This window comes from Rossellomorea sp. YZS02 (genome assembly GCF_033963925.1).
Taxonomy (GTDB): domain Bacteria; phylum Bacillota; class Bacilli; order Bacillales; family Bacillaceae_B; genus Rossellomorea.
In genome coordinates this window covers 57,672-102,125 of sequence record NZ_JAXBLY010000021.1, presented here as the reverse complement: position 1 = coordinate 102,125, position 44,454 = coordinate 57,672, and the positions used below count along the sequence as shown (strand labels likewise).

Here is a 44,454-nt window from a genome sequence, read left to right as displayed (position 1 = left end):
AATTACTTCATGGAAGTTTCGCAAAAAAATGTTGAATTGAATAGCTATAGCTGATTAATAGTTGAAAAAGACAAGTAAGGAATTTACACAATATTAAGGACTTGACTTCAAATAATAAAAAAATGGGTGATCTTTCTGTATGTAAGCGGAAAATCTCCGCTTATTTATGCCCAAAACAGGTTCCAGATTGAAAATAACAGGAAAATTTCCGCTTATCAAAGGGCAAGACTTCTTATATAAAAGTTTAAGCTCAACCGTACCACATTTAATCAAATAGATTCTATATCCCTAATTGACGAAACTCGCCATTTCACAAAGCGGCGAGTTCTACTTTTTTATATAACGTCAACTAGAAAAAGGACTTCAAACTGTATGTCACTATGCCCTCCTCTTTTTTTCCTTTCCCCAGGGCCAAATCCATTTGAAAGCTCCTTTTACAGCAGCTAAATTCCTCAGCTGTCTCTGCTTATTCACAAACCAGTCTGTCAAAATGATATCACTTGGAAGCGACTGATGATTGTACCAATCATCTTTGATTTCTGTGTTCATTGACCAATCATCCCGTTCCTTCCAATCATGGGAAATCACATTATAGGCTTGTTGTAGATTGGGTGTATCCGTCCCATGGACATACTGACAGAATGTCTCATAATCCGCCCTGGATCCAGTGTGCTCAACTCTTTCTGCAAACTCAAGGAAATCACGATGATAGTCAGGGTGAAATAAGATTTCGAATAGAAGGTTACCAAGCTTGATTCTATTATCTACCTTACGAAAACCATGTACGCTTGCCCCATAAAGCTCTCCTTGTAAAGTAGGGAATAGGACGGAACTGAAATGCAAGTGATCCTCCATAAAGAAGAGAGCTGTACTGAACACCTTTCCCCTGTAGGGATCTTGTTCGATGACCGGCCCCTGTATGAGGTGCTGCTCATTAATGATGAGGGACTGAACCAAACGTTTCTCATCTCCCTCTTCCCAAAATATGTTCCATTCCTCTTCCATAAACTTCGAAACATGAAAGTCCCCGGATAAGTGAAACATTTTCTTCTTATATATCGTCGAATAATGATAGAGAAGGAGTTGCGGAAAGGCATCCTGAAAAATACTCCAATTCGCCCTTTCATAAGTCCGAAAAAGGAGATTGCATGTATCATTACATAAAATCTTAGGGAATGTATCCCCCTTTAGGTCAGTCATATTCCATCCTGCATTCCGTGATACCATAGAAGCGAGGAATGACCACTTTACCTCAGGGTGCAGGTGAAAGAATGTTTGATAAGCATTCGTGCGCGTTATATTATCCTTATTGTATGTATTCACAAGATGAGTTACATCATCAATCCATTCATTTTTACGTTTATGTTCAGGTATATAGGGTAAAAAGCGATAAGTATTGCCGAATTTTTTCATCCTTTTATCCCCCTTTCTCCTCTAGTCCTAGAATGAGGAGATTTGTAAACAATTATTCACACAAAATGGAGTGGTTTCTGTTATGATATAGATTAGTCTGCGAGGTGAATTACCATGAAATTCCATTATCCGAATGGAAAGAAATATGTGGAAGCGACATTACCCTCAAAAAAAACTAAAGTAAAACCGAAACAAATATCTTATAGCAACAGAGGTATGACACTGGAAGAAGATATCAATGAAACGAACCAATATTATCTGACGTTTCAGAAAGCGGTCATTCACAAGAAACCGACCCCTGTCCAGATTGTCGATGTTCACTACCCATCAAGGAGTGCCGCGGTCATTAAGGAAGCGTATTTCAAGCAGCCTTCAACGACAGACTTCAACGGGGTCTACAAAGGCAGGTATATTGATTTTGAAGCGAAGGAAACGAAAAATAAGACATCCTTCCCTCTAAAAAATTTCCATGAGCACCAGATCCATCACATGGAGAACGTCCATAAGCAGGAAGGCATTACCTTCGTACTCATAAGGTTTTCATTATCAGAAGAAGTGTTCCTCCTCCCTTATGAAGCATTGCGGATTTATTGGGACCGCATGGCAGGTGGCGGAAGAAAATCAATCAAGCGGGAAGAAATGGAAGAGACTGGTTTCTCCATCCCGTTGGGGCTCCATCCAAGGGTCGATTATTTAAAAATAGTCCATCAGTTATATTTTTAGTTTAAGAAAAATGAGTTAATCTATATTTTATCTCATTATGAGTAGTATATTTTTAATCTTAGACAATACTAAAAACACAGAAGATTGAAAGTGAGGAAACAATATGGCTGGTCAATATAAGTCAAGGGAAGAAAAACGCCTGGCCCAACAGAAGTCAAAATCCACTAAGGGCAAGAAAAAAGGCTCTTTGGTTAAGCGCGTCATTATATCATTATTTATTATCGGGATCGTCGGGATGCTTGCAGGTGCAGGGCTATTCGCCTATTACGCATCAAGTGCCCCTAAGCTTGATGAAAAATTACTGAAAGATCCGATTGCATCTGAAATTTATGATATGAACGGAGACCTGATCACCTCTGTAGGGGAAGAAAACCGGGAGTATGCAAACTTCGAGGATATCCCTCAGGTGATGCAGGACGCGGTCATTGCAACAGAAGATAACCGTTTCTACAAGCATAATGGGCTTGATTTAATCCGTTTAGGCGGGGCCGTCATTGCCAATGTGACCGGTGGTTTTGGTTCCGAAGGTGCTTCGACCATAACACAGCAGGTCATCAAGGGATCTTTCCTGAGCCCGGAAAAGACCCTCAAGAGGAAAGCCCAGGAAGCGTGGCTTGCCCTAAAGCTCGAGCAGGAATATACCAAGGAAGAAATCTTTGAAATGTATTTCAACAAAGTTTACATGTCTGATGGCATTAACGGTATGGCAACAGCAGCCGATTATTACTATGGGAAAGACATCAAAGATATCAAACTGAATGAAGCGGCTTTAATTGCTGGACTTCCACAAAGTCCAAATAATTATAATCCATTCGATTTTCCTGAAAAGGCAGAAAAGAGACGTAATATTGTCCTTTCTTTAATGGCTCAGCACGGTAAAATCACAGAAAAACAAAAAGAAGAAGCACAAGCGATTCCCATCACGAAAGGATTGGTATCTGCAGAAGATTTAGAAAAGAAAAAGCAGGATAAGTATCCTGCTTTCGTGGATGCGGTCATTGATGAAGTGAAGAAAATGGGAGACTATAACCTATATTCTGATGGATTAAAAGTTTATACGACGGTCGACCCGAATGCCCAAAAACGTTTGGAAGAGATCCTTGCCGGTGAAAACACCAGCTTCAGCTACCCTGATGCTGCTGAAGAACCGATGCAGGCCGGGGTCACACTCCTTGATACGAAGACAGGGGAAATACGGGCGATCGGTGGAGGACGCGAGCAGGATCCAAATGTGAAGCGTGGATTCAATTTCGCCATCGACTCCAAGCGTCAGCCGGGATCAACCATCAAGCCTTTGCTTGATTATGCTCCTGCCATTGAACATTTACAGTGGTCCACGTATCATATTTTAAAAGACGAACCGTATGAATATTCAAACGGCACTGAAATCAATAACTATGATGGACGATTCAAAGGGCCGATCACCATCCGTGAAGGATTATGGGATTCCCGAAATATCACGGCACTGAAAGCGTTCCAGGCAGTTGGAGCTGAGAAAGCCGCAGACTTCGTCAACGGACTTGGACTGAAGTTTGATCATTATTATGAATCTGCATCAATCGGCGGTGTTTCACCTGGTGTGAACTCTGTTCAAATGGCCGGTGCCTATGCCGCTTTCGGTAACGAAGGGGTTTATAATAAGCCTCACACTGTAACGAAAGTCGTTCTGCGCGATGGTGAAACTGAAATCAAGAATGACAATAAGCCTAAGCCTGCCATGAAGGGATACACGGCCTACATGATTTCCGACATGCTGAAAAGCGTCATCGATCACCCGCAGGGAACTGGTAAATTTGCTAAAGTTCCTGGATTACCGATGGCAGGGAAATCAGGTACAACGAATTATTCTCAAAAAGAACGGGATAAATATGGTATTGCTAAAACCGATGCACCTGATTCATGGTTTGTAGGATACACGACCAATTATACGGCAGCCGTTTGGACAGGATACAAGACACAATCCATCCCGCTTTCACCGAGCGATCGTCATGTCGCACAATATATCGTCAGCGATCTGATGAGCTACGTGCACGATGGTGTCGATACACCTGATTTCAAAAAACCTGACAGCGTCGTTGAATCGAAGGTGGAAATCGGAAGCGACCCTGCAAGACTGCCAAGTGAATATACGCCGGATGACAGAATCATCACAGAGTTATTTGTCAAAGGCACGGAACCTTCCAAGGTTTCCAAAGAGTTCGATAAGATTGATGCACCTTCCAAACTGAAAGGCAAATTCAATAAAAAGGATAAGACCATCACCCTTTCATGGGATTACGGTAAAGAAAAAGACGTACAGTTCGAAGTTTCCGTATCCATCAATGGTGAAGGGAAACAAGTCCTGACCACTACAGATAAAAAAGGATTAAATGTCGAAAATATTCAATCCGAAGGTACCTTCAGCTTCGAAGTAGTAGCCATTTCTGGTGACCAACGAAGTAACCCCGCATCCGTGAACGTAGACGTAAAATCGGATGAAAAGGAAGAAGGAAATACGGAAGAAGATAATGAAGGAAACAATGATAACGATCAAGGTAATGGTAACGACCAGGGCAATGGCAATGGCAATGGTCAAGGCAACGGTAACGGTAACGGAGGCAATTCGGGTAACGATGGTGGAAATACCGGTGGAGATGATGGTACCACCACACCGCCTGAAGGAGACGGAACCGGTGACGGTGGAACAGGCGGAGATACCGGCACCGGTGATGGCACCGGCGATGGTACCGGCGGCACAGGATCTGGTGAAGGTACTGGAACCGGCACCGGTGATGGTACTGGGACACCAGCCACTCAATAAGAGCCAGGAAGATAAGAATAAAAATAAGGCAACGGGAGAATTCTCCCGTTGCCTTATTTTTTTGCTGATTGATTTAACGCCAGGTACTTGGCATATTGTTTATGCTGTTCCTCAAAAAGCTGAACCAGCTGAATATATGAATGATAGAGTGCCGGATTACCCCTAATGAAAGTTAACCGTTCAACTACATTAACAGGCTTTAAAGAAAAGCGTTCAACTCTAGTCTCCCAATTGTTTAAATTCACCGGCTGTTTATTGCTCCAATATAAAAGTATATAAAACCGACCAATACTTCTTCTCATCAAATCCGAAATATCTCTAGACCGTCCTTTAAACAATGCCTTCATATGCTCCTCTTCTTTTTTCCATTCCTTGATCAAGTCATTTACCCATGCCCTTTGAACCATCCAGGGCATAGCATCCTCACTCCTGCCGTTATAATAAAGAATCTCAAATGCGAAAAGAGGATTACAAGGTTCGAATTGCGATTCATCGATCTTTAATGTATCGTCAACGGAAAAGAAAAAAGGATCGCTTAATTCTCTTGGGATGTTGAAGACAGTACCACTCATATGTCGCCCTTTTTCTTCAATCTTTTTTGACCTTCCCTGCACAGGTCCACCAATGGACAAACCTCGCACTGAGGAGATTGCGCCTTACAATGATACCGGCCGAAAAAGATTAAGCGATGATGAGTCTCGGACCATTCTTCCCGTGGAATTTTCTTCATCAGCGTTTTTTCTACCTCCAGGACGCTGTCTTTCCATCTGCAGATCCCAAGCCTTTTACTCACCCTTTCAACATGTGTATCAACGGCCAAAGCAGGGATTCCAAAGGCAACAGACACCACAACGTTCGCCGTCTTCCTTCCGACACCGGGAAGTTTCACTAGCTCTTCATGACTCTCCGGTACTTCTCCTCCATACTCTGTTAGGAGAATCTCACACAATTTTCGGATGTTTTTTGCTTTGTTTCGATACAGACCGATGGAGCGTATGTCTTGTTGAAGTTCTTCCAACGTGACATACAGATAGTCTTCCGGCCGTTTATATTTCTCAAATAAATGCCTGGTGACTTTATTGACAAGGACATCCGTGCACTGTGCCGAAAGAAGGACAGCAATGACCAGCTCGAATGGGTTGTCATGACGTAGTTCACAGTGAGCATCCGGGAACATTTCCCTCATTTCATCAAGGCATATCTGTATCTGTTTTTTATTTAACATGTTACCTACTACCTCCTTCAAAATGAATGATATGTATCAAATAAAAAGGGACTGACACAGACAGGTGCAGTCCCCTTTGATCATTTTATTGCTCAAGCCAATTGTAGAATGGAACAGATTTCCGTTTCGGGGAAGATGCAGACTCATTGGTAGCGGCCGGCTTCTGGTGGGATCTGAAGCGCTGGCTTTGACTTCGTGCATCTTCAATGGTTTTCACGCCATTCTTCTTCCATTCAAACAGAATCCGGTCAATATATCGGAAGTTCAACTTTCCTGATATGACCGCTTCCCTTAAAGCTGCTTTAATGATAATTGCATTATGATCATCCTGATCCAGCCACATGGCAAGTGTTTCGCATTCCAAGGGAGATAGAGGACGACCAAATTCCTGTTCGAATGTTGTATAGATGTCTGCCTCTTCTTCCATTGATTGCTGCATTTGTTTCATCTTTGAATCCTGTATGACGAATTCCGCCAACTTTTCCCATAGGGGATTCAGGGAGTACTTCTCAAATAGAATGCCATCTGCAGATGATCCTTCTTCAATTGATAAAAACTGCTGTTGAATGAGCTTTCGTAAAAGGGATGAACAAAATTCGCTGGAAATACTCATCGGCATGGAAAGTTCTTCAGGGGTCGGAAAATAGTTTCCCTTTTCCAAATGACCATAAATATGAAGAAGCAGTACAAACTCTGATTCATTTAATCCCAGTGTATGGTAATTTGATAATAATAATTGCGGAATGTTCAGTGTCCCCTCTTCTATCCAGGACACCATTAAACGTTTATAATCCATATTCAGTACACCTCATTCATTAGTATATCATGATTCAATATATGTGGACATGGTTACGGATTAGAAGAAAGATGGAAAAAACCAGATCATAATCAAAAGAACCGGCGAGGATTGCTTTAGCAATTCCGCCAGCTCTTTTGATTTTATTATGGATATAAACGGTTCAATAGACGCGGGAATGGGATGGTTTCCCTTACGTGTTCTACTCCGCTGATCCAGGCTACTGTTCTTTCGAGTCCAAGACCGAAGCCGGAATGAGGAACGGATCCATATTCTCTTAGCTCCAGGTACCACTTGTATGCGTCTGTAGCGAGCTCGTGCTCTTCAATGCGCTGCTTCATCAACTCTGCATCGTGGATACGCTCTGAACCACCAATGATCTCTCCATACCCTTCAGGAGCGATTAAGTCTGCACAAAGTACTACATCATCACGATCCGGATCAGGTTGCATATAGAAAGGCTTTAGAGAAGTCGGATAATGGGTGATGAATACCGGCTTGTCGTAACTTTCAGCGATGGCTGTCTCATGAGGGGCACCGAAGTCATCACCCCATTCGATATCATCAAAACCTTTTTCATGTAATAATTTCAGTGCATCGTCATATGTGATGCGAGGGAATGGGGCTTTGATCTGCTCCAGCTTAGATGTATCTCTTCCCAGACGATCTAATTCAAGCTTACAATTATCCAGTACTGATTGGACGATATATGACACATACTGTTCCTGAACTTCCAGGTTATCCTTGAAATCGTAGAATGCCATTTCAGGCTCGATCATCCAGAATTCGATCAGATGACGACGGGTCTTCGACTTCTCCGCCCTGAATGTAGGTCCGAATGAGAATACCTTCCCCAATGCCATAGCTGCAGCTTCCATATAAAGCTGACCACTTTGGGAAAGATACGCATCTTCCTCGAAATATTTCGTGGCAAATAATTCAGTCGTTCCTTCAGGAGCACTTCCAGTTAGGATTGGTGGATCCACCTTTACAAATCCTTCTTGATTGAAGAATTCGTATGTAGCGCGGATGATTTCATTACGCACTTTCATCACTGCATGCTGCTTGCGTGAACGAAGCCAAAGGTGGCGGTGGTCCATAAGGAATTCTGTTCCATGCTCCTTTGGTGTGATCGGATAATCAACAGCTTCATGGATGACTTCAACACTTTTCACCTGCAGCTCGTATCCGAACGGTGAACGGGAATCTTCAGAAACCGTTCCTGTTACATATAGTGATGTTTCTTGTGTTAATGATTTTGCTTTTTGAAAGATTTCTTCTTCCACTTCACTTTTGACGACGACACCTTGAATGAATCCTGTTCCGTCACGAAGCTGGAGAAAGGCAATTTTTCCACTGGAACGTTTGTTGGCGAGCCATGCACCGATGGTTACTTCTTCACCAACAAACTTACTTACTTGAGATATAGTAGTTTTCACGATTTTTTCCCTCCAAAAAAACTAAGACGCTTATGTATCGTTCTTTATTATACATTTACCGTTATCCCGTCGCAATAGATAGAGTAAAACGAGATGATTTTAAGGAAAATGCAGACCGGTATACGGTCTGCAAACCTGTACTTATTTACTTTTGCTGACAACAAAATCGTGCATGCGTTCGATTGCTTTCTCTAGGGCTGAAAGGCTTGTGGCATAAGACAGACGGATATTGTTTTCCGATCCGAAACCTGATCCGGGGATGACTGCTACCTTTGCCTCTTCCAAAAGGGCTTTAGAGAATTCATCCACATTGCTAAAGCCTGTTTTCTTTGCGGCTTCCGATACATTCGGGAAAAGATAGAAAGCACCTTGAGGCTTCAAGCAATGAAATCCAGGAATATTGTTCAGCTTATCAAACACAATGTTCAGTCGCTCTTCAAAAGAGTTCCTCATATCCTCTACCGGCTTCTGATCCCCTAAATAGGCAGCGACAGCTCCAAATTGTGAGATTGTAGTAGGATTTGATGTAGAATGGCTGGCAAGATTGGTCATGGCCTTGATGACCCCTTCGTTACCTGCCGCATAGCCGATTCTCCACCCCGTCATGGAATGGGATTTAGATACTCCGTTAATCACGATGGTTTGTTCTTTTAGTTCCGGGGACAATTCAGCAATGGAAGTATGTGTGTTTCCACCATAAACCAGCTTTTCATAAATTTCATCCGACACGATCATAATGCCCGCTTCTAAGCAAACATTCCCGATATCCTTAAGTTCCTCACGGGAATATAGCATACCTGTAGGGTTACTTGGTGTGTTGAGGATGACGGCCTTTGTTTTTGATGTGATTGATTTTTTCAGCTGTTGTGGAGTGATTTTGTAGGCATTTTCTTCTTTCCCTTCCACAATCACCGGGACCCCTCCGGCAAGCTTCACTTGTTCAGGGTAGCTGACCCAATAGGGAGTAGGGATGATGACTTCATCTCCATCGTTTAACAGGACTTGAAACAATGTATAAAGGGCATGCTTCGCGCCACTGGTCACAATAATTTCAGATGATTGATAAGTCAGCTTTTGATCTGTTTCGAATTTATGGATGATGGCTTCCTTCAATTTTGCCATTCCGCCTGATGGAGTATATTTGGTATGACCTTCCGTCATGGACTCATATGCAGCCTGAATGATATGTTCAGGTGTATTAAAGTCTGGTTCACCCGCACCCAAACCGATGACATCGATTCCCTGTGCCTTCATCTCTTTCGCTTTAGCCGTGATTGCTAATGTCGTTGATGGTGTTAATGCACTGACTCTTTCAGCTAATGTGAATTTCATTGACGTTTTCCCCCTGATCATAAATTTTCAATTTTCCTCCACCACTCTCCGGTAGAAAACAGCAGATAATAATAGTTTAGATTCTCTTGTTGATCTAAGTAGGTCATTTCCCATACGGGCCCGACCGATTCGTATCCTAAGCGGACTGATAATAATTCTTTCGGTTTCTTTTCATCTTTTAGTTTATTGATCGCCTGATCTTTTGTAATGCCATCAGCCCATTTTTTCTCAATTATATCCCCTTTCTTTTTAGGGACCCATGCAACCAGCTTTTCATTTTTGTTATTTTCACCGGTTACGACCACATAGGATTTAGAGCCATTATAGAAGCTTGTGTTCTCTACTTTAACAATAGCTGTTTCGTCTTTGACCCGTTTTAAGGCCATATCTGCCTCTTGATCGAGTGGATTTCGGGATATTTGATATATCAGGACTGAAGAAGCTACTCCAATGACGATGAATGATATTACTACAATGGTTATCACTTTTTTCATTACAATCACTCTTTATGTACGATAAATTGTTAAAACTGCTTGATTTTGATCTTCCGGATCTAAAGCTAAACCAAACATATAATCATCTTTTTTTAACGTTCTATTTAGTGTATCAACCACTTTATATAAGTTATCCGTATATTCAATACGAACGGTGGAAAGAATTTCAATGCGACTTTCCATGTTGCTCCTCCTTTTATCTCCAGCCTTACTTACAAGTAAAGAAAACTCTACACATATTATAACAACATAAGGGGCCACCATGGTAGGGGTTATCACAAAAATCGATCGGGATTTCGAATGCAGAAGGCTGAACTGTCAGCCTCCTTGCATTTACCCTTCATCCTTGAACACGCCATCTTCCTGATCAAATGTGAGGACCTCATAATTTCTTTTGTTAAATTTCACTGCAATCAATCCATGTTGACCCGTTAAGTAGAGATCAATCCACGCTTCGTTGATCGCCTCAAGCATATCACCATTAAGAAGTCTTTCTTTCGAGCGATAAAGAATGGCGGTTTGTGGATCAACATGCTCCAGAAGACGGTGAGACATGCCTTCTGATTTAGAATGGACCGGTATTTTAACGATGTTGACATTTTTCAGGGGTTTCATTAGCAGCACCCCTTCAGAATGAGGAGATTGTGAGCTCAGCCAGAGAAAACGATGGTGAAAAAAGCTGATGGAAAAGTCCAGCCCTTCTCTTTTCTCATTTCCGTCATGAACTGCCCTCATGGCTAATTCATCAGAAAAAGTGTAGGTGTCGTCCTCTTGAATGGTATGAACGATCGGTGAAAATTGTTGAGGAATATACGATTCAAGGGATTTCCCTGCCACAATTTCTTTTATCCTGAACCTTTTCACCAATTCACCAATCATTCTTTCATCCACTTCACTTTTCTCAGTGATGATTATGCCCTTAATGTTGTCTATATGAATTTGATTAAAGTAATAATAAAGTTGATTGCGTTCCTGAAAACTCCCCGTATTGATCATATAATGATCCCCTGAAGGCAAATGTAGTACTGCGACCTCCCCTTTTTGAACAGGGAGGAAACTAATCGCATACTCTTCATGTGACACATGTAAATTCACCTTGGGGACTTTCACTCCATAAGCATTGGAATTGATCAGGAGAAAAGACAGCATTACTGATATAATCACTCTCATTCACAGTCCTCCAGTTTCACATCTACTCTTTAGGTTGTGTTAAAGAAGAGATTTTATCACTGAAGTTTAAATGGATTCAGAGCCAATCATCGATCAAAGACACCAAGTCAACCAAGTCTCCTTCTTTGACTTCCATCGAAGGAATCGATTGTAGAAAAGCTTTTCCATATCTTGTTGTCATCACTCTACGGTCGTATACAATCACGATACCACGATCACTGCTCCTTCTTATCAACCTTCCCACCCCTTGTTTAAAGCGTATAATGGCTTCAGGTAAAGAGTGAGCGGAAAAGGGATTCTTCCCTTGTGCTTTGAGGATGTCCGATTTGGCCTGATTGACAGGATCATCCGGCGGGGAAAACGGAAGTCTCACCATGGCAAGACAGGATAAGTCCTCTCCTGGAATGTCCACCCCTTCCCAGAAACTGCTCGTCCCAAATAAAATCGCCTTTTCGAAGCGTTGGAAGTTTTTCGTCAGGCGGGTACGGCTACCTGAAGTGATCCCCTGGGCCATCAACACATATTCTTCTAATAAGCCACTTTCTTTCATGAGCTCATACGTTTTCCTTAACATATCGTAAGAAGTGAATAAAATGAGCATTCGACCCTTAGTCGCTTGTGCGACCCCTATTAGATGGGAACTAATGGCTTCAATGTATTCTTCGTTTTGAACCTGTTGGATTTCAGGTACATCCGTTGGAATGAAAAGCCTGGAAACCTCATTATAATCAAAAGGAGAGGTAAGCTGAAGCTGTTTTACACCCTTATCGATAAGACCTATCTCATTCAAGAAATAATTGAAAGATCCACTGACGGTCAGGGTAGCAGATGTCAGCACCACACTTTTCTTTTTGGCGAAAATCTCACTCTGGAGATCCTGGTCGACGGTAATCGGCTGCGATTGAATAGAAAGACTGTTTGGCAACGATCTTGTGTCCCCATCCAGCCAGAGAACGTGGTTGTTCAGTTTATTCAAGAACACCGTTTGAAAATTCGTTCTCAATTCTGTCCAATCCACTAAAAAGCTGAAGAATTCTTCAATCAAGGCTTTTTCTTTATCAAGGAGTTTGATTTTCTTTTCCTTGATGGTATCCAACGCCTGTTGGAACTCTCTTTCTACGTACTTCATTCCTGAAATCACACGTTCCATCGACATGACGACCGGCTGCCAATAACTGCTCTTTTTCATTTCATCGGTAATGCGCAGCTGGATTTTTTGTATCCCCGTTCTCTTTTTTGCCTTCTTATAGAATACACTTGTCAATACAGAAATGGCTTCTTCCAAGTCCATATAAAACTGTCCAATTTTCGCATCCAGTTCAAAGGCATGTGTACCCAAATCCACCGAGTGACTGGTGAGAAGCTGATCCAGACGGTAAAACAATTGCTTGTGGTCCAGTGTCCCTAATTGGGAAGTGTTAAACTTAATGGAGAGATAATCCATGATAATCCCCAGATGTTGTCTTGCTGACTTTTCCAAATGATGAGCTTCATCAATCACTAAATACTCATATGCAGGCAGCATACTGCTCTCCCTCACCATATCCGTCAGAAGCATAGAATGATTCGTGATGATGATATCCGCTTCCTGTGCGTTCTTTCGCGCTGAAAGATAGAAATCCTTCCCGACCCATGGATCTTTCGTATGAGCCAGGTGCCATCCATCATGTTTTAGACGATTCCAGAACAACTGCCCTCCTGAAGTGAGGTTCAGTTCATCCATGTCGCCGGACTCAGTCCGTGTCAGCCATACCAGAATCTGCATCTTTGTCAGGACCACATCGTACTGTGACTCATCTTCCCTGAGGGATTGCTCGAATTTGAACAGGTTGATGTAATGATTCTTCCCCTTCAAGAGAACGGTCCTGAATGGAATTGGGCTGATTTTCTCCAATAACTTAATTTCTTTATGAAGTAATTGCTCTTGTAATTGAATCGTATATGTACTGATGACCACTTTTTCCTTGTTACTCTTGGCAAACATGACGGCGGGCCATAAGTAACCAAGTGATTTCCCAACCCCGGTGCCAGCTTCGATGACTATATGCTTCGAATCATGAAATGCACGGGTGATTTCATGAATCATTTCCATTTGCTGCTCTCTTTTTTCGTAGAAAGGTACATGTTGTGCCAGATGTTCCTCTATATCGGGTTCATGAAAATGACGAGCTTCATCGGATGTCACAAAATGGCTTTTCTTTCGCAGGGCCAGGCCACGATAAACCTCTAATTCATCAGAAAGATCCTCTATATGTTTTTGTTTCTCTATCACAATGCTGTCAAACAACAAATCAAGGTCACTCTTCAAGTGTTTCGATAGCTTGCAAAGCTTTTCAAGGGTGACCAATGGGAGCTTTGAAAGTTCTTCGATAAAATATAGAAGAATTTCAGCTGTCACAAAAGCATCACTGTCAGCCTGGTGAGGTCTTACATGACTTAGCTCCAATGAATTGGAAAGCTCCGTCAGTTTAAAGCTGTCCGCGGATGGCAAAGCCACCTTTGCTAATTCCACAGTATCAAAGGCAGGTCCCGTAAATGGATTGTATCCCGCTTCTTCCAATTCTGCCTGAAGAAAGGAAAGATCAAATTGAACGTTATGGGCCACAAAGACACCATGATCCAAAAGCTCAAGAATTTTAGGTGCTATTTCATGAAAGGCTGGTGCACCCTTCACCATTTCATCGTTGATCCCCGTTAATTCCTCAATAAACACAGGAATGGGTTTTCCAGGTGATACAAATGACGTGAATTGATCTATGATCTTACCGCCTTCAATAATGACCGCTGATAGTTGAATGATTTTTTCTCCCTTTTTTGGAGAATTTCCTGTTGTTTCCAAGTCGATGACTACCAATTTATAAGGGTACATGTTATTCACTGCCTTTATTTAGATCCTACTCTTATGATTTTCTCAATAAGTGTACCATAAACAAAAAAGCAAGTCTCCTATTCCAAAATTAGAAGACTTGCCCATCTCTTATAATATTGTCGCTTCAGGTTCTGTTCCGATCATATCAATCACGCGGTTATTTTCTCCCATGATGGCCACTTTCGGGATATGGTCATGTACCATTTCCTCAGCTATCAGTTTATACGAAATGATGATCACGATATCACCTTTTTGAACGAGTCTTGCAGCTGCTCCGTTCAAACAGATGACGCCGCTTCCTCTTTCCCCTGGTATGATATAGGTCTCCAGGCGGGCACCGTTATTGTTGTTGACGATCTGAACCTTTTCGTTAGCCATCATTCCGACAGCATCCAAGATATCCTGATCGATGGTAATGCTCCCCACGTAATCAAGATTGGCTTCCGTTACAGTCGCTCTATGAATTTTTCCACTCATCATCGTTCTAAACATTTAAATCCTCCTCCGAATCTACACTGATGATTATATTATCTATTAACCTTGCCTGTTGGAATTGGACGGCCAAAGCTATGATGATGTCACCTTCCAGTCGCTCCAGTTCTTCAAGCTCCGGGTAGGAATACACTTCCACATAATCGATGGTCCCTGAAGTACGACCTTGAATATCATCTGAAATTTTCTTTGTAATGACAGATGGGTTCCGCTCTCCATCTTCAATACTCTTTCTTGCTGCTTTCAAACTTCGATAGAGAAAAGGGGCTTCTACTCTTTCTTTAGGAGATAAATAGACATTTCTAGAGCTCTTGGCAAGCCCATCCTCTTCCCGAACGGTAGGGACCCTTACGATTTCCACGGGAAAGAAATATTCACTTACCAGTCCTTCTACGACCGCAACTTGCTGGGCATCCTTCTGGCCGAAGTAAGCTCTGGTAGGCTGCACGAGATGAAATAATTTTGTCAGGACGGTAACCACCCCATCAAAATGACCTTCCCGCTTCCGACCGCACAGTACATCAACACGCTCTTTCACGCTCATTGTCACTGACTGTTTTCCCCTGTAAACGTCAGCCGCTTCTGGAATGAAGAGGATATCGACTCCAGCCTTCCTTGCTAACTCTGTGTCTCTGTCAACATCCCGGGGGTAGCGGTCAAAATCTTCGTTCGGTCCAAACTGAAGTGGATTCACAAAGATACTCATCACGACGATTTCATTGTTGACCCTGGCTTCTTTTGCCAGAGTCAAGTGCCCCTCATGGAGAAACCCCATGGTAGGGACGAATCCTATCGTTGTTCCAGTATTCTTTAAATGATCTATATGCAGTCTCAAATCACCAATAGATGTTATGACGTTCATTTTTTCAACCCGCCATACAGGGAATCAAGTTCTTCATCCCGCATGGAAAAGGAATGTCCATCAGTCGGGAAGCTCTTACCCTTCACTTCTTCTATATAACTTGTTAAGCTGTTATGAATGACTTCAGAGGCATTTCCATATTGTTTGACAAACTTGGGCACACGGTTTACCCCATAAGTGACAAGGTCATGAAAGACCAGCACTTGACCATCTGTTTCAACTCCGGCACCGATTCCGATCGTCGGTATCGTTAACGCTTCCGATATCTCCTGTGCGATTTGCTTCGGTACACATTCGAGCACGAGGGCAAAAGCACCCGCCTGTTCACATTTTATGCTGTCGTCAATCAATTTCCGTGCCGTGTCTGCCGTTTTCCCTTGTACTTTATATCCTCCAAGAACGCCTACAGATTGTGGAGTCAATCCTAGATGAGCCACCACGGGAATTCCCGCACCGGTCAGGTCTTGAATACGATCGATAACATGGGCTCCCCCTTCGACCTTAACGGCATGTGCTCCTCCCCGCTGGAGAATCTCTGCAGCCGATTTCAGGGTTTCTTCTCTCGTTAAGTGGTACGTCATAAACGGCATATCCGTTACGATGAAGGTGTTTGTTGCCCCTCTTCTTACAGCTTTGGTGTGATGAATCATATCATCGATCGTCACGGGTACTGTAGACTCATAACCTAAAACGACCATCCCCAGGCTGTCTCCGACCAAAATGATATCGATTCCCGCTTCTTCTGCTAATTTGGCACTTGGATAATCATACGCGGTGACCATGGAAATCTTCTCTTTTTCATTCTTCATCTTAAGAAAATCTGTAGTTTGTTTCATATTATCCTCCTTCTTTTCAGTCAGAGGTGACGAAACGTTCATGAAAGCACTTTCATTATAAACATAAAAAAACCTCCTGTTAAAATGACAGAAGGATCCTAAGTGTTTGACATCATGGTTTCGACCCTCTGTCCCAGTCCATAATGGATCAAGGCAGAAATAGTATTCTAAACATGCTTCATTTTACAGGTGCAGTTCTTACGATACTGCCCAATGAGATTATATCATAAAACAGCGGGATGGAAGTACAGGTTTTGTCTCCATCCCGCTGTAAATTATATATTTACTTCAATATCGGCAGAGTATATCTGATGGATGGTTCCATCAGCATCCTCGATCTTAAGGACTCCATCCTCCGTAATTCCTAGCGCCTTGCCCTCAATGGTTCCATTAATGGTTCTTGCCCGGATTTTCTTCCCAATACTGATGGCATAGCTCTCCCATAAAAGCTTGATGGGGGTGAACCCTTCTTTCATATATAGAGAGTACAAAGACTCTAAACGTTCGAGAAGCCTTTGAACCAGTTCAGATCTTGATAGGCTTTTTCCCTGTTCGATGGAAAGAGACGTTGCTATTCTTTGAATCTCATCAGGGAAGTGTTCCTTTGTCTGATTGACATTCATTCCGATACCGATAATGATCGAATTGATTTTATCCGATTCGGCTTGGAGCTCCGTCAGGATACCTGTTACTTTCCTTCCATCTATGAGTATATCATTCGGCCATTTGATTTGAGGATGAAGGTCCGTTACTTCCTCGATTGCCTGGACAACAGCCACGGCTGCGATTAGTGTGAATTGAGGTGCCTTTTGAGGCGGGAGGAGAGGCTTTAATATCAGGCTCATCCAAATACCAGTTCCTTTTGACGAGTGCCACTCCCTCATCAATCTGCCTCTTCCTGCTGTCTGTTCATCCGCAATAACCAAAGTTCCTTCTTCGGCCCCATCACTTGCAAGGGTATGTGCGATCCGCTGAGTACTAGGGACAGATTCTTCATAATGGATGACGGTCCCTAACGTACGAGTCTTTAGACCAAGACGGATTTTACTTTCTGTGACACCGTCGGGGGTTTCAATGATGCGATATCCTTTTTTTCTTACAGCTTCCAGAACAAAGCCTTCTTTACGAAGCTCTTCAATATGTTTCCAAATCGCTGTTCTTGAACAGCCTGCAAAATCCGCAAGAGCCTGCCCTGATAAAAATTCCTGATCTGACTCAAATAGGGCTTGAAGGACTTTTTTCCTTATAGTCGACTGCATGTTTCGAGCCACCTCCTTATCTCTTCTTTATCATTGGGTACTGTTTCATTGACAATATTCCTTTCAATTTCAGATAATCGTTCTTTGATCCAGGGACCTCCCTGTTTTGCCGACCATGCCATCAGATCATGACCGGTTACGTTGAGCTGCTGCCTGGATGTGATCACAAGCTGATTGAATTGCTTCTTTAATTCTTCTGATGAAACACTCCCTGAAGGGTCCAAACACCCATATACTGCTTCCACATTAAGCGCGGCATCAAGCCCTGCACGATACAGTAAATGCTTTGTCCATCCGGTTGTCTTTCTCTCCTTTAGGATGGCTAATTCTTTAGAACGGGAATGGATCGTTTTAGTAGGAAGTCTCCAAGTTTTCAAAAAACCTTGAAGATCTTCATTTCCCATATAATAGAGTAAAAGTAACCATGCCTGATGTTGGTCTAATCTATCCAATTGGTGAAGTTCGGTTAACTTCAGAAGCTCAGCATGAAAGTTGCTTAAACCGGGGAGCTCCCTATAAAGGTTCGTGTGGACTAGAAGTTTCAATCCTTCTTCCTTCCACTTACCTCCCAGGATCTTTTCAAACTCCGCCGTCTTTCTTTCCACTGCTATATGTTCCAGTAGACCGGAGTGCTCGCAAAGGGCATCTAATGTTGAGTGCTCGACTGTGAACCCTAATTGACTGACGAACCGGACTGCCCTCATCATACGCAAGGCATCCTCAGAAAATCTCGATGCGGGTGAGCCCACGGTCCGAATCAACTTATTATGTATATCTTCTTTTCCATTAAAAGGATCTACCACTTGACCAACCCCATCCATGGCCATACTATTCATGGTAAAATCCCGACGCTTTAAATCACCTTCAAGTGAACGGATGAATTCCACTTTGTCCGGCCTTCTATAATCAGTATAGGAAGATTCGGTTCTAAACGTGGTGATTTCATACTCCCTGCCTTCTTCCATGACGAGGACCGTTCCATGATCAATCCCGATGTCAAACGTCTTTTGGAAAATCCTCTTCACTTCATCAGGATAGGCAGAAGTGGCTATATCTACATCGTTTATTGTCCTGCCCAGGAAATAATCCCTCACAGAGCCTCCAACAAAGTAGGCTTCGAAGTCTGCCTCTTCTAGTTTTCTGAGAACGGGTACCGCTTGTTGAAATATGCTTGGTAACATTTATAACACCTGCTTTATTGTCATCGTATTAATGACGGAGACTGGTCTGCTCATAAAAGATCTCTGTATATTCTTTCATACTGTTCAACAATTTTGCTGGAGTGGAATTTCGTCCTGGCCGTATGAAGAGCATTTATTGATAATGTATTATGGAGTTGATCATCTTTCAGCAATTGAAGCGATCTCGCTGCTACCTGTTTGACGTTGCCGATTTCACAGATAAATCCATTGTACCCATCCTCGATGACTTCAGGAATTCCACCTACATTTGTACCAATACTCGGAACACCGCAAGCCATCGCCTCGAGTGCAACAAGGCCGAAACTCTCTTTTTCTGACAGTAAAAGCTTGATATCACTGATTGAGTAGAGTTCTTCCAGATTGTCTTGCTTTCCAAGGAAGAGGACCCGATCCTCTAATCCAAGTTCTCTTACCTGTTTGCATATGAGCGTCATTTCAGGTCCGTCCCCTACAAGGAGAAGCTTGGCAGGGATTTCCTCTTGGATCAAGTGGAAAGAGGCGACCACATCGGTCACCCTTTTTACACCACGGAAGTTCGAGACATGGATGATGACTTTTTCATGATCTTTGATTCCATATTCGCTTCTAAGATGACGCGAATCTACTTCTTTGTAGACCCTCTCATCAATAAAATTATAAACCGTTTGTATTTCTTTATCAGGTTGAATCAAATCGTCGGTTTGTTTCACAAGGGCTGAAGAAACCGCCGTCACGACATCCGACTTCTCAATGCCAAAACGAATGGCACCGGTCAAAGACGGATCATACCCAAGTACCGTGATATCGGTACCGTGCAAAGTGGTGACGATTTTGACATCCTTCCCTGACATTTGTTTCCCTAATATAGCACATACCGCATGGGGGATGGCATAATGCACATGCAGGATGTCCAGGTTTTCACGTACCGTGATCTCTGCCATCTTATTCGCCAGTGCTAAATCATAAGGGGGATATTGAAAGACTGAATACTGGCTTACTTCTACTTGATGAAAATAAATGTTGTGATACATCTTGTTCAATCTGAATGGGATGCTCGAGGTAATAAAATGTATTTCATGGCCTTTCTCAGCCAGTAATTTACCGAGTTCCGTTGCGACGACACCGGAACCACCTACTGTAGGATAGCAGGTTATTCCTATTTTCAACTTCTTCATACAATTAATCTCCTAACAAATCTTGATGCAGGATGAGCGTGTTATAAGAAAAGAATCCTTCAGCATAGCGAATTCCCGCTTCTTTTCCCATCATTCTCTCCCTCGCTTCGACCGCTTCGATGTATCCATCTGTCAAAGGTGTGGATACTCCGTCGGCCCCTTTAGTGAACTGGCTGCCATATGCTTCCAGACTGGAAATCTTCGCTTGCACATATGGTTCAATATCAACCACAAATTGAGGTTTGTGAAAACCGTTGATCATGTAAAAATACAGGTGGCCCGCCTTGTGAGCAGGGATGCCAGGTTGAAACTTCCGGATTCCCGCAGAGAAAAATGCTTCTTTCACAAGTCGTGAAGCATTCCCGTGATCAGGATGCCGGTCTTGATCATATGGAGCAAAGATTGCTTTCGGTTGATACGTTCTGATTACGTCTACGACTTTCCCGATGTTTTCTTCTGTTATGTATATTCCCCTGTCCGGTATATCCAGTGTCACTCTTTCATATGCCCCGAGGATGTCAGCCGCTTTCAAAGCTTCGCCTTCCCTCAGGGATACCGAACCATTCGAAGATAGCTCTGCCTTTGTCAGATCGCAAATCACAATCTTCTTTCCTTCAGAAGCATATTTCGCAAGCGTCCCCCCCATGCCGATTTCTACATCATCAGCATGAGCCCCGAACGCCAGGATGTCTATTTGTTCACTCACATTATTCCTCCTTATCCCTTACGACACTCCGCCACTCTATATCTCCTTTTTCGAGACCTCTAACCAGGACTTCAGCCGTACCCATATTGGTGGCAAGAGGAACGGCATATACATCGCACAACCTGATCAACGCCGACACATCCGGTTCATGGGGCTGAGCTGTCAGGGGATCCCGAAAGAATAGGATGAGATCCATTTTATTATTGGCGATATATGAACCTATCTCCTGGTCTCCACCAAGTGGACCCGAACGAAACCGATGAATGGGTAACCCTGTTTCTTCCCCGATCCTTTTTCCAGTAGTACCAGTGGCAAAAAGGGAATGTTTTTCTATGATTGACTTGTATGCCAGTACAAATCGAATGAGATCATCTTTTTTCTTATCATGAGCAATTAGCGCAATATTCATAACACTCACCCTTTAGTCTAAAATATTTTCAAGGCCATACACCAATGTATCGAGTTTCATGACCGTCTCTACAGACACCTTCACACCCGACATAAAACTTCCGCGGTTGAAGGAATCATGCCGGATTGTCAGAGTCTGTCCCTCTGCACCTAACATCACCTGTTGGTGGGCTATGAGTCCTGGAAGCCGAATACTGTGGATATGCATGCCATCTATATCCGCCCCCCTGGCACCGGGATGCGTCTCCTTCTCATCAGGATGGCCCTGATTCTTGGTTTCCCTCACTTCTTTGATCATCTCAGCCGTTTTCAAAGCAGTACCCGATGGGGCATCAAGTTTCTGATCATGATGTAGTTCGATAATTTCGACATCATTGAAGTATTTTGCAGCCATCTGGGAGAACTTCATCATGAGTACGGCACCAATGGCAAAGTTGGGGGCAATGATACATCCCAGTGATTTTGATTCTGACAGTTCTTTCAGTTCTTCCAATTCTTCTGCAGAAAAACCTGTTGTGCCCACAACGGGTCTCACGCCATATTCCAGTGCCGTTTTTGTATGATGATATCCTACTTCCGGTGTCGTTAAGTCAATTAATACATGGGGAACTTGATCTTTGAAGCATGTTTCAATATCTCTAAACACCGGTACATCCAGATCCACTTCCATTTTGTGATCAATCACACTGATGAGTGTAAAGTGTTCAGTGTCCTTCACCAGTTGAACAGCTTCCTTCCCCATTCTCCCTCTTGGTCCTGCAATCGTGACATTAATTTGATCCATCTTCATCCCCACCTTCAATTCTTGTCCAACGATCTTTATCTCTTGTATTGAACTTGTGCATCACTCGATTGTGCGCATCTTCAAGGCTGATATCCAATGAATTGGCCAAGCAGATCACCACAAATAATAGATCCCCGAGCTCTTCTTCTATCGTACTTTCTTCTTCGGAGCTTTTTTTTGGTTTTTCTCCATGATAATGGTTCACTTCCCTCGCTAATTCACCAAGTTCCTCAGAGAGTCGTGCTACCATGGCCAATGGACTAAAATACCCTTCTTTAAATTGACTTATGTATTGATCTACTTCTGTTTGTAATTGATTCATCGATTTATCTTTTTCCATAAGAAGCTTCACTCCTTCATTATCTCCTATCATGTTAGCTAAATCCTTCCCTTTTGACAAATATTACGTTTGATTTCGAAAGTCTTCGTTGCCAGTTTGTTTTTCTTCTTATATAATGTCTCTGTCAACGAGATAATACTATTAAAAGGAGGGAATCACGGATGTTGGGACTGCGCGTTAAAAATATTCTGTTCATCTTATTGGGTTCCGCTATATTCGCTTTTGGTCTTGTACATTTTAATATTCAAAATAAACTGGCAGAAGGTGGATTTACGGGAATAACGCTTATTCTTTATTTCTTATTCGATATTGATCCTTCGTACTCCAACCTTGCCTTAAATATACCCCTATTCTTCCTGGGATGGAAGCTGCTCGGAAAGAAAGCCTTCTATTACACAGTAATTGGAACGGTAGCATTGTCGGTGTTCCTATGGATTTTCCAGCGATATCAAATGACCATCGACCTGGAAGGCGATTTGTTTCTCGCTGCCTTGTTTGCTGGGGTATTCATCGGAATTGGCCTTGGCATTATATTCAGATATGGTGGTACGACAGGCGGGGTCGACATTATTGCGAGACTCGCACACAAATACATAGGATGGAGCATGGGGAAAACGATGTTCATGTTTGATGCCGTTGTCATCGGTGTCTCTCTTATTACGTATTTGGAATACAGAGAAGCGATGTATACACTCGTTGCTGTATTCGTTGCGGCAAGGGTCATAGACTTCATGCAGGAGGGGGCATATTCCGCAAGGGGCGCTATGATCATTTCCGAAAGCCACGAAGAAATCGCCAGTGTCATAAATGAGAAAATGGATCGTGGAGTAACCGTTTTACGCGGCCATGGATCATTTACGAAGCAAGATCGTGAAGTACTTTACTGCGTGGTGGGAAAAAATGAAATTGTAAGGCTAAAGAATATCATTACAAGCGTCGACCCCCACGCCTTTGTGTCAGTCACCGTTGTACATGACGTACTCGGGGAAGGGTTCACGCTTGACTCCGACAAAAACCCCATCCTTGACTAGACAGGGGTCTCCCGATACAAAAAAGCAGCCGAACTCAGAAAGAGTACGGCTGCTTTTTTAACTTAATCGTCACCATTCATTCCTGTGAAGATTAATACAAGTCTCAACAATTCAATGATGGCAACGGCCGCCGCAGCTACATACGTCATGGCTGCTGCGTTCAAAACTTTTCTGGCATGGCGCTCCTCTTCGTTACGGATCAATCCAAGTGAAACGATTTGATTCATCGCCCGGGAAGAAGCATTAAACTCAACTGGAAGAGTGATCAACTGGAACACAACCCCTGCAGCCATCAGGATGATACCGAGAAGGAACATTCCGGATAATTGTGTGAAAATACCAATCATCAAAAAGATCCAGGACATATTAGACCCAATATTTGCAACCGGTACGAGAGCATGACGGAAGCGAAGGAATGCATAGCTCTCTGCATCCTGAATCGCGTGACCCACTTCATGGGCTGCAACAGCAGCTCCCGCTACAGAATGACCGTGATAGTTATCAGGTGATAACGCAACCGTTTTTGTCATTGGGTTATAGTGATCACTCAGAAAACCTCTGCCTTCTACTACTTTCACATTGTGCAATCCGTTTTCATCTAGAATTCTTCTCGCCATTTCCCTTCCTGTCATACCGGAAGTGGTAGCTACTCTCGAATATTTCTTAAACGTACTCTTTACACGCATCTGAGCCCCAATCGGAATAAGAGCAATCAGTAAAAAGTAAATTAAAAATCCTGCCATTATCGCATTAACCTCCAGATGTATAGATTACCTAAATTTTATAGCGACATAAGCAAGCTGTCAATTTTTTTGCCGTTCTGACTTTTTCACTTCACTCTGCCCCTTATATTTTCTCCAACCTACATAAGATAATGTAGAAACAATGATACTTCCTGTGGAAATGATGACCCACCATAGGGAAGGATCCGCTTCATCCTCTGTCATATTCTCAAACAGCTTTTGAAGATCGGTTTCCAGAGCTGTCAGTTCACTCATTGTTTCCTGCCATTCCAATACATCCTGACGATAGTGGTCCAAATAAGAAATCCTTGCATCCAACACTTGAGCCCGCTCAACCGGGATGTCTAATTTGATACTTGGCTGAATGATGTTATATTTGGATAAAAATACATTCAAAGTCATTTGATAGTCCTCGGCATTTCCCTTTTCGGCAGCAAGCTTCACCCCGTTGAAAGCTTCCATGATCGGGTCCTCCATTTCAACCCACAACGGCTGATGCTGACTGTTTAAAGCATCCATCACCAGTCGAAACTTTGTAACGGCGTTCACCTTCTGTTCCTGGTCAAGTGACGTTTGATTGATACTTTCCACCGCTAGATTATGTGAGATGGTGAGAATTCTAAGCTCATCCATCGAAAAGGACCGCTCGGCACTCATAGATGCAAATTCATCTGAAAAATACACCAATAGATGTTTTGCTTCTTCATATCGGCCGGCCTTTGTCATCTGTAAGGCCTGATCTGAAATATCATCGAGCTCGTTCATCGGAGACGTTGACTCTTCCGCAATTAATGGTTGAGGCACTAAAATGAGAAATAAGAAAGCTGTGATAAAAAATTGGATGAATTTCATACTTGTCCCCCCTAAAACTACTAATAAAGTTTATGAAAAGAAGGACAAGAGTAGACCACTAAATCAAGACAACTTATAGTGGATATGTAATCGATTCGTTTTTTGGGTGAAATAATATGCGATTGCAACAGACATGATACTTAGCCAAAATGTAAAGTACCCAATATTCTGAATATACATATACAGTTTGGAGTATACAGGAAACTGCATGTATACGTAGTCGATGATATCATTATGCACTGTCCATACGGCACCTACGACAATATGCCATAGTTTTACTCTGTAAAAGGAAGAGTACAGGATACCTTGCACGGCCATAGCGCCATGTGATGCCATCAGCATATATCCTTGCCACGGCAAGTCCCCCGAAACCCAGAGGGTCAACAAATTCATGACCACTGCCCATACTCCATATTTGAACAGAGTGATGATCGCGAGAACTTCAAAAATCGGCCAATTTCTATTCATTAAAAATGCAATCAAGACAAAGCAAAAAAACAAACTTGCTGTCGGACTATCAGGTACGAATAGTAAAAATTGGGGAGGCGTATTTCGCAGTTGAGAAGTATACCAAATGTATCCATAAATGGTGCCGAGTATATTAACAATGAGCAACAGCCATAAAAACAGTCTATTTCTTAAAATCGTCATGATCCAGAGCATGAATGGCACCCCACTTTCAAGTTAAAAAAAGGGCCAACATAAGCCGGCCCTTTCAACAATTATTCTTCTAAACCAGAGATAAACTCGGATAGTTTCTTTAACTCTTCGTCTGTCCCTTTAAATAAACCAGCTGGCATGCCAGGCGGTTTACCGTTTTTAGCGATCTTAGCAATTTCTTCAGGTGCAAGACCCGTTCCGATTAAGGAAGGACCAGCCCCACCCTGCAGGTTTTCACCATGACAGTTGATACAACCGTTCTTCTGGTCAGCGAAGATTTTGTATCCTTCAGATTCTTTATCGATATCCACTTCAGCACGGATCTTCCCTTGTTCCTTCGCTGCTTCCCAGTCATGAGTCGCAACTGATTCCCAAGTCAGGAAGTATGTTGCCGCGAGTGCCAATAACATGAATCCTACCGCAAACGGACGCTTTGTTGGACGGCGTTCAGGTCCTTTGTCGATGAAAGGAGCAAGTAAAAGTGCTCCAAAGGCAATACCAGGAATAACGAACGCTCCGATAACATTATAAGGTCCAGATGCATATGTGTACTTAAGTAATTGGTATAAGAATAAGAAATACCAGTCAGGTAATGGAATATATCCAGTATCCGTCGGATCGGCAATACGCTCTAACGGCGATGGATGAGCAACCGTTAAACATAAGTAACCGATAAGGAAAACAGCACCTACCAGCCACTCTTTTAATAAGAAGTTTGGCCAGAAAGCTTCTGTTTTACCAGGGAACTCCGAATAGTCTTTCGGTATATTCGGCTTTCTGTCTGCAGGAACCCGGGAGTCCCCTACAAACTTCATCCCTTTTCCTCGATGCATAGTGTCCCCCTCCTTTTATTAGGTTAATAAATAACTTATAGTGGTCCAGAAATACCTTGCTTACGGATCATCAGGAAGTGAGCCCCCATCAATCCAAGTAAAGCAGCAGGCAAGAAGAATACGTGAATAGCGAAGAATCGAGTCAGAGTCTGTGCTCCAACGATATGAGCATCACCCGCTAATAACATTTTCACTTGATCTCCGATGAATGGAGTCGCTCCTGCAATTTCAAGACCTACTTTCGTCGCGAATAGCGCTTTCATATCCCACGGCAGTAAATAGCCGGTGAAGCCAAGCCCTAACATAACGAAGAAAATAAGAACCCCAACAACCCAGTTCAATTCACGAGGTTTTTTGTATGCACCTTGGAAGAAGACGCGTAGTGTATGTAAGAACATCATTACGATAACCAAACTAGCTCCCCAGTGATGCATCCCACGGACAATTTGTCCGAATGCCACTTCATTTTGTAAATAATACACAGATTCCCAAGCGTTTTTAATATCCGGGACGTAGTACATCGTTAAGAACATTCCGGATAGAATTTGGATTACGGTTACGAAGAAAGTCAAACCTCCGAAGCAGTAAACAAACGCAGAAAAATGATGCGCAGGGTTTACATGTTCAGGGACTTCATGATCCGCAATATCGCGCCACAAAGGCGTAATGTCCAAACGCTCGTCAACCCAATCATAGATCTTGTTCAGCACAGATTACGCCCCCTTACTTAACAAATTTATTTGGTTCTGGTTGTCCAAGATAAAGAATACCGTCTTTTTCTTTTGTTGGATATGAATCCAACGGTGCTGTCGGTGGTGTACCGGGTACATTCTCACCATTTTTGTGGTACATTCCACCATGACATGGGCAATAGAACATTTCTTTATGATCTGGATTCCCATTCCAGTTAACGGTACAACCGAGGTGCTTACAAACCGGTGAAAGAGCAATGATTTTGCCTTCTTTGTTTTTATAAACCCAAGCGGTTTGTGTCACTTCTGATGTGTACCACGCATCTTTTTGCTCGTAAGAGAAATCGACACGTACTGGTTCATTCGTTAATTCTGAAACCTTTTGCTTAGTCGCTCTAAAATCTCCCGCAGCTTCCGTTTTCAATACTGGATCCACTGCAAAGCGAACCATCGGCATTAACATTCCCGCCGCCATGAAACCGCCTACACCCGTAAGTGTATAGTTAAGGAATTGACGTCTAGATACACGATGTTTGCTCATCCTTTTCCCCCCTCTATCGTAAGGTAAGTCCGTCGGACATATTTCGCACAAATATAAAACTAGGACATAACTATGATATATTAAACTCTATACAAGGTCAATAACTCTCTAATCTAAAAGATGGAAACAATGTGAAGTTTTTATGAATTTTTTTGCCATTTTTGTACAATTACATTCAACAATTGTTTTACCTGATCTTCCATGATGGAATGCTTATACTGTTCATCCAGATTCTCAAGTGGGATGGATGGCACCCATATCAATCGGTCACCGAGTTGATCCTCGGCTTTTTTCCACCCGCTGTCTGAGGTTAGAAAGAAGATATGCTTCACTCCACTATCGCCTAATTCCTCTGCCCATTGGGATAACCTTGATATCTCGCTATCCGTTAAAGATGACATTCTGTACGTAAATGACGGCGTCATCATCATCCTTCCCTTAAACTGCCTTTCAAGGTGCAGGGTGAGTAGATTGATAAATTCCGATTGTGCTGCTGAGACCCTTATATCCTTCCCGAAATCAACGGGAACCACCGGAATGACAGCCGTATCTATGTATGCCTTTTCAGCTTCAAATACTTCAATATCTTTTACGTTCCAATTCATGAATAACCCTCACTTCTTTTCATTCTCACTCCCCATCATATCATTTTAGATCCTTTCTTTTAAAGCGATTTCACTTTTCACTTGTTCTGATGAATGATTGTACTGCTTACATTGAATATCTGGCCGGCAGAATTGGCACTCAGTCAAGTGCACGAAAAGAGCCTCGATACTAGTATGCTCCATTCTTAATCTTCCTATCTAAAAAGAACATAAAAAAATCGAATGAAGAGAGACACTTCCCTTCATTCGACTTTTTAGGTCAGGCTATTCAATTCTCTGGTCAATTTCTTGAAGGCGTTTTTGTCCCCACTGTCCAATGCCTGATCGATTGCTTTCAACAATCGATCTTTCCTGAATGTCTGCAAGCTGTCGTTCAGGAACTGTTCCGCTACCATTCTGTCTTTTTCATTGATCAACAGATACTTCGGCATAAACGGGTTCTCTTCCAGTACGGCTGCAAACTGGTAACTTGAATTTGCCTTACTGAAGTTCAACTGAATGTAAATATCTTCATCTTTATTCAAACGGATATCATGAAACGACTTTTCTGCATCGGTCGTCATGATGTTTTCTTTGTAGAAGCGGAATGGGACATCTTCTACACAATGGGTGGACATTACCAGTCCACGTGGGCAGTATTGGGATTCTTCGACAAAATGCACTTTTTTCATTAATTGGTCATGACTCATCAGATAATTTAAAATCCATACACATTCTCTTCGTTTCAATTGATAACGGTTTAAAAACCAGCGGATAAATTCTTTCTTCTCGTTGACAGAAACAGGGGTGGTCATGGTTTTCCCTCCTCTGCAGAATCCTTTTATAAGGTTCGTTTTCCTTTTTGACATAAAGTTTAATCCCGTTCACCGATCTTACACGTTCACTCCCGATAATCCCTTAACCAAACAGCCGTCGATCATTCTTGTAATCTGTCTATAAGGTCCTGCCATTCGTCATTTGAAGGATCCATTTTGATCAGGTGTTTATATACTTCTACTGCTTCACCCCTGAGTCCTTCTTCTACTAGAAATTGTCCGAACTCTAGTAAAAACTCTTGATGATTCTTAAAATAAGTATATGCAGTACGGTATTGTTTTAATGCATATTTATATTGTTCAAGCCCTTCATATGCCTTAGCAAGGTCCCAGTAAATCTGAGGCTCTTCTTCCCCTTCGACCGTCAGCATCTGCGCTATTTCCATGACATCCTCAAACCGGTCCTGTGTAAAGAATAATTTATTGATGAGAAGGGCTGCTTCCACATAGCCGGGATCCAGAGCCAACGCTTCCCGCAGGAACGCTTCAGCTTCTTTTTCAAATCCAAGCTTCAAGGAAATCCTTCCACCGAACAGGTTCAACTCTTTGTTGAACTCATCCTGCTTTATTCCCTCTTGTACGACTTCCAGGCTTTCTTGCAGCATTTCTTCACGTTCATATGATTTCGCTAATAACAGATATACTGAATGATATTCCGGATCCAGCTCCTTAACGGAAACAAATTTTTCAATGGCCTTTTCGTAGTACCCTGCTTGAAAGGCCGTAAAAGCATAACCGAACAATGTATTGATTTCCAGATGGTCATCAAGTGCTTTTTCGTAATGTGTTAAGGCTTCTTCAAAAGCCCCGCCCACACTATATGCTTCAGCCAATCTTTGATGAACATTCGTCCCCCCGAGCTCGGTCGTCCCCTTCTGGATAAGGGACTGATAATGTCTGATTGCTTCTAGGAATCTGCCTGTTTCAGCATATAATTCACCTAAACCGAAATCGATGACAGGCTCCTCGGGTAATAGCTTCTTGGCTTGGAGCAGCTTTTGTTCACTCACTTCAAACAACCCCTGCATCTGGTATAAGTCTGCCAAGAGAAGCAGCGCCCTTGGATAAACGGGATCTTCCTCATCCAATTCTGCAAGCGTCTCGATCGCTTCTTCTTCTTTGTCCATTTCCACCAGCAGTTCAGCCATTTCAACGAGAAGCTCTCCTTCACCGGGATAATACTGAAGCAGGTTCTCGTATAGTTCCTTAGCCTCTTCCAAAAATCCTAAATGGTGCAATTCTTCGGCCAGGCTGAATTTTTCTTCATGACTCCCGAACTTCAGCACCTGACTGTATTGTTTCTTTGCTTCTTCTAAATTCCCTTCTTCCAAAGAAGATAACATTTGTTCAGCGTATGACATGGTCAATCCCTTTCTATAGAAAAACTTGAGATCATTTATGTAAAATATCCAGGTGTTTGAATGATCAATTCTTCGCCAGCACCAGGATAAAAATGACCCCTGCTATTTACATATTGGTATTTCCCCTTATTCATAGTACATTTTAGCACAAGCTGATCATAATGAAATGATAATGGCTCAGTACCTGTATCTCCTGGTTTCATATAGAGGTTATAACTTATTTCTCCACCAACCAAAAAATTTCCTCTAAGGGGATATATACCAATTTTTTTCAATATATTTAATTCCAGCGGAACTTTTAGAGGAATTTCATGAGGAATATGCGGAATCCCCTCGTTTTCCATCGATTGCTGCCATATTTTAAGATGCTTCATTTTGGTTTTAATGTCTATGTTTGTCGTAAAAAAAGGGACAAAAGTAATAGGGTAATCATATAGTAAGCCTTTGATCCACCCCCAGGGAATGTCTTTAAACTTCCCTGCATCATCCATTTCGATCCAGATGACAGGAACTCTATGACGTTTGCATGATCGGATAATATTAGGGGTAATCAGATTATCGGATATTCTTAAACCGATTGTGTAATCAAGGGGGCAGTTTATCATGGTGGCTTTCCTATTCTTTAATTCTTTCAAAAATTCATACTCATACTTTATTGAGAAAGCCGTTAAAACCGTGGTACATCCTGTATTAATCAATTCGTTCAGATAATAGTTCTTGATCGATGCAAAATCGTCGCTTCCTCCAGGGACTTCTAAATCACAGAAGACATGTCCGGGTGTCATCAGGAATGGCGAAATATCCATTTTCATATATCGATAATAACGGAAACTATCCCTGATCGATGAAACTCTTCCGTCTTCAATCAAGAAAGAGGTCTGAGTAAGTTTTGTATCCTTAAGCCAATTCGCATTTTCAATGATATATGTGCTCAATCCGTCATCACCCTCCTATATAGACAAGCTATGATGGGTTGGATGATTTCATGCGAGCATTACATAAAAAGAAAGAGGTGGATGGCACATCTGTCCAACCACCTCTAAATAGAAAACGAAAGGATTATTTCCTCAACAATTGATTGATATGCTCAAAAAAGTTTGGATACGATATCTTCACTGCCTCCGCATCTTCCAGTAACACGTCTGAGTCTGTAAGGAGGGAAGCCACGGCCAGAGTCATCCCGATCCGGTGATCTCCCCATGAATGGACTTCTCCTCCATGCAATGGGGTCTTACCCTCAATGATCATCCCGTCATCCGTTCCTTGTATACTTGCCCCAAGCTTTCCGAGTTCTTTCACAACAGCATCAATTCTGTTGGTTTCCTTCACTTTTAATTCTTCTGCGTCCTTTATGACGGTCTTTCCTTTTGCTTGTGTGGCCAAAAGGGCGATGATAGGAATTTCATCGATCAATGACGGTATCAAGTCCCCTCCAATCTCAATTCCCGAAAGATCCGAATATTGAACAAGAATATCCCCTACCGGCTCCCCTTCCTTGGAGTGCTCCTCGATTTCAATGGATGCTCCCATTTTTTTCATGACTTCCACAATCCCAATCCGCGTTTCGTTAAGTCCGACATTCTTAAGTCTTACGCTGCTATCAGGGACAATGGCCGCGGCCACCATAAAAAAGGCTGCGGAGGAAATATCTCCGGGGACACTGATTTTCGTCCCCTTTAATACTTGCCCTCCCTCGACTTTAATCGTATCTCCGTGTTTCTCGATCTTCCCCCCAAATTCAATAATCATGTTTTCAGTATGATTACGTGTCTGCTCCGGCTCGATTATTTCTGTCACACCTTCTGCCTGCAGGCCAGCAAGTATGAGAGCTGATTTTACCTGTGCGCTGGCAACGGGCAATGCGTAATGAATCCCTTTCAAATTCCCTCCCCTGATGGACAATGGAGTGAAGTTGGCTTCAGAACGGCCGTCAATTTGTGTTCCAAATAGCTTTAATGGCTCTGTGACCCTCTTCATTGGCCGTTTGGCAATCGAGGAATCACCTATCAGGACGGAGTGAAATGGCCTTCCTGCAAGAATCCCCATAATGAGACGGGTGGTCGTTCCCGAATTACCCGCATCCAGAATTTCTAGAGGCTCTTCGAGGTGGTCCCAGCCCTTACCATGGACGATTACCGCTTCTTCCATGATCTCAATTTCAACACCTAATTTACGAAAGCAGGAAATGGTACTTAAACAATCCTCTCCCATCAGAAAGTTATGTATGACCGTTTTCCCTTCTGCCACTGATCCAAACATGATGGATCGGTGGGAAATTGATTTGTCTCCCGGTACTTGAATCTCACCTATTAACCCACATTTTGGATTGGACAATTTTTTCATCGTTACCATCCTCTTCACCCTCTATCCTAAGAATAATTCATAGTTTGTCTGCTTTTTCAAACAGTGTAATGCCCGCTCCCTATCTGCCGATGTTTGAAAGCTGATCACCAAAACTCCATATATATCTTCTCTCGTTTCCATGATTCTGATATTCGTTAAACTTATTTTTTCCTGTGCCAGATATCCAGTCACTTCTGAAATTACCCCTGGATAATCAGGGACATCCACGAATAAATCGTAGAACGATGGAATGGCTCCTTTTTCCAAAATGGGGAGGTCATCCCGGAAGCTCTTTGCATCATTAAAGTAGTCATATATTCTTTGTGGGTCATTCGTTTCCACTATAGACGCAACTTTCTCCATCTCAAGCTTCCAATCTGCAAGGAGGGAAAGTAAGACCTCTCTGTTTTGCATGGTGATATCTTTCCACATTGTTGGGTTGGATGATGCAATCCGCGTAATATCACGAAAGCCTCCTGCTGCAAGCCTCCTCAAATAAGGATGAGAAGCGGAAGAAACCTTCGCCCGATGAACGAGGGAAGCCGCAATGATATGTGGAAAGTGACTGATTATGCCCGTCAATTCATCATGTTCATCTGGCTCTACAATCAAAAATTTAGCATGCGTACCTTTCAGCCATTCTTGAAGCTCGCTCACGTTATTCTCGTTTGAACCTGAACCGGGAGTGAGCATATAGAAGGCATTTTCGAATAAAATTTCTTTCGCAGCTGCCACCCCACTCTTATGTGAACCTGCCATCGGGTGTCCTCCGATAAATTGAATTCCCTTTCTGGTCAGCAATACCGATTTTTTCATGATCGGTTCCTTTGTACTGCCTGTATCTGTAATCAATACGTTTTCTTTCAAAGAAAACGTTCCAAATTGCTCAATGATTGTTTCTGTCTGGAATACAGGGGTAGAGAGAATAATGAGATCCGCTTGCTCGGCAGCATGCTGTAAGGATAGAGCCATTTCATCGATGATTCCTAAAGATCTACCCAACCTTACTTCTTTGTCATTTACATCATGACCAATAATCTTGGCATCTGGATGTTCTTTTTTTATACAGAGGGCAAGAGAGCCCCCAATCAACCCCATGCCTATAATCAGCACTGTTCCATTCATCGTTGTCCCTCCATTATTCTATTAAAAAAGCCGGGATGGGGCTCATCCCCACCCGACCTTTTATCATACACGCTTCTGAAGGGTAAGAAATTCCTTCATTTTATCTATGACTTCTTCATTTTGTTCATTGGATCCGACCGTCACCCTTACAGAATGAGGGAATCCCAGGGCTTCTCCTGACCGTACGATGTATCCCTTGCTCATCAAGTATTGAAACACTTCGTCCCCACTCACTCCGAAGTCAATCAATACGAAGTTTGCCTGTGATGGTACATAGTGAAGCCCCTCTTCCTCACAGAATCGGTAATATTGCTCCAGTCCTTTTCGGTTGTGATCCCTGCATTCATCAATAAACACCTGATCCTCGATGGCCGCTGAAGCCGCTCCTTGTGCCAATGTATTATTGTTGAAAGGTTCTCGGATCGGCTCGAGTTTCCCTATAACCTCTTCACTCCCGATACCGAATCCCACTCTGAATCCAGCTAATCCATATGCTTTCGAAAAAGTTCGTGTGATCAATAATTGAGGATAGGAGTTCAATAAATCCAATGAATCATGATAATCCTCCGCCACCACGTACTCATAATAAGCCTCATCCAAAACGACGAGGACATGTGGAGGGACAGCATCCAAAAAGGAAATGAGTTCCCCGTTACGAATATATTCACCCGTTGGATTATTTGGAGAGCATAACCAGACGACAGCAGTGGTGTCATCAATCTCTTCAAGCATCTTTTCTAATTGATGCCTGCCAAAAGGATCCAGTGGAACCTCTCGGATTTCTGCTCCTTCTACAATGGCATTGTGCTTATATTGAGGAAATGTAGGGGTTGCCATCACAGTGCTTTTCCCTACGCCCAACAATGCCCTAGAAATGATTTCTATGACTTCATCGGATCCGTTCCCAAACAGCAACTGACCAGGTTCTACAGATAAGTGTCCTGCCACTTTAAGACGTAGTTCTTTTGCATAGCCGTCAGGATAGATAGCATGAGAAAGTGCATTCGTCTTCAGGAACGTTTCAACGTTCTTTGAGCAGCCAAATGGATTTTCATTCGAAGCAAGCTTCACGACTCTCTCAAGGTTGAATAACTCTTTCACATCATCCATCGTTTTTCCTGGCTGGTAGGCTTTTAAATTTTGAATCTGGGATTTCCACTTCATGTTTAACTTCCTTTCAGTCGTTTTCATTATGACGGCTAATCCTTTTTCAAGTCAGGACGGAGACTGACTGCATTTTTCATATAAATATGTTGGACATCACGTTGAGGTGTCGAGGTATTATAATGAATCATCACCCTTATGCATAAAGGCAGTCCGTGGGGTACGTCCAACTCTTGCATGCACATGACAGGGACATATTTCCAATCCTCAAACCCTCTTAATGCTTTAGCCGGAAATACGCTTGTCATGTCATTTGTTGCAGAAATAAAAACAGACGCGACTCCATCTGGCTTTATATCATTATGTAAAATCATTTCCTTTAAGAGACTTTCCGTTGAAAGGAGAATTTCCTTTTCTTCATCATAATCCGCTGTCGTTGCCCCTCGAATTCCCCTGATCATTCTTCCACTCTCCCTTTTCTCTCTATTTTCAATCCATTTCGGGTGGATTTACAACCGTCGAATGAAATCATCCGAAAGCCTTAATTCCTCTTCCTCGATATCTGCCATCAAAGGCTCACCTATATTCTTCAATAGTACGAAAAAAGGTTTGCCGTTAAGGGATTTTTTATCACGCTTCATCCCTTCGAATAATGTGTCAAAGCTCATGCTTGATGGAATCGTTAAATTGTAACCAAGTGACTTGACCCAGTGGATGAAGGAATCCAAATCAAACGCTAGACCAGCGTGCCTTTTACTTAGATGTAAAGCGAAAATCATCCCGATCATGACCGATTCACCATGGGTCCGATTTCCATATCCGCTTGCACTTTCCACCGCATGACCATACGTATGGCCGAAATTCAGGAAAGCACGGATATTGGACTCCCTTTCATCCTTGGATACAATCTTACCCTTGACCTCAATGCCCCTCACCAGGCAATCTGTCAGGAATTCCTCATTGAGATCCTCAGCAGATTTGAAGTAATACATGATCTCGTTTAAAAACCGTAGGTCCGATAAAAAAGCATGCTTGATCACTTCGGCAAAACCGGACAACACTTCGGTTTTCGGTAAACTGGAGAAATATCTTAAATCAAAGAATACACCTTCCGGCTGATAAAAATGCCCTACCATATTCTTTCCGAGGGGATGATTAATGGCCACTTTCCCTCCGACTGCACTGTCATGGGCGAGAATCGTAGTAGGTACGCCGATGAAAGGAATCCCCCTCATATAAGAAGATGCGACGAAGCCTGCAAGATCCCCTATGGCACCACCACCGAAAGCTACAACGAGAGACTTACGATCCACTTGATGCTTGAGACCATGGGTAATCGCCTCTTCATATGTATGAAAGCTTTTTGCCCTTTCCCCTTTTGGCGCCAGGTAAGTGGTTACGTCGAAGGACCGTTCCAACACCTCTTTGAAGGAACTTCCGTGAAGCTTGTATACCTCTTCATCGGCAATGATCCAGATCTTCGATACGTCAGGAAAGGACTCCTTAATAAACGAAACCATTTCATCCGTCATCCCCACTCCAATCTTCACTTCATATGTTTTAGAAGCAGTTTGAATGGTTACCTGTTTCATCTTATTAGTACTCCTTTGACTCTTGACGTTGTCTTGAAATATCTTGACGAAGCCTCTCAAACTGATCACTGTTGAATTGTTCCACAAGTGCAGAAGCAAGTTCCCAAGCGACAACAGCTTCCGCTACCACACTTGCCGCCGGTACAGCGCAGCTGTCCGATCTCTCAATGCTTGCCTTGAATGGTTCTTTCGTTTCGATATCCACACTTTGTAACGGCTTGTACAATGTAGGGATCGGCTTCATGACTCCTTTGACAGAGATCGGCATACCCGTTGTCATTCCGCCTTCAAACCCGCCTAACCGATTCGTTTTTCGGAAGTAACCTTCATCTTCACTCCATGATATTTCATCGTGGACTTCACTTCCGGGTTTTCTGGCCATTTCAAACCCTAACCCGAATTCGACTCCTTTAAAAGCATTGATGCTCATGATAGCCATGGCGATTTTCGCATCGAGCTTACGGTCGTAGTGAACATAGCTGCCTACTCCGGCCGGCATCCCTTCTACGATTACTTCGACAACTCCCCCAATGGAATCTCCATTTTTCTTCGCTTCATCGATCAGGTTCATCATTTTCTTGGCTGCCTCTTCATCCAGGCAGCGGACAGGAGATCCTTCAGTGATTTCCTTTAATTCATTAACAGAATCATAATTCAGATTCTCAGCTTTGATTCCCCCGATTTCCAGAACATGACCGACAACTTCAATATCCAATAGTTTCAATAATTTCTTGGCAACAGCCCCTGCAGCCACTCTTACAGTCGTCTCCCTTGCAGAAGAGCGTTCAAGAACATTTCTCAAGTCTCTATGTCCGTATTTCATACCGCCGACGAGATCCGCGTGTCCCGGTCTTGGTCTTGAGATCTTTCTTTTCACCTCTTCTTCTCCACCTTCTTCAAGAGGTTCGATCCCCATCACCTTCGTCCAATGAGTCCAGTCTTTATTCTCTACAACCAGGCCTAAAGGCGATCCAAGTGTATACCCGTGCCTCACCCCGCCAACGATGGATGCTTGATCCTTTTCAATCTGCATTCTACGTCCACGACCATAGCCCTTTTGCCTCCTGGCCAGGTTTTCATTTATGTCTTCTGCTTCCAGTGGCATTCCAGCTGGAAACCCTTCAATGATCGTTGTTAACTGTGGTCCATGTGATTCTCCGGATGTTAAGTATCTCATTTACTTTCCCCCTTCAACTCGCTAAAGAATTATGTACCAATATAACATAGATTTTATATTCATTCCTAGTCCTTATGTTTAAAAAATTTTCTAATATTCTATTTTCCTAAAAGAAACTCTTTTCTAACTTATACAAGCGAGCGATGGTTGAATTCTGCTCCAGGTGCTCCAATCAACTGGATATGCATTACATTTTATCAGAATTAAATTATAGTTCCTTTTAGAGAAAAAGAAAGATAAAAAAAACGATGCAAATTCTGCAATGTAATTGAATTCTCTTCTTTATGCTGTCAAAGGTGAAAGAAGTTATTCAAGATATGCAGATTGACATCGTCAAGGTTTAAATTTTTTTGTAGAAGAATGTATCTTCGGTTTCAAAGCCGTATTGTGATGGGTTGAAGATTTGTTCTGTACTCCCGACAAAGAGGACACCACCAGGTTTTAGTGCGGCATTGAATTTTTTATAGAGGAGGTTTTTAGCATCTTCTGTGAAATATATCAGCACATTTCTGCATACGATCAAGTCGTATTTCCCTTCGAATGGATCAGAGAGAAGATTTTGCTGCTTAAAGGTTACAGTTCTCTTCACCTCCTCCTTCAGTTTAAACAGCGGTCCTTCTTGGGTAAAATAGTTTTTTTTCATTTCTAGCGGAATCTCAGATAGTGATCTTTCCGGGTATACCCCATTCTTGGCCCGTTGAAGGGCATTTTTGTCTATATCTGTCGCGGTGATGGATCCGTTGGAAAGCGGGATATACTTTGACAGTATCATGGAAAGCGTGTAGGGTTCTTCACCGGTCGAACATGCAGCGCTCCACACTTTAAATGATGTATTCCCTTTCAAAAGCCTTGGCAGGATTTTATTCTCCAATACTTCCCAACGCTTATAGTTACGATAAAACTCTGAAACATTAATGGTCATACGATCCAAAAATTCTTCCATTTGTTCGCTATCCCTATTCAATGCACTAAAGAATTCCTGAAAACTTCCATATCCCTTTTTTTCAAAAAGGGCGGTTAATCTTCTCTTCATCTGAGCTTCTTTATAAAGGGATAGATCGATTCCCGTCTTTCGCTTGATTCCTTGAATAAATTCACTATAATCATTTGACATAAGGATCCACACTCTCTCTGCTATGTATAAGGGTTTAAAGCTATTATAGTATGTATATCGAACATTTTAAGGAAAAGTTAAACCCGGATCCATAGAAAAAAGCAAGCCGATATTAGTCGACTTGCTTCTAAAATGGCAGGGTAAAAATATTAGTATACCCACTCATTCATTAACTTTGAATACTCCACTAGCTCTTCTTCTTTGAAGAACAAGCCAATTTCCCTTACAGCGCTTTCAGCAGAGTCAGATCCGTGGATAATATTCTTACCAACCGTAAGACCGAAATCACCGCGGATTGTACCAAGTGCAGCATCCTTAGGATTCGTTGCCCCCATCATTCCACGAGCGGTCGTGATGACGTTTTCACCTTGCCAAACCATTGCAAATACAGGGCCGGATGTAATGAAGTCAACCAATTCCCCAAAGAATGGTCTTTCTTTGTGTTCGCCATAATGCTCTTCAGCAAGCTCGTTTGAAATGCTCATAAGCTTAGCGCCGACTAATTGAAAGCCCTTTTTTTCAAAACGTGATACGATATCACCGATTAACCCTCTTTGTACGCCGTCTGGCTTTACCATTAAAAATGTCTTTTCCATCTTCCCCACTCCTAAATATGTATGTATGGAATCCATAAGGACATCCCACGAAAATAGTAACACTGATTGGGGTTTTTGGCAACGTTTCCATTTTAAATTTTCTTAATATTTTCTCTTGCCAATAAAGTTTGCGATATTTTTAAGGGTCTTCTTTACCCGGTTATAGGGAAGATGATCAAGATCTTTCAAGGCTCGATCCAGATACATCCTGCTGAGATCATGGGATCGCTCAATAGCATCGGTGGCGAGGATGGAAGAAATGATCTCTTTCATCTCTTCTGGCGTAGTGTATTCAGTTACTTTTTCGATCTTGGTTTTCACTTCCGGGATTTCCATGGCATATAGGATGGGGAGTGTAATATTCCCCTGCCATAAGTCACTCCCTGCAGGTTTCCCCAATTCTTCCTCACTCGCGGTGAGATCTAATATATCATCGGTGATTTGAAAGCTCATTCCCACATTGTAACCAAAGCGGTACAGACGTCGGTGGATTTCCTCGGGTGCACCGGACGAAATGGCACCAAGCTGGCAACTTACAGCAATAAGCAAAGCGGTCTTCCTTTTGATCCGCAGAAGATAATTTCTCAGATTCTGATCAAATCGGTATTTATCTTCAATTTGTGCGATTTCTCCCTTACATAATTCCACCAGTGTGTGTGATAGGATTTGATGTGCTTCAGGGACTTTTATATGGGTCATATATTCAAGGGCCCTTGCAAAGATATAATCGCCTGTATACATTGCAATGCGATTATCCCATTGGGCTTTAATCGTGGGTTTTCCCCTTCTCAGTTCTGCATCATCAATGACATCGTCATGCACGAGGGAAGCCATATGCATCAGTTCTAATGCTACCGCCACATTCTTCACGATATTAATGTCGTATTGTCCAAATTTTGCAGACAGCAAGACAAACACCGGCCGGATCCTCTTCCCACCTGCTTGAAGCAGGTGAAGGGACGCCTCTTGCAGAAGCTCTGATTCTGACTCAATCGCCACTTCCAGTTCCTTTTCTATTTCATCTATATCCGTTTTCAGAAACGAATACATCCTGTTTAGCTTCATAGTTTATCCACCTAATTTACGAATTTCTTACTTTATGCCGGAATGCATAGCGGCAACCCCGCCACTATATGGCTTCACATGTATATCCTTAAAGCCCGCTTTTCTGAACATTTCAGCAAGCTCCTTCATACCCGGGAAGTCCCTTGCAGATTCCTGCAGCCAAGAATATTCGTTAAAGCTCTTGGCAAAGATCTTTCCGAACAGGGGCATTACGAAACGGAAATATGCATAATACATCTGTTTGAATCCAAACATGGTCGGTTGAGAAGTTTCAAGACAAACCGCCATTCCACCTGGCTTCAAGACCCTGTTCATTTCCTTGAGAACGTGGAGATAGTCAGGCACATTTCGCAAACCGAAACCTATGGTTACATAATCGAACGTGTTATCGTCGAAAGGCAACTCCATTGCGTTCCCATGAATCAGTTCGATATTGTTCGTATGTTTAATTTTTTCTTGGCCGATTGAAAGCATATTCTGACTGAAATCAAGACCTACCACTTGGCCAGAATCACCGACTTCTTTACCTATCGCCAATGTCCAGTCCGCGGTTCCACAGCAAACGTCAAGAGCTTTGGAACCAGGCTTCACATTCATATGCTTCATGGTATCTTTTCTCCACTTCTTATGCTGTTGGAAACTGATTACCGAATTCATCTTATCATAGTTGGAATAAATTTTTTCAAATACTCCATGGACTTTTTGTTCTTTCGACTGCTGCATGTCGTTTTACCCTTCTTCCGCGTATAGTTTGGTCATAGGTTCAGGTTCCACATAAGGTAACAGCTCTACAATAAGCTTCTTAAAATAGGGCGCGACCGGCTCGATGGTCTCTAACTGTGATTGCACACTTCTCTTCGTCCGTTCAATGAGTTCATCGATTTGAGTGAGTAAATGTCCAGTCTCATCCTTTGTTACATGTAGGGCCGATTCCTTTTGATCTGCGTGATTAGACAATGCGGAAAATGCGTTGATGAAGCTCGTATTCTCTGAATGCCTGAGACTGACTTTCTCCTGTACAAGCTTTTTGTAGAGAAGTGCATCTTCTGCAATCTCAATCCATTGATCATCTTCAAAGAAACGAAAGAAGTTGGAAATGATCGCCGATTCTCTTGTCTTCAGTTTCTTTAAGAGTTCATCGAGGTTCTTATGTTCATCCTTATATATGGAAATTTTACTCTCATTTATTTCTTTAATCGCTTTCGCTAAATTCGAGATGAGTTCAACATCATCCGTTTCGGCAAGGATTTTATAATAAAGGCTGCTGAAGTAAACACCTGCAAGTACCGTCAGCTGCCTTTCCTTCAACGGATCACGCTCAGATATTGTAACCTTTTCATGGGTATCAAGGGCTATCTGCAATAACATGGCAGTCGAAATCCACTGTACAACTTCTTTACTGATCGCACGTCCTTCGCTAACGAAAGGCAGGAGCAGAAAATAGATCCTGTCCCGGTCAATATACGGTTGATCGATGTATTCTTTCAGATAAGAGTGATGCAACTGCTCTTCTATGTATTGATGAATGATATTCGCTTGATGGTTACAATCAATGAATTTCATACCCTTTAATCCCCATTTCTACTATGTATCAGTCTAAAAATTTCAGCAATAGATATTATACCATAAAATCTTTAACAATAGGGAGTTCAAGTATCCCCGTTAAGCTGATTATAACAAAGGGGACGACCACAAAGCCGAAACTTCTTAGTACGTCCCACCATATTTCTTCTCTATCAGCCAATAGCAGAATAGATGATTATTTCTTATTATCACTTTCAACTTCGCCGTAACTGGTGACGATGGTTGCTTTCCCTCTTACTTTAATCGCAGATGTGTGATCTGTGAATTGGGCAATCATGACTTCACCTTTATCCAACTTCTCTGAATGATGGAACCGGGTGTCGGTTCCCCTTGTAAGCCCGATTACATTTACACCATCTTCAATCGCTTTAATGACAATATAATCATTTGAATTCATCAGTCGTCACTCCTAATTCTTTATAAACGAAAGAACTTCGCTACGTGCTTGAGCGTCTTCTTTGAACGTACCTCTTACCGCTGTCGTCACTGTGCTTGAGCCCGGCTTCTTCACACCTCTCATCGTCATACACATATGCTCCGCTTCAACGACCACCATGGCACCGTGAGGCAGGAGGGTTTCCATGATGGTATCCGCCACCGTGGACGTGATTCTTTCTTGAAGCTGAGGGCGTTTAGCTACGGACTCAACCGCTCTCGCAAGTTTACTTAATCCGGCCACGCGGCCATCTCTTGGAATATAAGCCACATGTGCTTTCCCGTAAAAAGGTACGAGATGATGCTCACACATTGAGTAAAATGGAATATCCTTCACAAGCACAAGCTCTTCGTGTTCTTCGCTGAATATGGTTTCAAAGTATTCTTTCGGGTCATGATCAATCCCTGAGAAAACTTCTGCGTACATTTTCGCCACGCGCTTAGGCGTATCTAATAAACCTTCTCTATTAGGATTCTCTCCAATAGCTTCTAAAATTAATCGAACTGCTTCTTCTATTTGGCCATGATTGACTTGTGCCATAACGTTGTCCTCCTAAAATAACTTAAAGAAATAGTAACATTGTTAATATTAGCACAAGCCTATAATGTCATCAAAGACTAGTGCTTTAGAAGTTTTATCATAATATAAAACGATTGATAAAAGAAGAAAACTTCATACATAATTTTCAGAAGGACATTTCATACTATAAATGAGAAAACAAAAAAGGCCGCATAATTATGCGACCTTTTCGTTACGCTCAAAGTATGTAATTATTTTACAGCTTCTTTAAGCGCTTTACCTGGTTTGAAAGCAGGTACTTTGCTAGCTGAGATTTCGATCTCTTCACCTGTTTGTGGGTTGCGACCTTTACGGGCTGCACGCTCACGTACTTCGAAGTTACCGAATCCGATTAATTGTACTTTATCACCGTTTGCAAGTGAATTTTGAATTGTATCGAAAACAGCGTCAACCGCTTTAGTAGCGTCCTTCTTAGATAGCTCAGCAGCTTCTGCAACAGCATTGATTAGTTCTGTCTTATTCATGCCATTCACCTCCTCCCAAGGAAATGTCTCAGTCATGATTCATTTACTTTAATATCATTAGTAAACAACTTTAGCGAATTCTATACATAAAGTATAGAAAAAACGCTTGAAAACGTTGCTGAATCAAGATTCAACAACAATTCTGTTAAAAGATTATCACAATAGATTAACCTTAGCAAGAACAAATCAAGAAATAATGGGAATCTTTTCTTATTTGAAACATAAATGTAATAGAATCACCCGTCAGCCCTTTATCCTTGCACTCTATTCAACCTATCACTTCTTTCGATTGACTGCAACTGATACCCTCTCTTCTTCATGTACTCTATCTAACTTCCCAACCTTGGAATCCGTTAAACATCGATACCGATATTTCCATCAGAAACGCATAGGGGTAAGACTAGATTTTCTTATGATGATTCCCCATCAAACCTATATGTATCAAGGGATCCACGTTTCATCAAGAGTAACGGATCCTGATTCGTCCCGAAATTGAATTAATAAATATACAACATGATTCCGAACATTCCACACCGATATGCCTTGCAAACTTTATCCAAATCTAAATACAAAAAAGGATCCCAAAGGAGCAACCATAAAAAAAGACCTTCCTAAGAAGGTCAAGATATTTTATAATATGATGGCGATTAATCCACCTGATCCTTCGTTAATGATTCTTTCTAGCGTATCTTTGAGTTTATATCTTGCATTCTCAGGCATCAGGGATAATTTCGCCTGTATTCCTTCTCTTACGATGGAACTCAAACTTCTTCCGAAGATGTCGGAATTCCAAATGGATAGTGGATCATCTTCGAAATCCTGCATCAGGTAGCGCACC

49 protein-coding genes (1 of these 49 cut by a window edge) are annotated in these 44,454 nt (G+C 42.3%); 3 read left to right on the top strand and 46 right to left on the bottom strand.

Going from position 1 to position 44,454, the window contains the following annotated elements:
• Positions 1 to 378: 378 nt before the first annotated feature.
• The gene (locus SLH55_RS19030; protein WP_320324243.1) at positions 379 to 1,413 is read right to left on the bottom strand and encodes a DUF2515 family protein; all 1,035 of its coding nucleotides are present in this window, start codon (positions 1,411 to 1,413) and stop codon (positions 379 to 381) included.
• 114 nt (positions 1,414 to 1,527) lie between these two features.
• Between SLH55_RS19030 and recU the strand changes: the two genes are divergently transcribed.
• Together recU and SLH55_RS19020 are read left to right on the top strand one after the other, a co-directional pair.
• Positions 1,528 to 2,136, top strand: coding sequence for a Holliday junction resolvase RecU (gene recU / locus SLH55_RS19025; RefSeq protein ID WP_219168309.1), 609 nt, complete (start codon positions 1,528 to 1,530; stop codon positions 2,134 to 2,136).
• A gap of 103 nt (positions 2,137 to 2,239) precedes the next feature.
• On the top strand, positions 2,240 to 4,936 hold the full coding sequence (locus tag SLH55_RS19020; protein ID WP_320324242.1) for a PBP1A family penicillin-binding protein: 2,697 nt from the start codon (positions 2,240 to 2,242) through the stop codon (positions 4,934 to 4,936).
• A gap of 53 nt (positions 4,937 to 4,989) precedes the next feature.
• On the opposite strand, the gene SLH55_RS19015 is transcribed toward SLH55_RS19020, so the two are convergent.
• The 19 genes from SLH55_RS19015 to SLH55_RS18925 all read right to left on the bottom strand — a co-directional run bounded on the left by SLH55_RS19015 (position 4,990) and on the right by SLH55_RS18925 (position 22,364).
• Complete coding sequence (locus SLH55_RS19015) at positions 4,990 to 5,508, bottom strand: YpoC family protein (RefSeq protein WP_219168311.1); 519 nt, start codon at positions 5,506 to 5,508, stop codon at positions 4,990 to 4,992.
• On the bottom strand, positions 5,505 to 6,161 hold the full coding sequence (gene nth, locus SLH55_RS19010) for an endonuclease III (protein WP_320324241.1): 657 nt from the start codon (positions 6,159 to 6,161) through the stop codon (positions 5,505 to 5,507). The genes SLH55_RS19015 and nth overlap by 4 nt, the downstream gene beginning before the upstream one ends.
• An 85-nt stretch (positions 6,162 to 6,246) precedes the next feature.
• Complete coding sequence (locus SLH55_RS19005; RefSeq protein ID WP_219168313.1) at positions 6,247 to 6,957, bottom strand: DnaD domain-containing protein; 711 nt, start codon at positions 6,955 to 6,957, stop codon at positions 6,247 to 6,249.
• 146 nt (positions 6,958 to 7,103) lie between these two features.
• Positions 7,104 to 8,396, bottom strand: a complete 1,293-nt coding sequence (asnS, locus tag SLH55_RS19000) for an asparagine--tRNA ligase (RefSeq protein ID WP_219168314.1) — start codon at positions 8,394 to 8,396, stop codon at positions 7,104 to 7,106.
• A gap of 141 nt (positions 8,397 to 8,537) precedes the next feature.
• Complete coding sequence (locus SLH55_RS18995; RefSeq protein WP_320324240.1) at positions 8,538 to 9,728, bottom strand: pyridoxal phosphate-dependent aminotransferase; 1,191 nt, start codon at positions 9,726 to 9,728, stop codon at positions 8,538 to 8,540.
• A 17-nt stretch (positions 9,729 to 9,745) separates the two neighbouring features.
• Positions 9,746 to 10,222: a DUF5590 domain-containing protein gene (locus tag SLH55_RS18990; protein WP_219168316.1), complete on the bottom strand. Its 477-nt coding sequence runs from the start codon at positions 10,220 to 10,222 to the stop codon at positions 9,746 to 9,748.
• Positions 10,223 to 10,234: 12 nt separating this feature from the next.
• Positions 10,235 to 10,405: a YpmA family protein gene (locus SLH55_RS18985; protein ID WP_082051082.1), complete on the bottom strand. Its 171-nt coding sequence runs from the start codon at positions 10,403 to 10,405 to the stop codon at positions 10,235 to 10,237.
• A 150-nt stretch (positions 10,406 to 10,555) separates the two neighbouring features.
• A complete protein-coding gene (locus SLH55_RS18980; RefSeq protein ID WP_219168317.1) occupies positions 10,556 to 11,392 on the bottom strand; it encodes a hypothetical protein in 837 nt (278 codons plus the stop codon).
• Between the two features lie 76 nt (positions 11,393 to 11,468).
• Positions 11,469 to 14,261 carry an ATP-dependent DNA helicase DinG gene (gene dinG, locus SLH55_RS18975; RefSeq protein ID WP_320324239.1) on the bottom strand — a complete coding sequence of 931 codons (2,793 nt, stop codon included), beginning with the start codon at positions 14,259 to 14,261 and terminating at the stop codon, positions 11,469 to 11,471.
• A 108-nt stretch (positions 14,262 to 14,369) separates the two neighbouring features.
• Complete coding sequence (panD, locus tag SLH55_RS18970; protein WP_219168319.1) at positions 14,370 to 14,753, bottom strand: aspartate 1-decarboxylase; 384 nt, start codon at positions 14,751 to 14,753, stop codon at positions 14,370 to 14,372.
• Entirely contained in the window at positions 14,746 to 15,615 is an 870-nt protein-coding gene (panC, locus tag SLH55_RS18965; RefSeq protein ID WP_219168320.1) for a pantoate--beta-alanine ligase, read from the bottom strand. Before panC ends, panD begins: the two co-directional genes overlap by 8 nt.
• Positions 15,612 to 16,451 carry a 3-methyl-2-oxobutanoate hydroxymethyltransferase gene (panB, locus tag SLH55_RS18960; RefSeq protein WP_320324238.1) on the bottom strand — a complete coding sequence of 280 codons (840 nt, stop codon included), beginning with the start codon at positions 16,449 to 16,451 and terminating at the stop codon, positions 15,612 to 15,614. The genes panC and panB overlap by 4 nt, the downstream gene beginning before the upstream one ends.
• A gap of 275 nt (positions 16,452 to 16,726) precedes the next feature.
• Positions 16,727 to 17,710: a biotin--[acetyl-CoA-carboxylase] ligase gene (locus tag SLH55_RS18955; RefSeq protein WP_219168322.1), complete on the bottom strand. Its 984-nt coding sequence runs from the start codon at positions 17,708 to 17,710 to the stop codon at positions 16,727 to 16,729.
• A complete protein-coding gene (locus SLH55_RS18950) occupies positions 17,695 to 18,891 on the bottom strand; it encodes a CCA tRNA nucleotidyltransferase (protein WP_320324237.1) in 1,197 nt (398 codons plus the stop codon). Before SLH55_RS18950 ends, SLH55_RS18955 begins: the two co-directional genes overlap by 16 nt.
• A gap of 50 nt (positions 18,892 to 18,941) precedes the next feature.
• A complete protein-coding gene (gene bshA / locus SLH55_RS18945; protein ID WP_320324236.1) occupies positions 18,942 to 20,066 on the bottom strand; it encodes an N-acetyl-alpha-D-glucosaminyl L-malate synthase BshA in 1,125 nt (374 codons plus the stop codon).
• A gap of 4 nt (positions 20,067 to 20,070) precedes the next feature.
• On the bottom strand, positions 20,071 to 20,772 hold the full coding sequence (gene bshB1 / locus SLH55_RS18940) for a bacillithiol biosynthesis deacetylase BshB1 (RefSeq protein ID WP_219168325.1): 702 nt from the start codon (positions 20,770 to 20,772) through the stop codon (positions 20,071 to 20,073).
• Between the two features lies 1 nt (position 20,773).
• Positions 20,774 to 21,181, bottom strand: a complete 408-nt coding sequence (mgsA, locus tag SLH55_RS18935) for a methylglyoxal synthase (RefSeq protein ID WP_219168326.1) — start codon at positions 21,179 to 21,181, stop codon at positions 20,774 to 20,776.
• A 12-nt stretch (positions 21,182 to 21,193) separates the two neighbouring features.
• A complete protein-coding gene (dapB, locus tag SLH55_RS18930) occupies positions 21,194 to 21,964 on the bottom strand; it encodes a 4-hydroxy-tetrahydrodipicolinate reductase (RefSeq protein ID WP_219168327.1) in 771 nt (256 codons plus the stop codon).
• Complete coding sequence (locus SLH55_RS18925; protein ID WP_320324235.1) at positions 21,951 to 22,364, bottom strand: nucleotide pyrophosphohydrolase; 414 nt, start codon at positions 22,362 to 22,364, stop codon at positions 21,951 to 21,953. Before SLH55_RS18925 ends, dapB begins: the two co-directional genes overlap by 14 nt.
• A gap of 101 nt (positions 22,365 to 22,465) precedes the next feature.
• Between SLH55_RS18925 and SLH55_RS18920 the strand changes: the two genes are divergently transcribed.
• Positions 22,466 to 23,335 carry a YitT family protein gene (locus SLH55_RS18920; RefSeq protein WP_219168328.1) on the top strand — a complete coding sequence of 290 codons (870 nt, stop codon included), beginning with the start codon at positions 22,466 to 22,468 and terminating at the stop codon, positions 23,333 to 23,335.
• A 62-nt stretch (positions 23,336 to 23,397) separates the two neighbouring features.
• On the opposite strand, the gene SLH55_RS18915 is transcribed toward SLH55_RS18920, so the two are convergent.
• From SLH55_RS18915 to spoIVA, 26 genes are all read right to left on the bottom strand, one after another.
• Positions 23,398 to 24,078, bottom strand: a complete 681-nt coding sequence (locus SLH55_RS18915; RefSeq protein WP_034758397.1) for a zinc metallopeptidase — start codon at positions 24,076 to 24,078, stop codon at positions 23,398 to 23,400.
• Between the two features lie 60 nt (positions 24,079 to 24,138).
• Complete coding sequence (gene ypjB, locus SLH55_RS18910) at positions 24,139 to 24,930, bottom strand: sporulation protein YpjB (RefSeq protein ID WP_320324234.1); 792 nt, start codon at positions 24,928 to 24,930, stop codon at positions 24,139 to 24,141.
• Between the two features lie 63 nt (positions 24,931 to 24,993).
• Positions 24,994 to 25,593: a DUF1405 domain-containing protein gene (locus SLH55_RS18905; protein ID WP_219168330.1), complete on the bottom strand. Its 600-nt coding sequence runs from the start codon at positions 25,591 to 25,593 to the stop codon at positions 24,994 to 24,996.
• A 59-nt stretch (positions 25,594 to 25,652) separates the two neighbouring features.
• On the bottom strand, positions 25,653 to 26,423 hold the full coding sequence (locus SLH55_RS18900) for a menaquinol-cytochrome c reductase cytochrome b/c subunit (RefSeq protein WP_219168331.1): 771 nt from the start codon (positions 26,421 to 26,423) through the stop codon (positions 25,653 to 25,655).
• A gap of 35 nt (positions 26,424 to 26,458) precedes the next feature.
• On the bottom strand, positions 26,459 to 27,133 hold the full coding sequence (qcrB, locus tag SLH55_RS18895; protein WP_032087896.1) for a menaquinol-cytochrome c reductase cytochrome b subunit: 675 nt from the start codon (positions 27,131 to 27,133) through the stop codon (positions 26,459 to 26,461).
• Between the two features lie 13 nt (positions 27,134 to 27,146).
• Positions 27,147 to 27,656: a ubiquinol-cytochrome c reductase iron-sulfur subunit gene (locus SLH55_RS18890; RefSeq protein WP_098350206.1), complete on the bottom strand. Its 510-nt coding sequence runs from the start codon at positions 27,654 to 27,656 to the stop codon at positions 27,147 to 27,149.
• Positions 27,657 to 27,796: 140 nt separating this feature from the next.
• On the bottom strand, positions 27,797 to 28,261 hold the full coding sequence (locus tag SLH55_RS18885) for a YpiF family protein (protein WP_219168332.1): 465 nt from the start codon (positions 28,259 to 28,261) through the stop codon (positions 27,797 to 27,799).
• Positions 28,262 to 28,306: 45 nt separating this feature from the next.
• The gene (locus SLH55_RS18880) at positions 28,307 to 28,444 is read right to left on the bottom strand and encodes a hypothetical protein (protein ID WP_219168333.1); all 138 of its coding nucleotides are present in this window, start codon (positions 28,442 to 28,444) and stop codon (positions 28,307 to 28,309) included.
• A gap of 71 nt (positions 28,445 to 28,515) precedes the next feature.
• The gene (locus SLH55_RS18875; protein WP_219168334.1) at positions 28,516 to 29,055 is read right to left on the bottom strand and encodes a ReoY family proteolytic degradation factor; all 540 of its coding nucleotides are present in this window, start codon (positions 29,053 to 29,055) and stop codon (positions 28,516 to 28,518) included.
• A 122-nt stretch (positions 29,056 to 29,177) separates the two neighbouring features.
• Positions 29,178 to 30,437 carry a tetratricopeptide repeat protein gene (locus SLH55_RS18870; RefSeq protein WP_219168335.1) on the bottom strand — a complete coding sequence of 420 codons (1,260 nt, stop codon included), beginning with the start codon at positions 30,435 to 30,437 and terminating at the stop codon, positions 29,178 to 29,180.
• Between the two features lie 35 nt (positions 30,438 to 30,472).
• A complete protein-coding gene (locus tag SLH55_RS18865) occupies positions 30,473 to 31,072 on the bottom strand; it encodes a hypothetical protein (protein WP_219168336.1) in 600 nt (199 codons plus the stop codon).
• Between the two features lie 424 nt (positions 31,073 to 31,496).
• A complete protein-coding gene (aroA, locus tag SLH55_RS18860; RefSeq protein WP_219168337.1) occupies positions 31,497 to 32,789 on the bottom strand; it encodes a 3-phosphoshikimate 1-carboxyvinyltransferase in 1,293 nt (430 codons plus the stop codon).
• A 12-nt stretch (positions 32,790 to 32,801) separates the two neighbouring features.
• Positions 32,802 to 33,905, bottom strand: a complete 1,104-nt coding sequence (locus SLH55_RS18855) for a prephenate dehydrogenase (protein WP_219168338.1) — start codon at positions 33,903 to 33,905, stop codon at positions 32,802 to 32,804.
• Between the two features lie 63 nt (positions 33,906 to 33,968).
• Positions 33,969 to 35,069 carry a histidinol-phosphate transaminase gene (gene hisC / locus SLH55_RS18850; protein WP_219168339.1) on the bottom strand — a complete coding sequence of 367 codons (1,101 nt, stop codon included), beginning with the start codon at positions 35,067 to 35,069 and terminating at the stop codon, positions 33,969 to 33,971.
• 35 nt (positions 35,070 to 35,104) lie between these two features.
• Positions 35,105 to 35,470 (bottom strand): chorismate mutase, encoded by a 366-nt coding sequence (gene aroH / locus SLH55_RS18845; RefSeq protein ID WP_219168340.1) that lies wholly within the window; start codon positions 35,468 to 35,470, stop codon positions 35,105 to 35,107.
• A gap of 48 nt (positions 35,471 to 35,518) precedes the next feature.
• Complete coding sequence (gene aroB, locus SLH55_RS18840) at positions 35,519 to 36,601, bottom strand: 3-dehydroquinate synthase (RefSeq protein ID WP_219168341.1); 1,083 nt, start codon at positions 36,599 to 36,601, stop codon at positions 35,519 to 35,521.
• Positions 36,602 to 36,605: 4 nt separating this feature from the next.
• Entirely contained in the window at positions 36,606 to 37,778 is a 1,173-nt protein-coding gene (gene aroC, locus SLH55_RS18835) for a chorismate synthase (protein ID WP_320324233.1), read from the bottom strand.
• Positions 37,779 to 38,118: 340 nt separating this feature from the next.
• Positions 38,119 to 38,892, bottom strand: coding sequence for a CheR family methyltransferase (locus SLH55_RS18830; RefSeq protein WP_219168343.1), 774 nt, complete (start codon positions 38,890 to 38,892; stop codon positions 38,119 to 38,121).
• Positions 38,893 to 39,041: 149 nt separating this feature from the next.
• Positions 39,042 to 39,488, bottom strand: a complete 447-nt coding sequence (gene ndk, locus SLH55_RS18825; RefSeq protein ID WP_034758349.1) for a nucleoside-diphosphate kinase — start codon at positions 39,486 to 39,488, stop codon at positions 39,042 to 39,044.
• A 102-nt stretch (positions 39,489 to 39,590) separates the two neighbouring features.
• On the bottom strand, positions 39,591 to 40,553 hold the full coding sequence (hepT, locus tag SLH55_RS18820; RefSeq protein WP_219168344.1) for a heptaprenyl diphosphate synthase component II: 963 nt from the start codon (positions 40,551 to 40,553) through the stop codon (positions 39,591 to 39,593).
• A gap of 27 nt (positions 40,554 to 40,580) precedes the next feature.
• Positions 40,581 to 41,276, bottom strand: coding sequence for a demethylmenaquinone methyltransferase (locus SLH55_RS18815; RefSeq protein WP_219168345.1), 696 nt, complete (start codon positions 41,274 to 41,276; stop codon positions 40,581 to 40,583).
• A 6-nt stretch (positions 41,277 to 41,282) separates the two neighbouring features.
• Positions 41,283 to 42,116, bottom strand: coding sequence for a heptaprenyl diphosphate synthase component 1 (locus tag SLH55_RS18810; RefSeq protein WP_219168346.1), 834 nt, complete (start codon positions 42,114 to 42,116; stop codon positions 41,283 to 41,285).
• Between the two features lie 196 nt (positions 42,117 to 42,312).
• The gene (gene mtrB / locus SLH55_RS18805) at positions 42,313 to 42,534 is read right to left on the bottom strand and encodes a trp RNA-binding attenuation protein MtrB (protein ID WP_034758340.1); all 222 of its coding nucleotides are present in this window, start codon (positions 42,532 to 42,534) and stop codon (positions 42,313 to 42,315) included.
• A 12-nt stretch (positions 42,535 to 42,546) separates the two neighbouring features.
• Complete coding sequence (gene folE / locus SLH55_RS18800; RefSeq protein WP_219168347.1) at positions 42,547 to 43,113, bottom strand: GTP cyclohydrolase I FolE; 567 nt, start codon at positions 43,111 to 43,113, stop codon at positions 42,547 to 42,549.
• Between the two features lie 230 nt (positions 43,114 to 43,343).
• Complete coding sequence (locus tag SLH55_RS18795; RefSeq protein ID WP_034758336.1) at positions 43,344 to 43,616, bottom strand: HU family DNA-binding protein; 273 nt, start codon at positions 43,614 to 43,616, stop codon at positions 43,344 to 43,346.
• A 630-nt stretch (positions 43,617 to 44,246) separates the two neighbouring features.
• A protein-coding gene (gene spoIVA, locus SLH55_RS18790; RefSeq protein WP_034758333.1) for a stage IV sporulation protein A crosses the window boundary here: on the bottom strand, positions 44,247 to 44,454 show its final stretch. 1,271 nt of this gene lie beyond the right edge of the window; only the last 208 of its 1,479 coding nucleotides appear in the window; its start codon lies off the right edge, out of view; it ends in the stop codon at positions 44,247 to 44,249.

What these genes read in the sequence shown, in the direction of transcription:
- SLH55_RS19030 (WP_320324243.1), bottom strand. Translation starts at nt 1,413, where the DNA reads ATGAAAAAATTCGGCAATACTTATCGCTTTTTACCCTATATACCTGAA.
- recU (WP_219168309.1), top strand. Translation starts at nt 1,528, where the DNA reads ATGAAATTCCATTATCCGAATGGAAAGAAATATGTGGAAGCGACATTA.
- SLH55_RS19020 (WP_320324242.1), top strand. Translation starts at nt 2,240, where the DNA reads ATGGCTGGTCAATATAAGTCAAGGGAAGAAAAACGCCTGGCCCAACAG.
- SLH55_RS19015 (WP_219168311.1), bottom strand. Translation starts at nt 5,508, where the DNA reads ATGAGTGGTACTGTCTTCAACATCCCAAGAGAATTAAGCGATCCTTTT.
- nth (WP_320324241.1), bottom strand. Translation starts at nt 6,161, where the DNA reads ATGTTAAATAAAAAACAGATACAGATATGCCTTGATGAAATGAGGGAA.
- SLH55_RS19005 (WP_219168313.1), bottom strand. Translation starts at nt 6,957, where the DNA reads ATGGATTATAAACGTTTAATGGTGTCCTGGATAGAAGAGGGGACACTG.
- SLH55_RS18995 (WP_320324240.1), bottom strand. Translation starts at nt 9,728, where the DNA reads ATGAAATTCACATTAGCTGAAAGAGTCAGTGCATTAACACCATCAACG.
- SLH55_RS18990 (WP_219168316.1), bottom strand. Translation starts at nt 10,222, where the DNA reads ATGAAAAAAGTGATAACCATTGTAGTAATATCATTCATCGTCATTGGA.
- SLH55_RS18985 (WP_082051082.1), bottom strand. Translation starts at nt 10,405, where the DNA reads ATGGAAAGTCGCATTGAAATTCTTTCCACCGTTCGTATTGAATATACG.
- SLH55_RS18980 (WP_219168317.1), bottom strand. Translation starts at nt 11,392, where the DNA reads ATGAGAGTGATTATATCAGTAATGCTGTCTTTTCTCCTGATCAATTCC.
- dinG (WP_320324239.1), bottom strand. Translation starts at nt 14,261, where the DNA reads ATGTACCCTTATAAATTGGTAGTCATCGACTTGGAAACAACAGGAAAT.
- panD (WP_219168319.1), bottom strand. Translation starts at nt 14,753, where the DNA reads ATGTTTAGAACGATGATGAGTGGAAAAATTCATAGAGCGACTGTAACG.
- panC (WP_219168320.1), bottom strand. Translation starts at nt 15,615, where the DNA reads ATGAACGTCATAACATCTATTGGTGATTTGAGACTGCATATAGATCAT.
- panB (WP_320324238.1), bottom strand. Translation starts at nt 16,451, where the DNA reads ATGAAACAAACTACAGATTTTCTTAAGATGAAGAATGAAAAAGAGAAG.
- SLH55_RS18955 (WP_219168322.1), bottom strand. Translation starts at nt 17,710, where the DNA reads ATGCAGTCGACTATAAGGAAAAAAGTCCTTCAAGCCCTATTTGAGTCA.
- SLH55_RS18950 (WP_320324237.1), bottom strand. Translation starts at nt 18,891, where the DNA reads ATGTTACCAAGCATATTTCAACAAGCGGTACCCGTTCTCAGAAAACTA.
- bshA (WP_320324236.1), bottom strand. Translation starts at nt 20,066, where the DNA reads ATGAAGAAGTTGAAAATAGGAATAACCTGCTATCCTACAGTAGGTGGT.
- mgsA (WP_219168326.1), bottom strand. Translation starts at nt 21,181, where the DNA reads ATGAATATTGCGCTAATTGCTCATGATAAGAAAAAAGATGATCTCATT.
- dapB (WP_219168327.1), bottom strand. Translation starts at nt 21,964, where the DNA reads ATGGATCAAATTAATGTCACGATTGCAGGACCAAGAGGGAGAATGGGG.
- SLH55_RS18920 (WP_219168328.1), top strand. Translation starts at nt 22,466, where the DNA reads ATGTTGGGACTGCGCGTTAAAAATATTCTGTTCATCTTATTGGGTTCC.
- SLH55_RS18915 (WP_034758397.1), bottom strand. Translation starts at nt 24,078, where the DNA reads ATGGCAGGATTTTTAATTTACTTTTTACTGATTGCTCTTATTCCGATT.
- ypjB (WP_320324234.1), bottom strand. Translation starts at nt 24,930, where the DNA reads ATGAAATTCATCCAATTTTTTATCACAGCTTTCTTATTTCTCATTTTA.
- SLH55_RS18905 (WP_219168330.1), bottom strand. Translation starts at nt 25,593, where the DNA reads ATGCTCTGGATCATGACGATTTTAAGAAATAGACTGTTTTTATGGCTG.
- SLH55_RS18900 (WP_219168331.1), bottom strand. Translation starts at nt 26,423, where the DNA reads ATGCATCGAGGAAAAGGGATGAAGTTTGTAGGGGACTCCCGGGTTCCT.
- SLH55_RS18890 (WP_098350206.1), bottom strand. Translation starts at nt 27,656, where the DNA reads ATGAGCAAACATCGTGTATCTAGACGTCAATTCCTTAACTATACACTT.
- SLH55_RS18885 (WP_219168332.1), bottom strand. Translation starts at nt 28,261, where the DNA reads ATGAATTGGAACGTAAAAGATATTGAAGTATTTGAAGCTGAAAAGGCA.
- SLH55_RS18880 (WP_219168333.1), bottom strand. Translation starts at nt 28,444, where the DNA reads ATGGAGCATACTAGTATCGAGGCTCTTTTCGTGCACTTGACTGAGTGC.
- SLH55_RS18875 (WP_219168334.1), bottom strand. Translation starts at nt 29,055, where the DNA reads ATGACCACCCCTGTTTCTGTCAACGAGAAGAAAGAATTTATCCGCTGG.
- SLH55_RS18870 (WP_219168335.1), bottom strand. Translation starts at nt 30,437, where the DNA reads ATGTCATACGCTGAACAAATGTTATCTTCTTTGGAAGAAGGGAATTTA.
- aroA (WP_219168337.1), bottom strand. Translation starts at nt 32,789, where the DNA reads ATGGTAACGATGAAAAAATTGTCCAATCCAAAATGTGGGTTAATAGGT.
- SLH55_RS18855 (WP_219168338.1), bottom strand. Translation starts at nt 33,905, where the DNA reads ATGAATGGAACAGTGCTGATTATAGGCATGGGGTTGATTGGGGGCTCT.
- hisC (WP_219168339.1), bottom strand. Translation starts at nt 35,069, where the DNA reads ATGAAGTGGAAATCCCAGATTCAAAATTTAAAAGCCTACCAGCCAGGA.
- aroH (WP_219168340.1), bottom strand. Translation starts at nt 35,470, where the DNA reads ATGATCAGGGGAATTCGAGGGGCAACGACAGCGGATTATGATGAAGAA.
- aroB (WP_219168341.1), bottom strand. Translation starts at nt 36,601, where the DNA reads ATGAAACAGGTAACCATTCAAACTGCTTCTAAAACATATGAAGTGAAG.
- aroC (WP_320324233.1), bottom strand. Translation starts at nt 37,778, where the DNA reads ATGAGATACTTAACATCCGGAGAATCACATGGACCACAGTTAACAACG.
- SLH55_RS18830 (WP_219168343.1), bottom strand. Translation starts at nt 38,892, where the DNA reads ATGTCAAATGATTATAGTGAATTTATTCAAGGAATCAAGCGAAAGACG.
- ndk (WP_034758349.1), bottom strand. Translation starts at nt 39,488, where the DNA reads ATGGAAAAGACATTTTTAATGGTAAAGCCAGACGGCGTACAAAGAGGG.
- hepT (WP_219168344.1), bottom strand. Translation starts at nt 40,553, where the DNA reads ATGAAGCTAAACAGGATGTATTCGTTTCTGAAAACGGATATAGATGAA.
- SLH55_RS18815 (WP_219168345.1), bottom strand. Translation starts at nt 41,276, where the DNA reads ATGCAGCAGTCGAAAGAACAAAAAGTCCATGGAGTATTTGAAAAAATT.
- SLH55_RS18810 (WP_219168346.1), bottom strand. Translation starts at nt 42,116, where the DNA reads ATGAAATTCATTGATTGTAACCATCAAGCGAATATCATTCATCAATAC.
- mtrB (WP_034758340.1), bottom strand. Translation starts at nt 42,534, where the DNA reads ATGAATTCAAATGATTATATTGTCATTAAAGCGATTGAAGATGGTGTA.
- folE (WP_219168347.1), bottom strand. Translation starts at nt 43,113, where the DNA reads ATGGCACAAGTCAATCATGGCCAAATAGAAGAAGCAGTTCGATTAATT.
- SLH55_RS18795 (WP_034758336.1), bottom strand. Translation starts at nt 43,616, where the DNA reads ATGAATAAGACAGAACTAATCAATGCTGTTGCAGAAGCTGCTGAGCTA.